The 57,671-nt window shown below is 40.4% G+C and carries 37 protein-coding genes and 4 pseudogenes; 25 read left to right on the top strand and 16 right to left on the bottom strand.

Annotation, left to right across the window (positions count from 1 at the left end):
• Window positions 1-379: 379 nt before the first annotated feature.
• From MCT08_RS07800 to MCT08_RS07790, 3 genes are all read left to right on the top strand, one after another.
• Entirely contained in the window at window positions 380-592 is a 213-nt protein-coding gene (locus tag MCT08_RS07800; protein ID WP_168521979.1) for a DUF1656 domain-containing protein, read from the top strand.
• An 11-nt stretch (window positions 593-603) separates the two neighbouring features.
• A complete protein-coding gene (locus MCT08_RS07795) occupies window positions 604-1,467 on the top strand; it encodes an HlyD family secretion protein (RefSeq protein ID WP_168521977.1) in 864 nt (287 codons plus the stop codon).
• Window positions 1,468-1,618: 151 nt separating this feature from the next.
• A complete protein-coding gene (locus MCT08_RS07790; protein WP_425609327.1) occupies window positions 1,619-2,938 on the top strand; it encodes an FUSC family protein in 1,320 nt (439 codons plus the stop codon).
• Window positions 2,939-3,057: 119 nt separating this feature from the next.
• Here the strand turns inward: MCT08_RS07790 and MCT08_RS07785 are convergent, their stop codons facing one another.
• Genes MCT08_RS07785 through MCT08_RS07775 form a run of 3 tightly spaced genes read right to left on the bottom strand, consistent with a single transcriptional unit; the run spans window position 3,058 to window position 10,128 of the window.
• Window positions 3,058-4,692 (bottom strand): response regulator, encoded by a 1,635-nt coding sequence (locus MCT08_RS07785; protein ID WP_425609326.1) that lies wholly within the window; start codon window positions 4,690-4,692, stop codon window positions 3,058-3,060.
• Between the two features lie 17 nt (window positions 4,693-4,709).
• Window positions 4,710-6,467 carry an EAL domain-containing protein gene (locus tag MCT08_RS07780; protein ID WP_274678186.1) on the bottom strand — a complete coding sequence of 586 codons (1,758 nt, stop codon included), beginning with the start codon at window positions 6,465-6,467 and terminating at the stop codon, window positions 4,710-4,712.
• A gap of 4 nt (window positions 6,468-6,471) precedes the next feature.
• The gene (locus MCT08_RS07775) at window positions 6,472-10,128 is read right to left on the bottom strand and encodes an ATP-binding protein (RefSeq protein WP_274678185.1); all 3,657 of its coding nucleotides are present in this window, start codon (window positions 10,126-10,128) and stop codon (window positions 6,472-6,474) included.
• 740 nt (window positions 10,129-10,868) lie between these two features.
• Between MCT08_RS07775 and MCT08_RS07770 the strand changes: the two genes are divergently transcribed.
• On the top strand, window positions 10,869-11,750 hold the full coding sequence (locus MCT08_RS07770) for an NAD(P)-dependent oxidoreductase (protein ID WP_274678184.1): 882 nt from the start codon (window positions 10,869-10,871) through the stop codon (window positions 11,748-11,750).
• Window positions 11,751-12,032: 282 nt separating this feature from the next.
• On the opposite strand, the gene MCT08_RS07765 is transcribed toward MCT08_RS07770, so the two are convergent.
• Both MCT08_RS07765 and MCT08_RS07760 read right to left on the bottom strand, forming a co-directional pair.
• The gene (locus MCT08_RS07765) at window positions 12,033-13,643 is read right to left on the bottom strand and encodes a polysaccharide lyase 6 family protein (protein ID WP_274675567.1); all 1,611 of its coding nucleotides are present in this window, start codon (window positions 13,641-13,643) and stop codon (window positions 12,033-12,035) included.
• An 86-nt stretch (window positions 13,644-13,729) separates the two neighbouring features.
• Entirely contained in the window at window positions 13,730-15,508 is a 1,779-nt protein-coding gene (locus tag MCT08_RS07760) for a sodium:solute symporter family transporter (protein ID WP_274678183.1), read from the bottom strand.
• An 813-nt stretch (window positions 15,509-16,321) separates the two neighbouring features.
• Between MCT08_RS07760 and MCT08_RS07755 the strand changes: the two genes are divergently transcribed.
• The 3 genes from MCT08_RS07755 to MCT08_RS07745 all read left to right on the top strand — a co-directional run bounded on the left by MCT08_RS07755 (window position 16,322) and on the right by MCT08_RS07745 (window position 19,228).
• Window positions 16,322-17,581 carry an alginate lyase family protein gene (locus tag MCT08_RS07755; protein ID WP_274678182.1) on the top strand — a complete coding sequence of 420 codons (1,260 nt, stop codon included), beginning with the start codon at window positions 16,322-16,324 and terminating at the stop codon, window positions 17,579-17,581.
• An 84-nt stretch (window positions 17,582-17,665) separates the two neighbouring features.
• Complete coding sequence (locus MCT08_RS07750; RefSeq protein ID WP_053312366.1) at window positions 17,666-18,127, top strand: NanQ anomerase/TabA/YiaL family protein; 462 nt, start codon at window positions 17,666-17,668, stop codon at window positions 18,125-18,127.
• Window positions 18,128-18,520: 393 nt separating this feature from the next.
• Window positions 18,521-19,228 (top strand): oligogalacturonate-specific porin KdgM family protein, encoded by a 708-nt coding sequence (locus tag MCT08_RS07745; RefSeq protein WP_274678181.1) that lies wholly within the window; start codon window positions 18,521-18,523, stop codon window positions 19,226-19,228.
• Between the two features lie 63 nt (window positions 19,229-19,291).
• On the opposite strand, the gene MCT08_RS07740 is transcribed toward MCT08_RS07745, so the two are convergent.
• The 6 genes and pseudogenes from MCT08_RS07740 to MCT08_RS07715 all read right to left on the bottom strand — a co-directional run bounded on the left by MCT08_RS07740 (window position 19,292) and on the right by MCT08_RS07715 (window position 28,120).
• The gene (locus MCT08_RS07740) at window positions 19,292-20,176 is read right to left on the bottom strand and encodes a DMT family transporter (protein WP_171981127.1); all 885 of its coding nucleotides are present in this window, start codon (window positions 20,174-20,176) and stop codon (window positions 19,292-19,294) included.
• A gap of 54 nt (window positions 20,177-20,230) precedes the next feature.
• Window positions 20,231-20,938 (bottom strand): 3'-5' exonuclease, encoded by a 708-nt coding sequence (locus MCT08_RS07735; RefSeq protein WP_274678180.1) that lies wholly within the window; start codon window positions 20,936-20,938, stop codon window positions 20,231-20,233.
• The gene (locus MCT08_RS07730) at window positions 20,938-22,803 is read right to left on the bottom strand and encodes a putative nucleotidyltransferase substrate binding domain-containing protein (RefSeq protein ID WP_274678179.1); all 1,866 of its coding nucleotides are present in this window, start codon (window positions 22,801-22,803) and stop codon (window positions 20,938-20,940) included. Before MCT08_RS07730 ends, MCT08_RS07735 begins: the two co-directional genes overlap by 1 nt.
• Before the next feature lie 604 nt (window positions 22,804-23,407).
• Entirely contained in the window at window positions 23,408-26,338 is a 2,931-nt protein-coding gene (locus MCT08_RS07725) for an SET domain-containing protein-lysine N-methyltransferase (protein WP_274678178.1), read from the bottom strand.
• A 770-nt stretch (window positions 26,339-27,108) separates the two neighbouring features.
• Window positions 27,109-27,288: pseudogene (locus MCT08_RS07720) on the bottom strand (hypothetical protein); the annotation flags it as partial.
• 112 nt (window positions 27,289-27,400) lie between these two features.
• Window positions 27,401-28,120 carry a FadR/GntR family transcriptional regulator gene (locus tag MCT08_RS07715; protein WP_053309418.1) on the bottom strand — a complete coding sequence of 240 codons (720 nt, stop codon included), beginning with the start codon at window positions 28,118-28,120 and terminating at the stop codon, window positions 27,401-27,403.
• 364 nt (window positions 28,121-28,484) lie between these two features.
• Between MCT08_RS07715 and MCT08_RS07710 the strand changes: the two genes are divergently transcribed.
• Window positions 28,485-29,198 carry a FadR/GntR family transcriptional regulator gene (locus tag MCT08_RS07710; RefSeq protein ID WP_274675425.1) on the top strand — a complete coding sequence of 238 codons (714 nt, stop codon included), beginning with the start codon at window positions 28,485-28,487 and terminating at the stop codon, window positions 29,196-29,198.
• Window positions 29,199-29,364: 166 nt separating this feature from the next.
• A complete protein-coding gene (locus MCT08_RS07705) occupies window positions 29,365-30,732 on the top strand; it encodes an MATE family efflux transporter (RefSeq protein ID WP_171981124.1) in 1,368 nt (455 codons plus the stop codon).
• A gap of 188 nt (window positions 30,733-30,920) precedes the next feature.
• On the opposite strand, the gene MCT08_RS07700 is transcribed toward MCT08_RS07705, so the two are convergent.
• Together MCT08_RS07700 and MCT08_RS07695 are read right to left on the bottom strand one after the other, a co-directional pair.
• Complete coding sequence (locus tag MCT08_RS07700) at window positions 30,921-33,071, bottom strand: heparinase II/III domain-containing protein (protein ID WP_274673241.1); 2,151 nt, start codon at window positions 33,069-33,071, stop codon at window positions 30,921-30,923.
• Entirely contained in the window at window positions 33,071-35,272 is a 2,202-nt protein-coding gene (locus MCT08_RS07695) for a heparinase II/III domain-containing protein (RefSeq protein WP_274678176.1), read from the bottom strand. Before MCT08_RS07695 ends, MCT08_RS07700 begins: the two co-directional genes overlap by 1 nt.
• 306 nt (window positions 35,273-35,578) lie before the next feature.
• On the opposite strand from MCT08_RS07695, the gene MCT08_RS07690 reads away from it, so the two are divergent.
• The 4 genes from MCT08_RS07690 (at window position 35,579) to MCT08_RS07675 (ending at window position 39,664) form a co-directional block, all read left to right on the top strand.
• A complete protein-coding gene (locus tag MCT08_RS07690) occupies window positions 35,579-35,914 on the top strand; it encodes a cupin domain-containing protein (RefSeq protein WP_171981121.1) in 336 nt (111 codons plus the stop codon).
• A gap of 31 nt (window positions 35,915-35,945) precedes the next feature.
• Window positions 35,946-36,878, top strand: a complete 933-nt coding sequence (gene kdgK, locus MCT08_RS07685) for a 2-dehydro-3-deoxygluconokinase (RefSeq protein WP_171981120.1) — start codon at window positions 35,946-35,948, stop codon at window positions 36,876-36,878.
• A gap of 55 nt (window positions 36,879-36,933) precedes the next feature.
• Window positions 36,934-37,560 carry a bifunctional 4-hydroxy-2-oxoglutarate aldolase/2-dehydro-3-deoxy-phosphogluconate aldolase gene (locus tag MCT08_RS07680; RefSeq protein WP_053309412.1) on the top strand — a complete coding sequence of 209 codons (627 nt, stop codon included), beginning with the start codon at window positions 36,934-36,936 and terminating at the stop codon, window positions 37,558-37,560.
• 340 nt (window positions 37,561-37,900) lie between these two features.
• Entirely contained in the window at window positions 37,901-39,664 is a 1,764-nt protein-coding gene (locus MCT08_RS07675) for a sodium:solute symporter family protein (protein ID WP_274673239.1), read from the top strand.
• A gap of 88 nt (window positions 39,665-39,752) precedes the next feature.
• Here MCT08_RS07675 and MCT08_RS07670 read toward each other — a convergent pair whose 3' ends face one another.
• Together MCT08_RS07670 and MCT08_RS07665 are read right to left on the bottom strand one after the other, a co-directional pair.
• Window positions 39,753-40,835, bottom strand: a complete 1,083-nt coding sequence (locus MCT08_RS07670) for a DUF4056 domain-containing protein (RefSeq protein ID WP_274675428.1) — start codon at window positions 40,833-40,835, stop codon at window positions 39,753-39,755.
• Between the two features lie 1,051 nt (window positions 40,836-41,886).
• Entirely contained in the window at window positions 41,887-42,129 is a 243-nt protein-coding gene (locus MCT08_RS07665; protein WP_053309408.1) for a hypothetical protein, read from the bottom strand.
• 497 nt (window positions 42,130-42,626) lie between these two features.
• Between MCT08_RS07665 and MCT08_RS07660 the strand changes: the two genes are divergently transcribed.
• Window positions 42,627-42,746, top strand: coding sequence for a DDE-type integrase/transposase/recombinase (locus MCT08_RS07660; protein ID WP_168521963.1), 120 nt, complete (start codon window positions 42,627-42,629; stop codon window positions 42,744-42,746).
• Here MCT08_RS07660 and MCT08_RS07655 read toward each other — a convergent pair.
• Window positions 42,723-42,893, bottom strand: a pseudogene (locus tag MCT08_RS07655) (IS1 family transposase); the annotation flags it as partial. The gene MCT08_RS07660 and the pseudogene MCT08_RS07655 overlap by 24 nt on opposite strands.
• A gap of 286 nt (window positions 42,894-43,179) precedes the next feature.
• On the opposite strand from MCT08_RS07655, the gene MCT08_RS07650 reads away from it, so the two are divergent.
• The 11 genes and pseudogenes from MCT08_RS07650 (at window position 43,180) to MCT08_RS07605 (ending at window position 57,603) form a co-directional block, all read left to right on the top strand.
• Window positions 43,180-43,875, top strand: coding sequence for a VC0807 family protein (locus tag MCT08_RS07650; protein ID WP_053309407.1), 696 nt, complete (start codon window positions 43,180-43,182; stop codon window positions 43,873-43,875).
• Between the two features lie 150 nt (window positions 43,876-44,025).
• Window positions 44,026-46,458, top strand: coding sequence for an MMPL family transporter (locus tag MCT08_RS07645; protein WP_274678175.1), 2,433 nt, complete (start codon window positions 44,026-44,028; stop codon window positions 46,456-46,458).
• A 349-nt stretch (window positions 46,459-46,807) separates the two neighbouring features.
• Window positions 46,808-47,748: pseudogene (locus tag MCT08_RS07640) on the top strand (IS110 family RNA-guided transposase).
• A 234-nt stretch (window positions 47,749-47,982) separates the two neighbouring features.
• Complete coding sequence (locus MCT08_RS07635; protein WP_274678685.1) at window positions 47,983-48,201, top strand: hypothetical protein; 219 nt, start codon at window positions 47,983-47,985, stop codon at window positions 48,199-48,201.
• Window positions 48,096-48,737 (top strand): Na+/H+ antiporter NhaC family protein, encoded by a 642-nt coding sequence (locus tag MCT08_RS07630; RefSeq protein ID WP_274678663.1) that lies wholly within the window; start codon window positions 48,096-48,098, stop codon window positions 48,735-48,737. The genes MCT08_RS07635 and MCT08_RS07630 overlap by 106 nt, the downstream gene beginning before the upstream one ends.
• Before the next feature lie 11 nt (window positions 48,738-48,748).
• Window positions 48,749-48,985 carry a Na+/H+ antiporter NhaC family protein gene (locus tag MCT08_RS18675; RefSeq protein ID WP_356648974.1) on the top strand — a complete coding sequence of 79 codons (237 nt, stop codon included), beginning with the start codon at window positions 48,749-48,751 and terminating at the stop codon, window positions 48,983-48,985.
• Between the two features lie 31 nt (window positions 48,986-49,016).
• Window positions 49,017-50,411, top strand: a complete 1,395-nt coding sequence (locus tag MCT08_RS07625; protein WP_274678174.1) for an FUSC family protein — start codon at window positions 49,017-49,019, stop codon at window positions 50,409-50,411.
• A gap of 325 nt (window positions 50,412-50,736) precedes the next feature.
• Window positions 50,737-50,892, top strand: a pseudogene (locus MCT08_RS07620) (transposase); the annotation flags it as partial.
• Window positions 50,893-51,329: 437 nt separating this feature from the next.
• Window positions 51,330-51,905, top strand: a complete 576-nt coding sequence (locus MCT08_RS07615) for a hypothetical protein (RefSeq protein ID WP_274678173.1) — start codon at window positions 51,330-51,332, stop codon at window positions 51,903-51,905.
• Window positions 51,906-51,925: 20 nt separating this feature from the next.
• On the top strand, window positions 51,926-54,442 hold the full coding sequence (locus MCT08_RS07610) for a hypothetical protein (RefSeq protein WP_274678172.1): 2,517 nt from the start codon (window positions 51,926-51,928) through the stop codon (window positions 54,440-54,442).
• Between the two features lie 2 nt (window positions 54,443-54,444).
• Window positions 54,445-57,603 carry a tyrosine-type recombinase/integrase gene (locus tag MCT08_RS07605; RefSeq protein ID WP_274678171.1) on the top strand — a complete coding sequence of 1,053 codons (3,159 nt, stop codon included), beginning with the start codon at window positions 54,445-54,447 and terminating at the stop codon, window positions 57,601-57,603.
• The last annotated feature ends 68 nt before the right edge of the window (window positions 57,604-57,671 follow it).

Raw genomic sequence — 57,671 nt, 5'->3', positions numbered from 1 at the left:
CGCATGCCAATAAAATCGCCAAATCACCACAGAAAAGAATGCTAACTACATGATAAGTAATGACTTTAACTGCTATATTTAAGCCACATAGCAAAATCAAGATCTATGCAGATTTCTTTTAAATTATCAATAATGAGAACTTAAACAATTATATCGCATATATAAAAAACAAGACGCATAAGAAATAATTGACTCGCCATATTTCCAAACTCGGCAAATGAGAAAAAGCACAATTTTTAAACTTTCACCTCGCATCAATGTTGACAGGCAACCCCAAGCCGGTGATTTGATGGGTAGAATCCATCAAATACGATTTAAAAAAAATTCCTCTTACGATAATATGCGTTCTTAGATTAATAACAACGGAAGCGGGTGATTTATGAATGCAGTACCACACGAACTTGCTTGGGGAGAAATTTATATTCCCCCATTACTATTGGTGGTTGTAATTGCATACTTCTTGGCAAGTACAACCAGCCTGATTATGGCTAAATTGGGTTGGCATAAATATGTTGCTCATCCCGCTCTAGCAGAATTCAGCTTGGTAATTATTTTTACCGGCATCATTAGTCAATTTATCACCACATTTTGAGAGAAAACACCGTGATTAAACGTTATTTTGTTACTTTTATTCTGATGCTAAGTGCTGGCTATGTATTGTTTTCTCAATACCAAACTTACGCACAAAACCCATGGACACGAGATGGCCAAGTTCGTGCGCATATCGTATCAATTACACCACGAGTGACTGGTCAAGTTACCCACCTACTAGTGGACGATAACTCACATGTAAAGCAAGGTGATTTGTTGTTTGAAATTGATCCAAGTATTTATCAAACTAATTACCACAAGGCGCTAGCGTCAAAAAAACAAGCTGAAGCACTTGTTAAAAAAGCCCAAAATGAAGAGCTGCGCCAACGTCACCTCGAACAGCTTACACCCGGAGCCGTATCTACGTTGACATTGAACAACTTAAGCAATGCGGTTGAAACAGCACTTGCTAACTTAGAGTTAATGAAAGCAAACGTTGAAGAAGCAAAACTCAACCTTGAATTTACTAAAATTTATGCCCCTACTGATGGGTATATTACCAATTTCAACCTAAGAGTTGGGTCACAAGTTGTTGCCAACACGCCTGTTGTTGCTCTTATTGACGAAAATAGCTTCTGGATTGAAGGCTTCTTTAAAGAAACAGACTTACAAGGCGTTGCTCCGAAAAATAAGGCTTTTGTGACATTACTTATGAGTGATGACTATGCGCTTGAAGGTGAAATAGAGAGTATTGGCTACGGCATAGCTAAGCAGGACGGTACTACAGGTGCTAATTTGTTACCTAATGTAAATCCAAACTTTCAATGGATCCGCCTAGCTCAACGCATACCAGTAAAAGTAAAGCTAAACAATATCCCTAAAGACTTACAACTACGAGTAGGCATGACTGCCTCAGTGCAGATCATAAAAAATTAAGGTGATGGTGATTAAGACTTCATGTCGTTGAAAATTAATATCATTAAAAGCTGATGCCATTAAAAATAATATTATTACAGATTAATTTACTTAAAAGGTGACTATCGTGCTTAGCTCTTCAACTAAAGAAGCAATAAAAGTCGCACTATCCATGGTATTGGCGATCGGCCTTGCCATATGGTTTCAATGGGAAAAACCTTATTGGGCAGCTCTAGCCGTATTTTCAATGGCAATGACCGAATCTTTATCACACTCGGTTTTGAAAGGACACAACCGTATTTTGGGAACAATAATAGGGATCGGTTACGCCTTATTTCTTGTAATGCTATTTTCTCAAGATCGCTTCCTTTTCCTTTTTTTCTACGGTCTATTTATGACGTTGTGTTTATTTATGGCCACCGATAGTAGACGTGGCTATATTTTCACAATGGCATTTTCAGTCTGCTCAATTATTGCGTGGACTGGTGGTTTTGACAGTCAAAACACCTTCAACACTGCGTTACTTCGCATACAAGAAACCGTTCTAGGAGTCGTCACTTTTATCGTCGTCTTCCGTTTACTTTGGCCGGTAAGTTCAGAGCAAACTTTCTCAGAACTTTTTGGGAGAATGCATCAGCGTATGATCAACGATACTAAATCATTGATCAATGCTGCAGAGCATAATTCCAACACAGAGGAAATAGACTCAAGACAACTAATAGCATCACTGAATAACTTTTTGAGTATTCCAACAAAAAGTAGCAATAACTTAATTTTCCATAAAACACTATGGCAAAAAAGGCTACTCGATTTTGCCATCATTCACCACTATTTACGACAGGTTCAACTTGATAGTGAGAAAGAGATTGATACTGAGTTACTTAATAAAATATTAACTGCACTAGAGGAGTTCAATCCTCAAACGCCAGAATATTTTGCTTTACCAGATTTTTTACAGGCATATCACGGTGAAGTCACGCTACCAACCATTAAAACTCGTTCTTTCTCTCAGCATTGGCAAGAAGACAAAAGGAAGATCGCTCACGGCGTCAGTATGTACATTGTTGGTATTTTTATGTGGATCTATATGTCAATACCGGGCAGCGTTATGTTCCCACTGATGCTGGGAATATTCTCAAGTCTATTACCAACGATGCCTACCATCCTAATAAAAGATATGTTCTTGAGTATTGTTGGATTTGGTATTGCTTATAGCTTTCAATATATCACTATCATGCCAATGATGACTGAACTTTGGCAATTAATCGCCTTTTACTTCATTAATATCTTGGTTGTTTGGAAAGTATTTTCAACACCTAAGCTTATGATATATCGAATAATTGGAGTAAATCTTCTATTAATCATGACCATGGGAGCACTCCGTCTAACCCCTCAATATGACATCACCACGACAATAGATATGTTAACTATTGTGGTTTTGGTGTTGGCTATGGGACGCTTTTTTGGCGACTTATTTAAAAAGCAATTTTAAATATACGCAAGCAACTTAACATCACGTTACCCATCGTGAGGGTATGAATAATAACACATACCCTCTTTTTATTGCCGCCTACCTACAACTTCAAGTTGTTTAGGCATAAAAGAACACGTTCAAGAATCTAGTTGAATATTCTTATGTTGCAATACGCTATCATATAGCTGCTGATAAGCTATTTTTTTGAGTTCCTCTTCACTCATTAACTGACGAATGGTGTTATCGCAACGCTCTACTATCTTCTCGACTTGCTGAAAACCCATTCCTTGTGGCCAATAACGCGATAATATCGTCACCACCTTTAAACAAACTGTACGTAGCGTAGGACAGCGGTTAAGTATTTCCATATATAAATTCAGTAACGTTTCAATATCCAATTGCTCGTCTTGGAGAGCCAGATATTTTTCCTCTAGCCACTTAAGCTTATCTGCATTGGCTTGCTTCAATGAAGCTGCCAATGCAATATTACTTTCAAAAAGAATTTCAGATTCATTTTTTACCAAGCTGTCATGACACCAGTTTATGGCTTTCGAAAATTCCGAATCATACGACATAATATTTAACAACCAAGTAAAATGATAATAATCATAGAAATGGTGGAATGGTTTTGTTTTGTATAATTTATTTAAAATAGACACCGCATAGGCAAACTGATTCTCTTCCATGGCAATATGAGCAGCAACAAGCTCTAGCTGATTTAATAATGCACCACTCTGTTCACCGTTGTATAACTCCCTAAGCAGCGATTTCACTTCAAGTAAACGTTTTTCTTTTTTATCTGGCTCTTCCGAACGCAAAGCGTATAAATGCATGCGAATAAAATTCAAGCGTGAAAACGTATTATTACGGTAGGTTTCCTTGTTGATTTCTACATAATACTTATAACGCTCCAATGCTGCAGCAGAATCCCCAACTGACAAACATAGATTGGCGATCACTAATTCTCGTTCCGAATTTCCTGGCACAATACTGCTAGCAAGGCTCAAATGTCGAATAGCATCTGGAATATCTTTATTAAATAAACTGATGCTAGCGGCTTCTAGACGAACACTAGGATTGTGTGGTGTTTCAGCGAGCATACTATTGATAATTTCTGCCGCCTCATATTCTTTTCCTGTATTCTTCAATGCATTAGCCAAACCAATTTTAGCCCAATCTAATGATTTCCGTTCCAATGTATCTTCGTAAACAACTTTAGCTTTATCATAACGTTCTAATTTACTCAAAAACTCACCACGAAATTTCTGAATAATAAAGTAATATTCTGGATTAAACGGTTCTAAATCATCACAAGCTTGTAGCCCTAGTTCAGCATCTCCTTGTAGGTCAGCGCTATAGATTCTTTGTAGTGCTCTTTTACGACAAATAGCAGCAGATATACGCTCTTTTAATCGGCTAATATTGAATGGCTTAAGAATATATTCATCGGGTTTCAACTCTACAATTGAACGAACAACGGCGGCTGAACTTTCAGCGGTAACCAAAATAAAGACAGCATCGTCCTTTAATAATTTATAGTGTTTCAGTTCTTCAAATGTCTGCTTGCCATTGAGTCCTTTACCAAAATTATAATCACAGATAAAGATATCAAATAATTCTCTTGAAGCAGCATAGATGCAAGCTTTAGGGCTTTTCGTATGAAAAACGTTATCATCACTAAACCCGAGTTTAAGCAACATGCTCCTTAAGCTCGCAATAACAATGGGAGCATCATCGGCGATAAGCACTTTTAATTTAGAAAACATGGACATAAGCTTATTATTTCTATCTAATTAATTTTGATAAAGCGAACCAATTCTATCGCGGAATTAATTCCCAATTTTTGCAGTATACGTGTCTTGTACGTACTAACCGTTTTTTGACTAATATCGAGTTGGTTGGCAATTAGCTTGTTCGTCAAACCTTGAATAAGCAACTGTGCGACGGTTAATTCACGCTCAGACAGCATTTCACGATAATAGCTATCATCGGGATCATTATCATCGCTGACCTCGGTTTGATAAATAATATTTTTAACCGTTTCAGCTAATGTTGCTGCCTTTAAAATACAATAGGCATTCGAGTCATCAACTTCGACATTTATCTCAGTGTCAGAGTATTCATATAGAAAAACGATTTTTCCATTATAGCCATGCATGCGAATGTTTTTAGTTAAACTATTTCGTTGTTGCGCATCGGTTCTGTAGCCAACCACAACCAAGTTTATTGGCAAATCTCTTAGCGTTTTCAACGCTTGTTTAAATTCAAAAGTCAACGTTACTCGGCTAACACCTTGTTCTTTTTGTATCAATTTCTGTATGGCGTAAGCGCTAATAGGTTGTTCATCAATCAGTAAGCAATGAACGCCATCATTTAAACTTTGCCTATTCAAACATTGGCTATGGTTTTTACTGTACATCTCTGCCAATTCACCGATTGGCATTGGTATTGCAGAGTAATAACCCTGACAGGTATCCACTTTCAAATGGCGCAAGTATTGCCACACTTCTTCATTCTCGACCCCTTCAACAACACAATGTAAACCCAATGATTGGGCCAATAATAAACACATATTGGTTAACTGTTGATTCTTATAATTGGTCGATAGATCTTGCACGAAACTTTTATCAATTTTTAGCTCCGTAAAAGGCAGTTTTGAGAGCTGGCTTAACGATGCATAACCAGTTCCAAAATCATCAATAGACAAACCTACACCATGCATCCGTAGCCGCGCCAGGTTAGCTAATGATGTCGTGGTACTATTATAGACCTCGCCCTCAGTTAACTCTAAAACAAGTTGACTCGGCTCAAATTGATACTCATTACAAAGCGCCAATACCGTCTCACTGATTGATTGCTCCAAGTTACTTTGGGTAATATTTACCGATAAACGTAAATTCGATTTTAAGCTGGCTATCGCTGATATCGATTTTTCCAGTACAACAATAAATAGTTTATCCATTAAACCATATTGTTCTATCACTGGTAAAAAATGCACAGGACCAAGCAGCCCATAATGGGGATGCTCATACCTAACTAGCGCTTCGACACCAACCATTGCTCCGGTCTGGAAATCAAACTGTGGTTGATAATAATTAAATAAAAGGTCTGCATTGAACGCATGTTCAATATCTTCTCTTGATAGCTGTATTGGCGTGAACTGTGACTGTTTCTCTGTGCGCTTTCGTTGGTACGCTTCAAGTACCGAGTGAAGCTGCTCTTCAGAATAGGGCTTTCTTAGCACGTCAACAAAATGGAAGGAAGCTAAACTGCACATGTTGTAGCATAGTTCAAGTACATCATCCTCTAGTGCACTGAGAATGATGACACTCATATTAGCGTACTCGCCTAACTTAGAGAGTAGGGTTATGCCATCCATCTCTGGCATACGGATGTCACAAAATACCAAAGCTATGGCATGTTCAGTACAAATTTCAAGCGCTTCAAAGCCATTACTAGCAACAAGCACCTCATCATAACCTAGCTGCTTAAGCTTGAATTTCAATTTAGTACTTTGAATACGATCATCTTCAGCGATTAATATCATAAAACTATTCTGTTCCCCTAGCTAACAGCCATGTTTGAGCTTGTTCTGCAACAATCTTCATTGCCAAAATCAGACGTACTTTTTCTTCTTCTACCTGTTTTGGATCTGATACTTGTTCTAATTTCCGAGCCATGAGTGCAAGATCAGTCAGATTTAAGGCTCCTGCAGACCCTTTTACACGGTGTGCAATAGACTTGTAATCGCAATCTGCTTGCTCTAACTGTTCGATATCATAACAAAGCGAATCAACAACGACTTCAGCCATCTCTTGACGCTCTTCTTCATTATACTCATCCAACCAGTTTATCGGATCTTGATTTTCACTTTCTTGGCCAGCTAAATAACCGCTTAATACTTGATATAACTGTGATAACGAATAGGGCTTATAAATTATCTTATCAATACCTGCGGCTTTTGCCTTTTCCGTCGCAATTCGAGAATCTTCAGCAGTACAACCTATGATCGGCTTACCAGCAAATGCAATCATCTCTTTCTTGACGGTGCGAGTTAAGTCAAAGCCATCCATATTTGGCATATGGCAGTCAGTAATGATCAAATCAAAGTCGCAAGCACGATGGTGCAGTACATTCATCGCCTCGACACCATCTACCGCAAGTGTAACCTCAACGCCCAACTCTGTAAGTTGCTTTTTCATCAATAGACGATTGATGGGCTCATCATCAACAACCAGAATGTGCCCTTTCAATTTCTGTCTTTGGGCACTATTTATCGCAGGCTTCGAACTATTCTGGTCTTTTACCAACTGCTGCATTAACAAATCTGGATAATAATTCTCGACATTGCCAACCACATAAACCGAATTATACTCCTCAAGTGGTTCCGTGATCAGTACCCCCCAACGTTGCAGCCATTGCTGTTCAATGTTAGATATAACAGGTTCATTATATACAAGATGAGAACCATCAAATATTTCGCCTTCAATAGGAATATCAACAGCAATACGGCTACCTTTGTCTAATTCGCTATCCACCAGAATTTTGCCCCCCATCAGAGAGACTAAATTACTCACAATAGACATACCTAAACCAGTTCCACCATAGCGCCGGGTAATACTTTTATCGGCTTGAACGAAGGGTTGGAATATTGAATCAATATGCTCTTGACTCATACCACACCCCGTATCATTGATGACAACAGTGAAATTAATTGTCGTGATTTGAATGTCAACGGTAATACGGCCTTGTTCGGTAAACTTTAAGGCGTTAGATAAAATATTATTAATGATTTGATTGAATCGTAGCGCATCAAATTTCACATAAAGAATATTAGTTGGCTCACAATTTAGAACAAACTCTAACCCTTTGAGTTTTGCGCTTACCTCAAAGCTTCGAAGTATTGGGCAAAGTTCGTCTAATAGATCATGCTGATTAATATCTAGTTGTAACTGTTTGGCTTCAATCTTCGAGAAGTCCAAAATATCATTAACGTGATGCTTCAAACGTTCAGCAGAACTCACCGCATTAGTGAGCAACATACGGCTTTCTTCATTTTTAAGCCGTGAAGATAGAATCTCCATTAAACCCAACATCGCTGCAATTGGTGTACGTAATTCATGACTGATAACAGCAAGGAAATTATTACGCGCCTCTACCGCTTCTAAAGCTTGTTCATTGGAATAGCGAAGTGCAATTTCGGTCTCTTTTAATTCTGTAATATCGTTAAACACGGTTAAGTAATAATTCATTCCCCCTTTCGGGTGTAATACAGGCTTTTTGGTGACAAGGTAGTGCTTCCCTCCCATTTCGCACTGTGCTTCGGGTACATGTATAACATCAGAGAAATGATCTTCATCAGGAAACTGTTTCGGATTTGCAAAAGAACACGTGTTTCTTTGTGAACAATTGGGATCTATACTGCATGCCTTGAAGTTTTCGCGGTAAGCTTTGTTGGAGAGGATCAACTCACCTTTCGTATCCGAAATAAAAATCATACTAGGAATACTGTCCATCAACCCAGTTAACCAACTCAATTGTTCCGTTGATAATTTGGTTTTTCTTAATGATATACTTAGCCGACTAAATGTAAGGAAAATGACCGCTAACAAAAGGCTCGCCGTAAGCACACCATACGTCACAACCGTTTGCTTATCATACCCATAATGGACATTAATTCTAGCATGCTTATATTTTAATAACTCAATGTCAGTTTCATCTATAGTTGATAACGCTCTATCAAGCATATCTTTTAGTATGTAGGACTCTTTTCTGACCATCATTCCAATTTCGACATCTAAATCAACATTTGATGGGCCATTTAAGACTATATAGTCATTATACCAACCATCATTGATTAATTTTTCATTGATCAAGTCTTTATTTATTAATGCGTTTTTTATCTTACCCAGTTCAACATCATTTAATATATCATCAAGGCTATTATATATTTTTATTTTTTTAAAATCGTTACTCAAACTCAATCCTTGATAAAAATCTCCTGTCCTATCTAAAATCGCTGTTATTCCATTGTTAATTTTACTTTTGCTTTCAATAAATCCAAATGAAATTGAAGTATAAGGATGAGTTGTAATAAAATCTCGAACATCAAAAGATTCAATATTACGCACTGGCAACAAATCCACATCGTGATCTAGTAACATTTGCGTTACATTCCTGCCATTGGCAGGAACATATTCAAATTCAAAAAGGGTTTTTGATGAAAGCAACGCTAACAACTCATGAATATAACCATCAACTTTCCCATCATTATTGATATAGGATATTGGATACACATCCTCTTCTATTGTATATTTTATTATTCTGCTATGATTTTCTTTAGTCAGTAGATTAAAACTTTCTTGATTATTCAACAAATAGGAGTTTTCAGAGTTAATCTTACTAACTGTTTGTCCACGTTTATCAGCGGCAATAACACTATTAATTATGTTTTTTAATTTTTCATTTTTTTTAGAAAGTAAAATTCTATTTTTTTGAACTCCTAGTAAATCATCGTAAACAATTTCCCCTTCATGTATGTCACTTTGACTCAGGTAATAATTAAGAGAAATAAAATCCGACATTGTCGCATCAGCATCTCCCTTACGAATAATTTCGATAGAGTCTTCATATGAATGGACAACTCTAATGTTCGTGTACCCATACTCTTCTAATAATCCACAATATGATGTATTTTTAACACAGGACCAAGTCAAACTCTGCAACGGTTTATCAAGCAGAGACTCATCTTTTAGCCAAATAACTCTAACATTTTCATACAACGGTTCAGTGAATATAAAGTCATTTTCTCGCTCTAAAGTCTTACTAAAACCGATAACAATATCCACTTCTCCCTTACGCGCTCCTTCCAACAAAGCCAAGACATTCGGATAGCTACGGTAAAGAATAGGAATATTTAATTCTCGGGCAATCCCCACTGCATAATCGTGATGAATTCCACTCAACTCCCCCTCAGAACCGCCCCAATACGGCAGCCATGAGTCAGTCAAAGCTCCGATGGTAATGGATGACTTGTTTTTTAAGTACGCCTTATCGTCATCTGATAAGTAATTAGCTGCATAGGTGAAGTTAAATACCATACCAACTGTGATGGCGAAAAGCGCTAGAATTCGTTGCAAAGTTATTCCTAGTAATTGTGTTAATTTATAAATCAGATATGCTCTACCGCGTATCAATAATAATAGCATTTATAATTCGTTAACCCCGTGGTGAACAAAGGGGGCCGACTCAATGACAATTATCATATCTTAACTGAGCCTCAATTGCGCTACTGCTTACTTCTTGTAATCGTCATCAACATCTAACTATATGATCATAGTAAACAATTGTTGTCTCATCGTTTACCTATGTATTATAAAATCCACTATATAGATCTGTTTGATGCTGTTGTGTTTTCAATATGATTCTATTATAAGCCCCCTGTCACATCATGCAGGAAAATTCCTACAAAAAAACAAAAATTGTCACTCTTGCGATACATTGGAATGTATAACAAACCCAACTCTATAAGTACTTACATCTTATTAAATCCAGTAATACACTCAACATCGTACAAGATACAAACAGCGATCGAACTCACACTCTACCAAATCATAAGGTAATAGCATTTGGTGTTGTCACTGGTAACGTTACATAACCAATTGATGAGATAGCCACTTTTATCGCTCTAAGTTTGTAGGATGAAATCAATCAAAGATGAACGGCAAGAAACCATCTCTCAAAACAATAGCTAATATTGCCAACACCTCTGCGACCTCAACAATCCTCAATAATTCAAATAGTTGCCGACACAAGCGTTACGCATGTCTCAATTTATCAAGAATTTTATCGCTACCGGGTAGTTAAGGTGATTTTTTTGATTGCAAATTTCAAATGAGCGAATACAATAAAGACATATAATCATACAATAAGATATTTGGAGTTGAACATGACCAAACCAGTAATTGGTTTCATTGGCCTTGGCCTTATGGGCGGTAACATGGTTGAAAATCTACAAAACCGTGGTTACGAAGTTAACGTAATGGATCTAAACAAAGATGCTATTGCAGCGGTTCTAGCGCGTGGCAACGCATCTGAAGCAACTTCTGGTAAAGAGCTTGCTGAAAAATCTGATATCGTAATGCTATGCCTAACAACGTCTGAAGTTGTTGAAAAAGTCGTTTACGGCGAAACAGGTATCCTAGCTGGAATGTCTGAAGGCAAAACTCTAATCGATTTCGGTACTTCTATTCCAGCTTCAACTAAGAAGATTGGTGCAGACCTTGCCGCTAAAGGTGCAGGCATGATCGACGCCCCTCTTGGACGTACTCCTGCTCACGCTAAAGATGGTCTATTAAACATTATGGCAGCTGGCGATATTGAAACTTTCAACAAAGTTAAGCCAGTTCTTGACGACCAAGGCGAAAATGTATTTTACCTAGGTGCTCTAGGTTCAGGTCACGTAACCAAGCTAGTTAACAACTTCATGGGCATGACTACTGTTGCGACTATGTCTCAAGCATTCGCTGTTGCTAAACTAGCAGGTGTTGACGGTCAGCAACTATTTGACATTATGTCAGCGGGTCCATCTAACTCTCCGTTCATGCAGTTTTGTAAGTTCTACGCTGTAGACGGTGAAGAGAAACTCGGTTTCTCTGTAGCTAACGCCAACAAAGATCTTGGTTACTTCCTTGCACTTTGTGAAGAGCTAGGCACTGAATCTTTAATTGCACAAGGTACTTCTGCAAACCTACAAGCTGCTGTTGATGCAGGTCTAGGTAAAAACGACGTACCTGTTATCTTCGACTATTTCACAGCTCTTAAGAAGTAACTCGGACTGGCCTTGCTAGCGCAATTCTTGGTAGCAAGGCCATTTAATCTTTTAACCCGAGTTGAAATTACCTATCACTAGAAAAGATATATCCCCCACCCTATTCATCTCCCCTCATAGCCTAATTTTTCATCCAATGCATGTCCTTCCTACTTGAAGTTGCTGCGGTGTTGGCTACGTTCGCTCACCTGCAATTTCAAGTGGTTTGGGTATCAACCCAATAACTCTTATGATCTCAAGCATAAAAAAGTGGCTCTTTTTTCTGGGAGCCACCTTATGCAATTACTTCACGGTATGAGTCAGGATATAATCAGGACCAGCGGTTTGTGCAGTAACCACCTTCAATTGATTTACATCAGCTCCAGCCCCACGATAGTAGTTAAAGCCATTCTCAATGGTTTTTGCTGGCAGTGTCACTGAATATTGGCCAATTTGCTCTGCGGAAGTCACGGTTCCCGCATAAAATTCCTCTGTATATCTCGCATCGACTAATGGATATTCTTTGGTCGCACGTACACTGACAAATTCCGGAGAGGTCGAATTATCAACAACATTATGACTGAATGATACATTCACACCTGAATATATAGCCTCGACTTCGGTGTTATCAAATAGGCTGACTCGGTGAGTTTGATTGCCATAGATGATGCCCCATTCAGTATCAACCAATGTATTATTTTCAATCGTAATATTTTTTGGTGTCCACTGTTTATTCAGCTCTTTCCCTTTCACCGATTGATCTAAACGTTCACCATTTTTTACGTCAATGATGCCAGTATTGATAACAATACCACCACGTAGATCAGCATTCCCTTCTATTAATCCATCACGACCACGTGTATTTGCAATGTAGTTATTGCGGATGACATGATCTTCATCATAAATGCGCACACCACCAGTCAGCAGCTTGCCGTTGCCTAAGATAACATTATCTTCAACCGTGTTGCCTTTACCATGTCTTAAAGAAATCAAGGCCGTACTTTCAAAAATAGTGTTGCCTGCAATAGTGTTATCGCCAGATTTAATCGAAATCAGCTCTCGTTCACCATCCATATCAATCAGTAAGTTATCGATAAATTGAGAGCTAGAATCAAACTGAGACGCTGTAGAATCGCCAATTCGAATCGCTTCCCAGCTATTGCCGTTATAACGGATCGCTTGTTCAATATCGAATTCATTAAACTGATTCGGCTTTTGGTCAAGGAAGATGTTATTCGCGATTAAGTGGTGATCGGGCTGTTCATCTTTTTGAACCCCAATTAAAGTACCGCGCTTTTGCTTGCCTTCAAATCGGTTGTTGATGACTTTCCCTTCTTTGCCCCACAGCGACACCCATAGATATTTTGGATATTCAGAACGACGAGCATCGGGCTCATAGGTGTAATCATGGTTGAAGTAATAAAAGGTTGAATTTTTCAACGTATTGCGATCACCCATCATACGTACAGCACCAAATCTCTCATTTGGGCCACCTTCGGTGAACACAAGTCCATCGATAGTAATGTCATTACCTTTAAGCTCTAATTGTACAAGACCGGTTAACCATACTGTGCCTGGCTGTTGTGCGGTAACTGTGATGTTTTGCGCTTTGATAATGATTTGACCCAAGTTTGCATACTTACCACTGGGGATAACAATCGTCGCACCATCAGGAGCATTTTCAATTTGCTTTTTAAGAGCTGCAATTTGGTCCTGTGAGGCTTGATGCAGTTGATCACCATTGACAACATGATGGCGATCGCTTGCAAGCAGATAATCGCGAGTAATATCAGCAACAGCAATCGAAGCGGTGGTTGAAAACTCATTATTCTTAGTCGGCTCACTGCTACAGCCAGCAAGAGATGCGACAGCTAAAGCACTCACAATCGCAGCAGAAATCATTGTTTTGTTCATATTTATCTTCACTTTAGAAATAGTTAAAGCGACGTAAGTCATTTATCGTCGCTTTAATTTTTAGAGAGATTAAGTCAGTCCATTACTTAATTTTCAGTCGCTACTTCGTTCGCATTCTCGATTTTATCGTCCACCGCTTTAACCAACAGTAGACCTACACCAAGTACGATCGCACCGCACAATACAAAAATCATGCGTCCCCAGAACGGGTTTGGTAGTAAAAACATCGTCATCACACCGACACCTGCACAGGCAATTAGTGAACCAAGCATTTTGCGTTGTTTGTTATCAAGTTTCTGCTGTGCAGAAGACTCTGATACAAGTGGCGTGGCTAAGTTTTCGAAGAATTTATCAACATCAGCTTGACGCTCCGCTGATAGCGGTTTGTAGAACAAGGTAGTTGCCATGAAGAAGCCTCCAGTGATCACCATGTGACTGATTAAGCCAATAGCAACTTTCAAGTCGGCCCATTCACGACCCGTTAATGGTTGTAAGTCGAACCAACTCTGAACGGTTTCTGCGTTAATAACGAAACCGACATAGTAAGAAACCAGAGCACCAACAACTAACGTGCCCCAACCAGCCCAGTCGGGTGTTTTCTTAATAAAGAAACCAAAGAAGGCTGGAATTGTCATTGGGAAGCTAATTAACGCCCCCACATACATCATGGTATCGAACAGGCTTAGCCCTTTTAATGAGTTGATAAACAACGCCACCAAAATGATCACAATGCCGAACACGGTGGAGGTAATTTTAGAAACGAAAACCAATTCTTTCTCTGTTGCATCAGGGCGCAGAACTGGTTCATAGAAATTCTTAACAAAGATACCCGAGTTGCGGTTTAACCCTGAGTCCATAGAGGACATGGTCGCAGCAAACATGGCTGCAATAAGAAGCCCAACCATACCTGCTGGCATGTATTCTTCTACAAAATATAGGTAAGCGAAATCAGCCGCTTTCTTGCCTGCTTCTGGGTATGTTGCTGCCAAATCAACACCTTGACCAGCGATAAACCATGACGGCATAAACCAAATAATTGGACCTATCGTCATTAATACACACGCTAACAATGCCGCTTTTTTCGCATTTTTAGAATCTTTTGCCGCCAAGTAACGGTAAGAGTTCAACATGTTATTCGTAATGCTAAATTGTTTAACAAAGATGCAGAATGCCCAAATTCCAAAGATACTTAGATAATTTAGATCATTACCTGAAACAAATGAGGCACCTTCTTGAACTGGGAAATTATTAATAATTTCACCGACGCCACCACCTTGGATAACTGCAACGACAGCACAGGTTACCGTTACTGCCATGATGATCACCATCTGCATAAAATCAGAAGCAATAACCGCCCATGACCCCCCCGTCACTGACATCACTAACACCACAAGGCCAGTCAAAATGATTGTGGTAGTCATATCAAAACCGAAGATACCCGATGCGATGATCGCCAAACCGTTTAACCAAATACCGGCTGAGATAACACTATTAGGCATACCAGACCAAGTGAATACTTGTTCATTGTGCTTACCAAAACGCATGCGGATCGCTTGTATGACCGTAACTACACGCAATTGACGGAATTTAGGCGCAAAATACAAGTAATTCATTAGATAACCGAAAGCGTTAGCAATGAAAATAATCGCTACCGCAAACCCATCATTAAACGCTTTACCCGCAGCACCTGTAAATGTCCACGCACTAAATTGCGTCATAAACGCTGTGGCACCGACCATCCACCACAGCATGTTACCGCCCCCACGGAAGTAGTCGCTGGTATTACTGGTAAATGTTCTAAACATCCACCCTATAGCAATTAGGAATAAAAAATAGATTCCTACGATTAAAGTATTGAGTTCCATCTTAAGACCTTTTTAGTGATGAGGTTTAATGCTCACACTATAAATCCCACCCAGATTTATTTGTAGTACAATATTCAAAATGCGTGACTAAAATCTAAGTTGTAACATGACCTCATTGTGGTTCGGTGATCTAAGTCAAGTATATGAAAGTGGTTAAAAGTATCGGCCACCTCAATGAAATCGCATCAAAAACGACAATTTCATGCCTTTTTATACTAAATTTTGATTTGATATCCCTATTTTAAAATAGTGATTACTTACACTTACAATAGAAGCAGAAGTATTTTTGTATGATTAGAAATGATTGTGGTTTAGATATGGATGCAATGACATTAAAAAAAACGCTCGTACTGCCTGTGTCAGTATGAGCGTAAATCGAGGGAGATCCGTTGCTAGGTTTCGATCGTCGTTAGAACGCCTAACAAACATTATAGTTATAAGTTGGGAGCAACAATTGAAGTGCTAATTCAAACGCTTCAATAAATCATTCTTTAGCCACCGGCTATAAACCTGAAATGAACGGGGTCTTTGAATGGCAAAAGGTTAGCCTGTTCATTCTTTTCACTAAAGTATAATTGTACTACAAATAAAATCAATAATAAAAATCATGAACTCTTGATGTAGAACACATTTTCTACGTACCTTCAAACACACAGCACCAAGATAAATACATAACACATTGTATTTAAAGTGTAAAACCAAGACTCGTCAAACATTGAATCATAATTGCAAGCAATTAGATAAGATTCACAGATCCCTACCTCTTTTTGCCTTATCATATTTGTATTACGTTACTACTTAAGGTTCTATTTTATGAAAAAGAATAAAATGCTACGTCTTGCGGCCTGCATTGGTTCATTTATGTTCGCGACAAACGGCTTTGCTGCTAATTTTGTGTTTTTAGATGAAGCAACGCTCAACACAAACCGAACAATTCTAAATTCAGACAAAGTAACGCCATCAATGAACCACAGTTACCAGTTACTGCTAGAAGAGGCCGAACTCGCTATGGTCGAAGGGCCTTTTACTGTAACAGACAAAGGGATGATTCCACCCAGTGGTGACAAACATGACTATTTGAGTATCAGTCCTTATTGGTGGCCAGACGAAGGTAAAAGTGATGGCCTGCCGTGGATTCGCCACGACGGTAAAACGAACCCGGCTTCGAAAACAAATGAAACCGATTCCACGCGTATTGGCCACTTCACCCGCTCGGTACGAGCATTAGCGCTAGCGTATTATTTCAGTCAAGATGAAAAATACGCCACACAAGGTATTGAATACATCAGAACGTGGTTCATCAACGAAGACACTAAAATGAACCCTAATGTGAATTTTGGCCAAGGTGTTCCCGGGGTTGCAGATGGCAGACGTAGTGGCATCATTGACACACGGACATTGGTTGAGCGTACATTAGATGCTATCGCAATTTTATCTCAGTCTGCACAGTGGACAAAGAGCGATGAACAACAAATTACTCAGTGGTATAGCGATTACTTAGATTGGTTAATTGTCGATGATTTGAGCGGTGGCCCTCAAGGTGAAGCCTACTCACCCAATAACCATGGTACATGGTATGACTACCAAGTCGCTGGTATCGCCTATTTTCTAGGAAATGAACTCCTGACCAAACAGATGATACAAAAAGGAAAGATGCGCGTTGATACTCAGTTTGAAAAAGATGGCTCCCAACCACATGAAGTTCAACGCACTCGTGCTTACCACTATCATTACTTTAGTTTGGATCCGTTAGTCGGTATTGCACAACTAGGCGATAAAGTCGGCATTGATCTCTGGCATTATACGAATAAGAATGGCGGTTCATTAGCACAAGGGATTCAACTGATGGCAAACTACAATGACCCACAAACTAAATGGCCATATGCCCAAAAAGACAAACGTCGCCGTGTAGAGCGAATGACTCCTATCTACGTCAAAGCAGGAAATGCGATGCAAAATCAACAGTGGATAAACCTTGCGACCAGCACTGACTTTAGCCCATTTACTGTTAGGAAAAACCTAGCAGAAGTCTGGGCACAGAGGGATATTGAACTTCTCTATTCGATTCGCTAAGACCATAATATCTATATTAAAAACTCTAGGCTAAATATACCCATTGACGCCTAACAGAAACATCAATGTATTTAAGGACATACTATGTTATTTGGTACGATTAGTAAGTTAAACCAGGTAAGCTATATTCAACCGCAAATTCAACATTGGATTGAAGAATCACTCGCCATTGCAAAAGAAAACCATACGGGAAAATATACGCTTTCTCATCCAGAGGTGTTCGTTATCTTAATGGAAATGAAAACTGAACAAACTTCGGTACGTAAAGCTGAAATCCACAAAAAGTATATCGATGTGCAACTGATGCTGGATGGCGTTGAGTCACTCGGTTACACATATGATTTAGCACCGGAACTCGAAGCACTGGATGAGCTTGAAAATGATGTGACTCTATTTGAGCAGGCTAGCAATGAGCAATTTGTCACGATCAATAACGGTGATTTTGTCATTTTTTATCCCAACGAAGTTCATCGACCATTATGTTCTGTTGGAGAAGACAAACTTGTAAGAAAAGCTGTGATTAAAATCCCCCACTACCTGATCTAATTGCCATTTCCTAAACTATTGTTTTTCTACTCTTCATTATCGCCTCTTTCTGGCGATAATGAAGGTCAGTAACAAGTTAACGATATCACTCTATTTCCTCTTCGTAGACCATTTCACAAGTCAAACCTAAGCAGCTTTGTATTACAAAATAACTTATGGAGATAGATTTCAGACCTTGAAAACTTGCTTCGAATCACAATTCCAAAAATCCCCCTCTAATAACCACCGGCACAAAGCCAACACAACCCATTGATATAAAAAGATAAATATCATTTGAAATATTATTTTACATCCTTATTTCTTCGTAAAGGCACAAGAGCGATCGCTATCACAGTCATTATTAACCCATACAAATATAATAAGCATATCTTAATACAAATAGAGTATCATAAAATGAAACCAATCAATAAACTGACTATTGCAGTGTGCACCACCCTACTTTCAACTTCTGCACTTTCTGCATCTATTGATATTCGCCATGAATACAAACACAGCTCAGAGCAACACGCTACGCGTGTAAAAATAAACGAAAGTATCAACAATCTTTACTTTAGCGGTGAACTAAAGTTCAAAGGCAAAGATGGCGAATTTTTAGAAGACCTACAGAATAATGGTTGGGAATTCGATTGGGGCTACCGTGTTAAACTTAACGACAATTGGACATTAATCCCAGGTATGCCTGTTGAAGGCCGTTCTTCGGGCATGACCTATAAGCCTCAACTGCGCGTTACTTATGCTTTTGATAATGTCGAAGGACTCACTCTGAGCGGTCGTTATCGCTATGACATGTATCAAAATAATAATACAGATGATAAACGTCGCCATCGCCTAACTGGTAATCTCGGCTACAAGTACGAAAAATGGAGCTTTGGTTTAGAAGCAAATTACTACAAAGCTGATGATTACGAGTTATTCAAAGATAAAGAAACTGATGTAGAATACAATTCAACCATTCGACGTACAATTGGCCAATGGTCTCCATACGTTGAATTTGGCTACATCAGCTACAAAGATAATGGCGGGTTCGATATCGGTGACGGCTCGACAACTAACAATGATTATGAACTACGCAGCCGTATCGGTGTGAGTTACAGTTTCTAACATTCAAGTCTATTGCATTCATTTAAAAGCGCTCGGCATTTGCCGAGCGCTTTTTTCATTTTGTTATTCAATAACGCGTTGCTTTCTTTTCCTAGTAAGACTTCTCAGCATTGGTTTCCAACGAATTGGCATCATTGGTATAACAATAAGTGCTATTCCGAAGGCGGTGAAAATATCGGGAATTTCATCAAACCAAATTACACCAAAAAACGTGACAAATGCTAAGCCAGAATACTCAGCCAGTGCTATTTGGCTAGCAGGAGCTTTTTTAAATGCGATAACCACCAAGGCATGATACGCAAGTACAAAAAGATTTATCGCCATAATCCACATCACGTGCTGCCAACTAATAACTTGCCATTCATAAACCGCCAAAACTAAAGCCAGTGGCAAAGTCATCAATGTTGTCCAAAACAGTGTGCACACTAATGGCTGGTCAGTCGGTAATCGACGGATAAGTATATTACCTAATCCAATAGCTAGCGCACTACCTAAAGCAACAATGGCGGCCCAATGAAAGTGCTCCGGACGCAATACAATCAACACTCCTAAAAAACCAATGGTTGTAGCAATTATTTTTCCAAGTGGTGGGTTTTCTTTAAGTAGCACCACTGATAAAGGTAAAACCAACAACGGTCCAACATAAAACATCGCATTCGCTGTAGCCAATGTTAAGTGTGTGATCGCCACCATAGCACACGCACTGCCTAATAAGATGAGCTGGGCTCGCCAAAAAGTCACTTGGCTAAAACCATTCATACGTTTCACTTTTGGCAAACGTAACCATAAGGGAAATATAATAAGTAAGCTTAGTACTTGACGAATAAAGACATATTGAAACGTTGGCACTTCTCCATTTAGCATTTTCAAAGAAACATCGGATAAAGAAGCTAATAAATTAGCCAACACAAGCAACAAGATGGCATGAGTAATTGTTTTTTGGTTCATGGAAACCTAATAAAGTAAGAATAAAAAATAGTTAAAAGACAACTGTGATTAAAGTTATTGGCTTATTCGGTAAAGTGAGCCAAAAGCAGGGGGATGATGGGGAGAAAGACGCTTTTGCTGAGCCAATAGCAACTCAGCTGTTGCTACTGCATCTGCTAGTGCATTATGTCCATTGTATTCAGGTAAACGATATCTAACACGTGTACCTGATAAGGTAACATCCGGCTCTTCATGATGGCTGATAGCTTTTTCCATCTGCTTTTCCATACTCATTGTATCTAGCCAAATTAAAGGCAGGCCTGATACATCGAAATACGTTTTAAGATAATGATCAATAAAGTTGGCCTCAACAATACAGGCGTGAGCCACCAGCACCTTATCTTGAGCTGCTTCAAAAAAAGCCAGCATAGCATCGTGTAATGGCACTCCACCTATCAACATTTGGGGCGTAATATGATTAATGACTGCCGTTTCTGGTTTGACTTGAGATTGGTTATTTACATACATATGCTGACAAGTCGCAAGATCAACTCTATTACACGATACCTCAACCCAGCCGAGCGACAAGATATGATCCGATTCGAAGTCCAGACCTGTCGTTTCGATATCCAACACAATGAAGTCAATATCACTGCTAAGCTGTTTAACATCGAGATCTGGCAATGTGACTAGTTTGCTTAGTACTTTCGGTAACACTCTAGTTTTTAAGTAATGATTACGACGCCTTTTTAACCTCTCAAAGGGATGAAAATAAGATAACATTAGCGGCTCCCAAAACGGATTTTCACCGCTTCTTGGAGATCTGCGATAATGCGAAATGCGTCTTTAAGGTGTTTGCGTTCGAAACTGCCAAAATGATCCGGATTGATATGATTATTGGGTTCTTCACCCTTCTTTAAAGCAGCCAACTGGTGGCTAAAACGGAACGACAAAATAAATTGGTACGCCCCTAAGATGTTTTTGAAAGAGTCATCACTAAGAATACCTTTGCCATTCGCGGCTTTAAATCGTTCATCCGTTGCGGATAAGTCACACTCAACCGCCAGGCCGTAAATACGAGCCAAATCAATAATAAGGTTAATAGCGTATTTCTTGATATTCAGTGTTTTCCGATTTTCCCCTGATTTTTCAAGAACCAGACTATTGAATATCCCTAGTGGCGGATTAGTGTTAATCGCATCTTTTACTAGCGTACTAAGAAACTCGCGGTTAGCACGAATGTTTTTATGCAGCTCATCTCGTAATATTTGCTCATAATCACTGTTGCCATATATGGTACGGATTTCGAGAAAAACGCTGATATTAAGCAAACACTCGTATTCTGGATTCGCTACCCATTTTTTATAGTAATGCTTCCATACATTCAAAGGTTGGCACCACTTTGGCGTTGCAGCCATATACTTACCAGGACATAGTGGATAATCACAACTGGCGAGTCCATTACTAACAATCATGGCCAAATGATTAAAATATAAACGGTCACTATCAGTCGCTTCGTCAGCCAGTACTATCGCACTATCTTGATCAGATAGCATGTGGACTTCATTTCGGGCATGAGAACCAGCAACGATCCATGAAAAATCACACGGTGGCGGTCCTAAGTGATCAATAGCAATTTTAATCAACCGTCGAGTATAGGAATCCATAATCATTGTCATGACTTTACCGATTGTCTCAGGTGAAACTCTTCCTTCAACGAGCGCTTCAAAGATAGCTTGGCGTTCCGCAGTAAAAGTACTTAATGTTTTTACACTGTCTGCGTATTTTATTTTTTCAATTAGGAAGATCGCCTGTACACGATGGTTTTGAACAAGATGAGATGTAGTCAGCAATCCAACCACTTTATTATTGTCGACTACAGGTAAATTACGAATATTAAATTGCATCATAATGGAAGCCGCATGTAATACGAGATCATCCGGTTTAATGGTAAGTGGTGAATGCGTCATAACACTTGAAATCGGTGCATCAATTGGAGTGGCATGGGCAATAACACGCTTTGTCATATCTCTATCAGTAATCAAACCAACAATGGCACCATCTTCCAAGATGACGGCACAAGACGAACGCATCACTACACGCATTTCATGAGCAACAGACTGAATGGATTGGTCAGCTTGCACAACAGCAACGCGTCCACTCGCTACTTCTTCCACACGGCGAATAAACAGGCCTTTTTCTTTATTAGACCAAACCACATCCAGTGCTGACTTTAATCGTACTTGAGCTTGAGATGCAAAATGCTCGACACTACTCGGAAATTGTTTAAAAAGATTTTGTAGGGCCGAATTAGGTATGACATAGAGTAGAGTATTCTCTATGGCAATAGCGCTATAACCATTATTATCATCGACATTACCTTCAAGAAAAGTAAAACCAAACAGGTCTTCAGTACCAAGTCTCGCGCGCAGAACGCCATCCGCCTTTCGTTGCTCCATTGAGCCAGTACGGATGATATACAACGATTTTTCTTGTCCTTCTAGACATAAATCAATGACTTCACCTTTGGCGAGATACACAATTTGAATATGGCTAGAAAGCTCTCTTAATGCCTCTTTAGGAACTTTATCAAAGGGATCAATTTGACCAACAAACTGAACAATATTTGGCAATAGAGATTGTGTCATGACGAATACCTTTGGTTGATTAGTATTATTATATAACCTACAACACAAAAAAGCATACTATGAAAATTTGTATCCACTTCCAACCATCGTTATTGGTCAAACTCTTGAGCTTCAGCCACCTCACTCATGGCTTGAAAAGTTGCAGAAGAAGATAGGAGCCACTCTCTACCAGTTGCTCTATTCACAGCTAAATATCAATGCTTTTAGCTGCAACTTAAACTTCCGTTGAACACAAGCAAAAAACATGTTCAAAAACTGCAACAAGCAGGGTATCAAGCGTGGTGTTATATGGTCAACAACCCTAAGAAACTGCGCCGTTTAAAGACTATTAATGCTGTATTTAGCAGCTATACTCAAACTACTTGAAGTTGCAGGTAGACGGCAAATAAGTGAATACCCATGAGCATAGATAAACTCTGTGATTGGGGTGAGCAAACGTAGCCAGCCCCGCTACAACTTCAAGTAGGAAGGATATCCAGAATTAATTTGGTGATACCATTAATCTTCATTTTGATTTTATAGAAACAGCGCAGTCTTATTGTTTTATTTGATGATAGACAGGTATTGAAAATAAAATATGGTGCTTATAACTCTGTGCCTATATTCAACTTATCGAGTCATCTATAGCCTCTTCTTTTATGTGAAATGGGTCATAGCTAGGCCCATAATCAATAAGCAACTCCTCGCCCTGCTTTATATCTTTCAGTGCTACATAAAACACATAGTTAGGACCAAATCTGACATAGTCAAGATTATTATGTTTAGCAAGTGTTTCTTGTGGCTTACTACTATTCGGTAAATGGGCAGTATTTATTGTGGCTAATGAATTCGCATACTGAGAGGCGTCGATGCTTCTCTTCTTTGATGGAGTAGTCCATAAATACGTCAATACTGGTACTGATCCCTCTTTTCTTATAGCATAATCGAGTGAGCGTTCATCTTCATGCAAGATCCCAGAGTAAGCCCCCAGTACTTCAAATTCTTTCATATTACGTTTGGCAAATACGGACTGCCCACGCAGCGGTCCATCATCTACAGGCACGTCTGTATCTGCCCATGAATTAATCCAAGCAGCATGTTGACCTTCCATTGATTTCTTTAAAAAATCTTTACATTTAACTGCAATAGCACTTTTAGTCTCACTCCTTTTCCCGGCATTTGATAGCGAATTTAAAGCTTTCTTTAACTCAGCTCCATATTGAATAACTCTCCAGCTATTGATGCTATCCTCTGTTAAAGCAACTGCCGATTGCGATGGATTTGTAGATTTTCTTAAAATGGGCGCTCCGTTATCTATGAGTGGCCTTTTACGCAGTTGGTGAGAGTCAATACACACTTCGTCATGACTTTCACAACTTGGCTCTTGTTTTACCTCCATGTGTGTAGTTGATGGTTCAGATTGCACATGTAGTCGAGTCATATTGTTAACAATAACAGAGTCTCGAGCAACAATTACTGACCCTCGCTGGTCAACTGTTCTAACTTGTAAAATGGGTGGGGTTTGAGGCACAGCCCACCTAATTACCGACGCTCGCTGACCATCGCCCCCATCTTGTAAACGGTCTTGCTTAATCATCTCTTGGTATTGATTGGAAAAAGAGGCATGAGCGTCATTTTGATTTAAAAGTCTCACAGCCTGATGGGCATATCGTTTATCCAAATTAGGAAGATGTCCAAGTAGAGCCTTCAGATTTTTATCACCACCATGTTCGACTACACTAACTAATTCACCACTAGTGATCTCCAACTTATCCAGCTCTTCCTTCTGCTCCGGTGTGATATCTAGCAGGGTCCGCAGATTTTTTGCACGATTAGTTGTTCTTACAACGTTGACTAGCAGATCCTTTGTGATCTCAAAATCATTCAACTTTTTCTCCTGCTCAGGCGTGAGAGCTAGGACTATCGGCAAAGTGCTGGAACCACCACCACGTTGCACTATACGAACTAAGTTGTCTGCAGTGAGCCCCAGATTAATCAGTTTTTTCTCCTGTTCAGGTTGGAGATCCAGCAAGGACTGTAGACTTCTGGAACCACCAGATTGTCCCAAGATACAACCTAAGTTTTTGCCAGTAATCTCCATATCAATCAGTCTTTTCTTCTGTTCAGGTAGGAGACCCAGCACGACCTGTAGACTGTTGGCACCACCAGAATGTCCCACAATATAAACTAACTGGCCAACAGTAGTGATCCCAAGATCATGCAGTTTTTTCTCCTGTTCAGGTAGGAGGCCCAGCACGGCCTGTAGACTGTTGGCACCACCACGTCCCACGAGACGAACTAAGTTGTCTGCAGTGATCCCCATATTAATCAGTTTATTCTCCTGTTCAGGTTGGAGATCCAGCAAGGACTTTAGACTTTTGGAACCACCAGATTGTCCCACGATACAAACTAATTTTTTGTCAGTAATCTTCATATCAATCAGTTTTTTCCTCTGTTCAGGTTGGAGATCCAGCAAGGACTTTAGATTTTTGGAACCACCAGATTGCCCCACGATACAAACTAAGTCCTCAACAGTAGTGATCCCAAGACTAATCAGTTTTTCCTTCTCTTCAAATTGGAGATCCAGCAAGGACTGCAGATTTTTGGCACCACCAGCATGTCCCATGATACAAACTAATTTTTTGGCAGTAATCTCCATACCAATCAGTTTTTCCTTCTCTTCAGGTTGGAGAGCCAGTAAGAACCTCAGATTTTTGGAACCACCAAATTGTCCCACTATACAAAGTAACTCGTCAGCAGTGATCCCCAGTTTTTTTAGCTCTTCATTCTTCTCTGACGTGATTTCCAGCAAGGCCTGTAGACTGTTGGAACCACCAGAACGTCCCGCTATACGAACTAAGGCGTCAGTCTTAAGCCCCAGATCATTCAGCTTTGTCTCCTCCTTTGGCGAAAGAGCCAGCACGGTCTGTAGAGTATTAAAACCGCCTTTATGTCCTAATAAGCGAACCAATCTGTCCCCTTTGATATCCAGATTATTCAACTTTACCTTTTGGTCTGACGTAAGATTCGACAAGGCCCGAAGAGTTTTAGCACCACCAGTATGTCCGACTACACGAATTAACTTGTCATCAGTGATTCTCAGCTCCTTTAGCGTTTCCTCCTGCTCTTGCGTAAGTGTAAGCAATGTCTGCATGTTATTTGAAGCACCATCGCATTTCATAATAAAGACAAATTTATCACCTAGCACTCCCAAATTATTCAATGTTTTTTCCTGTTCTGACGTGAGATTAAGCAATTTCTCCAGAGCTGTGGAACCGCCATAACAATCGAGTACTTTAACTAATTTGTCGGGGGTGATCCCAAAAGTTCTTAGCTTTTCCTTTTGCTCTGGCGTGATACCCAATACTGCATTTAGATTTTTTAAACCACTCCCGGCACCGCTTACTAAATTGCTTAATGTATCACCGACAATTCCCCAACCTTTCAGTTGCTGTTGCTGCTCTAAAGTAAGATTCTCCAGTTTTTTCAAGGTTTTTGAGCTGAACTTGCCCTCTCTGATTTTTGAGATATGGCGCTCTTCAATGCCTATATTCACTAAACTTTGTTGATCTACTCGACGAGGAGTTACACTCGTCGTACCCGCCGAATTGGACTGTATCCATGTAGATTGATGAGCTATTCCTTTGCGATCTTGATCCGCAAGTGTCGTCGAAGAGGGTTGTATACATGCAGGTAGACGAGCTACTCCTTCAGGCTCTGTGTTGCGATCTTTATCCGCAAGTGTCGTCGAAAGGGATTGTAGACATGCAGGTAGACGAGCTACTCCTTCAGGCTCTGTGTTGCGATCTTTATCCGCAAGTGTCGTCGAAAGGGATTGTAGACATGCAGGTAGACGAGCTACTCCTTCAGGCTCTGTGTTGCGATCTTTATCCGCAAGTGTCGTCGAAGGGGATTGTAGAAATGTAGGTATACATCTAAAAGGCGAGTGACTAACCTTCTGTACGAGGAAAGATGGAAAGGTTCTTTCACCTTCTACATCTTTGTGTGTGTTTTTTTTTCAGCAGAAATGGAACTTGCAAACATTTATGACTCCATTAAATAAATATCATGATTATATATGGCGTATTTTGTTAAGTTTTATTTCTTGAATAGATTTTATTTCGAGAAATATCGTTGATTGCTTATTATCACCATCTTTGCAATCACGGAAGTAAGTATACTCATAATCTGCATATGCTTTATTGAAGCGCTAATATATTTATCATCTCACTTACTGATAACCTCACTATTTAATGCATTACATTAAAAAATAAGTAATGAAACATGGAATTATAATTAGTTCATTATACTTTCTTTGGTTATTCTTCGAATTCCATTAAAGGATTTATCTTGACCTTCGAGACATAAATCAATGACCTCACCTTTGGCGAGATACACAATTTGAATATGGCTAGAAAGCTCTCTTAATGCCTCTTTAGGAACTTTATCAAAGGGATCAATTTGACCAACAAACTGAACAATATTTGGCAATAGAGATTGTGTCATGACGAATACCTTTGGTTGATTAGTATTATTATATAATCAACCAAATAAAAAAAGCATACCAATGTATGCTTTTTTTAAAATTAATCACAAAAGCGTAATACGTCGTTTTGAACTAATTAACGACTGGCAACCGGTGATTCGTCGCCTGCAAATGGTCTGCCGAAGCTTGGCGAGCTTTTTCACTATTACCAGCCATAATCGCATCGTAGATGTGGCGATGTTCATTAATACAGGTACTCCCTTCCTCAGAAGAGTGCGATATAAAGTTGACAAACATAGTGGTCAAAATGTTACCAAACGGCAGGTAGAAGTCATTGCCTGTTGAGTTAAAAATCAGACTATGAAATTTTGTATCCACTTCCAACCATCGCTGTTGGTCAAACTCTTCAGCTTCAGCCACTTCACACATCGCTTGAAAAGCCGCAGAAAGTTCAATGCGTTGCTCTGCCGTTGCGTTGCGAGCGGCTAAAGCGCAAGCAGCAGGTTCAATGGCATACCGGAGGCCGAGAAATTGAAGACAAAATTCATCGTTGTCAGCCAACCCATCCATCCATTCGATAAGCTGAGAGTCTAAAAAGTTCCAGTAAGCTCGGTTCATAACGCGTGTGCCAATTTTTGGCCTAGACTCCAAAAGCCCTTTGGATGTCAATAACTTAACAGCCTCACGCAACGCAGTTCGACTAACACCAAACTGTTCACAAAGATCCATCTCCCCCGGAATAATCGAACCTTGGGGTAAATCACCAGAAAGAATGCCACGTGCAATTTCACGAGCAACTTGTACATGCAAACTACGTTTTGAATCAGAGATAGAATTAAAAGCACTCGCCATAGGTTACTACTTATTTTTAATATGTATTATTTAACGAAAATTATAGCACTTTATACTCAATGGCAACAAACCTACTTTCTATAAACGTGATGTATTTAAGTGCTTTTAAACTGCTATTTTGACTTTCTTGTATCAATGACATGCTCCAATCCTTGCTTGCCCCCTCTTCCACATCATCACTGTAACCAATAAGCGTGCACCAAATCACATATCTTGATCTCAAATCACAATATTTGACCAATGGTTCAGCTTGTCATTTGAATTAACAAGGTAATATTGTATTATTTATATCATATAGAGGAGCATTTTTGCTTGGTTTTCTAATCATTACGCTTCAAACACAGCACTGCATAAGGTGGCCACTATGTCGCTATTCTCCTTGGTTGAAGATTCTAGCCGAAGAATTCATGTACAAGTTGCTAGGCAACTAGCACGAAAAATATTATCAGGTGAGCTTAAAGAACATTATAAACTGCCTAATGAAATGACACTGTGTCAGCAACTCGGGATCAGTCGAACTACGTTAAGAGAATCAACAAAATTGGTTTCAGCTAAGGGACTTATTGAGTCTAAGCCAAAGGTAGGCACTTTAGTTTCTCCCCGTGCACAATGGCAATTTTTAGACCCTCAATTGCTCGACTGGATTCAAGATTTAGACGATATTCAGCCATTCCTTTCACAGTTTTTAGGATTACGAAAAGCCTTAGAACCAGAAGCTTGTGCACTTGCTGCGACCAATGCCACTGTGGAGCAACGTAAACAGCTGTCGATTTTTTTCCAAGAAATGACGCGGGCTGCCAACAGCTTTGATTACGACAGCTGGGCACTCAATGATCATCAGTTTCACCAGACTATTTTTCTGTCAACAGACAATCAATTTTACATCCCGTTTAGCAATATTTTGTCTGCTATTTTTAAACAGTTTATCGACCATTCCGCCGAAGGCGGTCGATTCTGTTTATCAGAGCACAAGGCTATTTACGATGCCATCATGACGGGTAATGCTTCTCAAGCTAGAATTGCTTCGCAACGACTGCTAGATGATGAAAACCAAAAACTCGCCCATATCGCTAGCTAGCCGATAAGCGAGATATTAAATATCTATTAAACAGAAAGTTGAGCCGCAAACAACGTGAATTAACTTGCAATAAGCTAGTTGTCTTTTGCGGTTAAATATCATTGAAGTTCATTAGCGCAATACCATTGTGGCGCACAAAGCCACCTTGTTGTTGCTTTTATTTTAGGTGGTCTTTGTGTCTTCCCAATCTTACCTTCGAAAGAATCTATCACTCGCCTGGCCATTGGCGCTTAATGCCATTTTAATGCAGTCAATGTTAATGATTGATACTCTACTTGTATCTCCACTAGGTGAACTTTCTTTAGCAGCTATGGGTATCGCGACGACGATAATTGCGTTTGTATTAGGTATTCAGATGGCTTTGGCTAACGGCACTCAATTAGTACTAAGTCGCGCAGTTGGTTCTGGGTTAAATACTTCACTATCGAAGGCTTTTTTGTCTGGGTTAATCATCAATTCGTTAGCTGCCATCTTTTTCTGGCTACTGTTAACGCTGTTTGACCAATCGTTGATCCAACTACTGACCGATGATTCATCGCTTTACGTACAAATCAACAGTTACCTCAGTATTTCCAAATACCTTGTGTTATTTACCGCACTGACACAGGTGATGATCGCCCTGTTTAATGGCCTAGGAAGGACAAAAATCCCTTTCAAAGGCTACTTAATTGAAATGCCGCTCAATGCCTTACTGTCTTTTGTTTTCATACATGGATTTTCTCAATTTGAAGGCATTGGTGTTCAAGGGGCTGCACTTGGAAGTCTTATCGCGATTGGTGTCCGGTTGCTGTATCTCTCGGTCTGTTTACATTTCGGTTCACACGTTAATCTTGATATCCGCCCTCACTTACCTTCATTAGCTCGTAATATTCGCCAGCATTTCCTTGAAATTTTTCCAGTTGCGGCAAACATCACCATTCTATCGATAGGGGCCACTATCTATCAGTTAATCTATTCACAACTGAATATTAACGCTTATGTAGCGATTACACTCGTTATGCCTTGGGTTCGCGCAGGATCTCAATTTATCACGGCCTGGGCTCATTCTTCAGCGATCACCATCAGCCAAGCGATAGGCTCACGTAAAATGGATAGCCTTGTAAAAGATGTCGATACTAGTATTGATGTTGCGGTTTACATTTCCATTCTCTGTGCAGGGCTTTTTGCAGCAATAAGTGTTGTCATTGGTGATATTTACCCAGAGTTAGCGCCATCAACTTACCATGCACTGGCTGCTATTGCTCCGTTATATATCTTTTTACCTATCGTTCGAGGTTATAACACGGTGCATGGCAATGTCTTACGAGCCCTAGGAAAAACCACCGATGTCTTTAAGATTAATTTCACTGGTCAGTGGATTATTTCAATCCCGTTATGTGCGTTGATTGTGCTTGTTTTCGATGGGTCAATTTTTTGGGCCTTCGCGATTCAGCCCTTTGAAGAAATCGTTAAGATGCTGCCGTTCCGGCATTTAGCCAGAAAGTCACTGAAAGAATTCGATATGCAGAAAGCTGAAAAGCTGATGTATGACTAAATTTATAGCGCTTAACAACTCGATAGGAAAGTGGGTGTTCCTCTCTCCTACAGCCTCCACACCGATATCAAATCCAATATCTAGTTCGTCATATCAAAAAAAGCCAGATAACATCAGCTATCTGGCTTGGACTTATTTCCGATGTAATCTCTATCTTCGTTCCCGCAAAGATATGAGTGTCGAAAATATTATAGTTGGGCGAACGCACCTTCCCACGAGAACGTTTCACCACCAAACTCTACCGAATGAAGCGTATTTTGTTCATTCTCAGCTTGGTTTGAAATGCCGTAGTGGTAAGTGTTACCCGAAGTGGTCTGTATGCGGATAACAGTCCCGACACTGTTATGGCCCGCAACAGACACAGATTCAACAAGACCGCGAGCACCTACCGATGCCTCTATAGATTCGTTAAAGTAACCGTGAGTTTCTAGTACTGATGCAAACACATGGTTTTGACCAGACTGACGCAAAATAAATGCAGGTTCGCTCTTTAAGTTAAAGTCTGGATCATTTGCCCCTGTGCGAACAAAAATTACTTCACTCCCTTCAACCGCACTAGTGACCATGCTGTAGTAACTGTTATCGTGTAACCAACTAACCAGTGAGCTACCTTCGACTTTACCTGACGCAACGTTCCATAGATGTTGGTAACCGTTATCTTCACCAAGTGGCTTCAACGTGCTTTCGATTTGGTAATCAAAATCAGTACGAATAATTTGACCTGAATGATGGACTGGTAAGTCATACTGATGCTCTGCATCCGCTTCAATACGGTAGATATCAATCACTAGCGGTTTTTCAAATTCAGGAATTTCAGCAAGAAGTACACTGCGTTGCATATCGACGCCAGTGTAGTAGTCAGAAATAGAGCCGCTCATTCCTTGTAAAGATTTATTGTCGGCAACAAAGAAATGCTTCTGACCAAACTTAGACTCAGCCAATGCGGTATCGAAGTTGTTTTGTGTTTTTTGATCAACCGTTACTGTGTTGTGAGCGACGGTTTGCTTGCAGTAAGATTTATTTTCTGGAATGTAACGACCGCCAAATTTTGGTTCAACGTTTACCCAACGACCAAAACCATAATCGTGCAACACTTCATGACCACGGTTGAATACACTGAGGTGTAGACCGTCGTAGTGGCCGTGATCAAGTGCTGAGTGGTACTGGTGATCGCTGCCGTGTTGACCAAACCAGATCAACGCCATGGTGTCGTCGTCTTGATCGTCACGGTGACGAAGAATGCTTACGCCACCTTTCTCACCTTTAGGGCCATCGGTAACAAACAGGCTTCCCCAATTAAATGCTTTTATATTTTCTGCCTTTGCAACCGCATTAGAAAGTGTTTGACCAGATGAATGAACCCATACGTCTTGTTGGTGATTTGCCATACCAAGTAAAGTATCCGTTTGCTCGTAACGGTGGTAACACACAGACGTTGCCATGATTACGCCCTCATCATTGATAGAAATCGTTTTCGATGAATCGTTCAGTGCTGGCAATGTGCCGTCTGGGAATGCTGTTTTAAATACCGCGTAAGAGGTTGTCTTAATTACTGAATCGTTGAATTCGTAAATACCAAGCTCTGGTTGGCGACGTTCAATCGCTTCTGCAAACAGGTAGATTGGACGTAACGAGAAACGGTGGTAGTAAGGACCTTCCATGTAGTAGCCATCTGGCGAGAACAGTTGGTCAAGTTGCGCGAGGAAACCGCCGCTGACTTTGTCTAGTTTCAGGCCGTAAAGCGCTTTGTCCACTGACTCTTGATCATTTATCGCGTAACCACAGATACCTACCGCAGCCACTGCCCATAGGCCATGGTTGTGTACGATGTCGAAGTCGTGTGCATAAGTGACTACGAACATTTCAATCATCTGCTTAAGAAGATCATCTTCAATAAGACGTTTCTGCTCTTCTGAAATCGTGTGATAAATGCAGCTGTAAGCACAAGATGCGTACAGCATCCACATGTTTTCGTTCAGCGTTTGGTGGAACAGCTTACCTGGAGGATTAGAGTCACGGCTTACGTTGCTTTCAAGCGTTGGATAGACCGTTGCGTACGCGGTAAGCATATCCACGATATAATCACGATATTTCGCTTGTTCGGTAATGAGAAACAGACGACCTGCAAGATCCATATGGATATAGTTTTGCTTATGGCGATTATGCTCATAGCCGCCACCTTCACCATGACCTGGCACTTCAATGCCAACTTCCGCCATATAAGCGTCAGTTTGTTTAATATCACGCGCAAGCGCTTTTCCTAACAGGCTATCCTTGCCAAGATCTTTACGAAGCTCTGCGGCTTCTTCAAAGTTAAGTAATAGTGGTTGATAGCTCATTATTTTTTCTCCTGCCCAGCGGGGTCTTGCTCTAATTGATTGATTTCTAAAGAATAGAAACCTGTCCAACTGTATGCTTTACCATGGAATTCTAAGGTATGTTTGGTGTTTTCTGTTGCACCAAGTTGATTACTGATCATCACGATTACGTCAGAAACCGCAGTCTTAATTTCGACAACGGAACCAACGTCATTATGACCAATAATAGTGATGTTTTGTACAACACCTCGCGCACTTACTGACTGTTCGAACTCTTCATTGAAGTAGCCGTGTGTCTCAAGTACTGAAGCAAACAAGGTTGATTCACCTTTACTGCGAAGGATGAATGCTGGTTCACTGCGTAAATTGAATGATGGATCATTTGCCCCAGAGCGAGTGAAGATAACTTCAGCATTGTCGTTTGAACTTGTGCCCAACCATGTGTAGTAGGTGTTGTTTTGTAGCCAACTTACCAATGCCGTTTGGCTTACTTCACCACTGGCTACGTTCCAAAGGTGTTGATAACCAAAATCGCTGCCTAAGGTATTTAATTCTTTATGAGTTTGGTATTCAAAGTTAGTACGAACAATCTGACCTGCATATTGATGGGAGTAATCGTACTGGTGCTCACCTTCACCGCCTTTTGTAGAATCTAAGCGATATAGGTCTAACAATAACGGAGATTCTAGCTCTTCAATGTTTAGCATGAATACGCTGCGTTGCATGTCAAAACCATCGTAGTGATCGTTGGCAAATGCACTCATGCCATTGACTTTCTCATCTTCTACTTTGAAGAAATGAGGCAAACCGTGTACTGAGTCTGCACGTTCAACGTCGAAGTTATTCTGACATTTTTCATCAATCGTTACTGCGTTATGAGCAATGGTCTGACGAGCGTACGATTTGTTTTCGTCTAGGTAACGGCCGCCGAATTTAGGCTCAACATTAACCCAACGACAGAAGCCGTATTCACGCAGTACTTCATGACCGCGGTTAAAAAACGAAATACCGAGCGTGTCAAAGTTGCCATGACCCATACCATGCTGACCGTAGTTCATCACCAGTTGAGACACATCGCCTTTTTTATCCTGCATACGGATAAAGCCTTGTGCGCCCTTATCACCATTAGGACCTTCATTAAGCTCAACACTTGGCCAAAAAGGCATGCCAATTTCACGCTGAGCCGTTGCTTTCTCATACGCTTGTGACAACTCCAATCCACACGAATGCATCCATACTGAATTTTGAATTTTCGCCATGCCTAAAATATTATTATCAACACCACCAGGGTCTTGAGATCCGTAGTGTTTTGCATAAACACTTAACGCAACCTGCACACCCATATCAGTGATGCCCATGGTACGTGAAGCATCATTCAATGCAGGGAACTCTCCGTTCGGATACGCGGTGGCAAGTAATGCCTGTACCGTATTGCCAATCACTTTGTCTTTATAATTATAAATATCAATTTCAGGCATATGGCGGTGAATCACTTCCGCAAACACACAGGTCGGGCGAATCGCATAGCGGTGATAGTAAGGCCCTTCCATGTAGTAGCCAGAAGGCGCGAATAATTGTGAAATCTGCGCTAGGAAACCACCCGTTTCATTACGCTCTAAGCCATAGACCGACATGTCTAAGTACTTACGTTTACCAATCGCCAAACCACAAATACCAACCGCCGCCACAGCCCAAATGCCGTGGTTATGAATTCGGTCAAAGTCATGAGCGTATTTAACGGTAAACATGTCCAGCATAGGTTCAAAAATACGCGTCACAACAGCGTGGCGTTCCTGCTCTGTCATGCTAGAAGCAACGCATGAGTAGGCTAAACTCGTAAACATCAACCAACAATGCTCATTCAAAATTTGGTGGAATAAGCGTCCCGTTGGATTGGTGTTTTTCTGAACATGAAAATCAAACGTGAGGTATTTTTCGGCATAAATCGCTAATAAATCACGGACAAATTTCGCGTATTTATCCTCTTTAGTGATCAAGAAAAGACGACCGGCTAAGTTCATGTACGTATAGTTTTGTTTATGGCGGTTATGTTCATAACCACCCGCTTCACCATGTCCAGGAACATCAAGTGGCAAACGCATAAATGCCTCCACCTCTTTCTTATACGCTTCAATAGTTTTCCCCATTAAGCTAGGGCGTCCTATTTCTTGGTGAAGCTGCTCTATTTCTGCATTCGTCAGCAAAATTGGTTGTGTCGTCATAATTTTTGTCACCCTCTTACTAAAGAGATTCGTTTCTTAAACTCCGCATAAAGTAATACAATATGAGATTAAATCATACTAAATACTCGTTAAATAATGAAGGAAATCACAAATTTCCCTTTTAAACGAGGCTGTTCATACAGCTACCAAAAGATCAATGAAAATACAACCAACTGATTATAAACAAAAAAATGAGATGAGATTGATTAGTATCACACAATAAAAACATATTGTATTATTTATTGTGGATTTGGTTATAATACCCAGCATGAAAATTTGATTCGATATTTGCTTAGGAGAACCTACATGAACCATTTCTTTAATTTGCAAGAAAATCCTTGGGAAGAGTTGGGCGGTGGCATCAAGCGTAAAATTGTTGGTTACACTGACGAGCTAATGGCTGTCCATCTATGTTTTGATAAAGGTGCTATTGGGGCTCCGCACGCACACGAAATTCATGACCAAATTGGTTATGTAGTAAGCGGTAGCTTTGAAGCTGAAGTCGATGGTGTAAAAAAAGTACTTAAAGCTGGTGATGCTTATATCGCACCTAAGCACTTTGTGCACGGTGCAGTTGCTCTTGAGCAAGACAGTATATTACTTGATATGTTTTCTCCTGCTCGTGCAGACTTCCTGAGTTAACACAACCAACACCGCTGATTAAGGTAAGAATATGAACTCTGTAAAGATCGCCGTCATTGGTGAGTGCATGGTTGAACTGCAAAAAAAAGCGGGTGCATTTACCCAGTCTTTTGGTGGTGACACGCTAAATACGGCTTTGTATCTGTCTCGACTAACAAAAGCACAACAAGTACAAACCAATTACGTTACGGCACTCGGCCAAGACCCATTTAGCGAAACCATGATTCAGAAATGGCAAGCTGAGGGACTAAACACCGAGCTTGTTTTGCGTATTGAAAATAAACAACCTGGGCTTTATTACATCGAAACCGATAGTACTGGTGAGCGTAGCTTTATGTATTGGCGTAATGATGCTGCGGCAAAATACCTATTTGATCAAACAAGCTCCCCTACGCTCGTGGATAAATTATTCGAGTTCGATGCTATCTACCTAAGCGGTATTACATTAGCAATTCTCACAGAAAACGGCCGCAATACTCTGTTTAGCTTCTTAGAGGCATACAAAGCAAAAGGGGGGCAAGTTATTTTTGATAACAACTACCGTCCTAAACTGTGGAATAGCCAGCGAGAAGCTATCGAAAACTATACAAAAATGCTTACGTTTACGCACACGGCCCTACTAACCTTTGATGATGAGCAGCTGCTTTATGGTGATCTCTATCTTGAACAGTGTATTGACCGTACGACTCAAGCTGGCGTAAAAGAAATTGTTATCAAACGTGGCAGTAAAGACTGCTTGGTGATTGATGCCGAATGTGCACAGTATGTACCAGCAACACGTGTCGATAACGTGGTCGATACCACAGCCGCTGGTGACTCATTTAGTGCTGGATACTTGGCAAAACGCCTGTGTGGTGGAACACCAAAAGAATCTGCATTTGCTGGGCATACCGTCGCTGGTAGTGTTATTCAGCATCACGGCGCTATCATCCCAGAGCAAGCTATGCCAAAGCTATCCTTATAATATTTTTAATAAACCTCTTAACTGAGGTTTATTTTGCTTACAAAGAGATAAAACCATGTCGACATTAAACGAACAACTTTCTGCACTCAAAGTTATCCCTGTTATCGCTATTAACAAAGTGGAAGATGCAATCCCACTGGGCCGAGCACTGATGGAAAATGGTATGCCTTGTGCAGAAATCACCTTCCGTACTCCTTGTGCTGCTGAAGCAATTCGTACAATGCGTGATGAATTTCCAGAAATGTTAATCGGTGCAGGCACGATTTTAACTAACGATCAAGTAGACCAAGCCATCGAAGCTGGTGTCGACTTTATTGTTAGCCCTGGTTTTAACCCACGGACGGTTCAATATTGTTTGGATAAGAATATTCCAATCGTACCTGGCGTTAATAACCCAAGTTTAGTTGAGCAAGCAATGGAGATGGGACTACGCACCTTGAAGTTTTTCCCAGCCGAGCCTTCTGGCGGTGTGAATATGTTAAAAGCGTTATCAGCAGTATACCCCGTAAAATTCATGCCAACCGGTGGAGTAAGTCTAAACAATATCGATGACTACTTATCTGTATCATCAGTACTTGCATGTGGTGGCACTTGGATGGTTCCAACTCAACTGATTGATCAAGGTCAATGGGAAGAGCTAGGCACATTAGTTCGTGATGCCGTCGCTCACGTTAACGCGTAAGTTTATTTTTATTCTGTCCGGCCTCTTGCACCTCTTTACGCAAGGGGCTTTTTTCTCTCCTCGCTATCTATCTTGTCTATTTCCCTATTCGCGTAATATCCATACATCGCCTTATCAAATCACGAAGTTTAGTAATACAATTGAAGAGTGGTAATGTTTCCCATTTCGTATTAACTCATCAAAAACCCCATAAAACATGCAAAAAAGGCCGTGTAAACAAACTTTAACGGTAAAAATGGTGAGATTAAGATCACGATAAAGAGTTATTGTACTACAAATAAACCAGGCAATAAGATAGTATACGTCTTAGATAATTGACTTAAACCTTTAAGGCTGAAAAATGACTATTGATACTATCGTGGTACTCGCCTACTTCATGTTCTTAATTGCTATTGGGTGGATGTTTAGAAAATTCACCACCTCAACTAGCGATTATTTTCGTGGGGGCGGCAAAATGTTGTGGTGGATGGTGGGTGCAACTGCCTTCATGACACAATTTTCAGCATGGACGTTTACAGGAGCTGCAGGACGCGCATTCAGTGACGGTTTCGTCGTTGTAATCCTATTCTTAGCCAACGCATTTGGCTATTTCATGAACTACATCTACTTTGCTCCAAAATTCCGTCAACTGCGGGTCGTAACGGCTATTGAAGCCATTCGTCAACGTTTCGGTAAAACATCTGAGCAATTCTTTACATGGGCCGGTATGCCTGACAGCCTTATTTCTGCGGGTATCTGGTTAAATGGTTTGGCCATTTTTGTTGCTGCCGTATTCGATATTCCAATGGAAGCAACCATCATCTTTACAGGTGTCGTGCTGGTTATTATGGCGGTGACTGGTGGTTCTTGGGCTGTTGTTGCTTCTGACTTTATGCAAATGCTCGTCATTATGGCGGTGACGATCACTTGTGCTATCGCGGCTTACTTCCATGGTGGTGGCATCGGAAACATCGTTGAAAACTTCAACGGTGATTTCATGTTCGGTAATAACCTCAATTATGTCAGCATTTTCATTCTTTGGGTGGTGTTCATTTTCGTAAAACAATTCGGTGTAATGAACAACAGTATCAACGCATATCGTTACCTTTGTGCTAAGGACAGTGAAAATGCACGTAAAGCTGCAGGGCTTGCTTGCATCTTAATGATTGTTGGACCGCTTATCTGGTTCCTGCCACCTTGGTATGTCAGTGCATTTATGCCAGATTTCGCAGCTCAATACGCTTCGATGGGTAACAAAGCTGGTGATGCTGCTTACCTTGCTTTTGTTCAAAATATCATGCCTGCAGGTATGGTTGGCTTATTGATGTCTGCAATGTTTGCAGCAACCATGTCTTCAATGGACTCAGGCTTGAACCGTAACGCTGGTATCTTTGTATGTAATTTCTACCAACCTATTTTACGTAAAAACGCCACACAGAAAGAATTGGTTATGGTTAGTAAGCTAACGACCGTTATGATGGGCATCATCATCATTGCGATCGGTCTGTTTATTAACTCACTGCGCCATTTAAGCCTATTTGATATTGTATTAAACGTAGGTGCTTTGATTGGCTTCCCGATGCTGATCCCTGTTCTACTAGGTATGTGGGTACGTAAAACACCAGACTGGGCGGGTTGGACAACGCTCATCGTTGGTGGTGTCGTCTCTTATGTATTTGGTATTTCACTACAAGCAAGCGACATTGAGCACCTATTTGGCCTTGACCAAGCACTAACAGGTCGTGAATGGGCTGATCTGAAAGTTGGTCTTAGCTTAGCGGCTCACGTAGTTCTAACTGGTGGTTTCTTCTTGCTTACCACACGCTTCTACAAAGGCCTGTCACCTGAACGCGAGAAAGAAGTTGATCAACTGTTTGAAAACTGGAATACACCGCTTATTGCGCAAGGTGAAGAGCAACAGAATTTGGATACAAAACAGCGCTCAATGCTAGGTAATCTTATCTGTACAGCAGGTTTTGGTATCCTTGCGATGGCGCTCATTCCTAACGAACCAACTGGTCGTTTATTATTCTTGCTGTGTGGCTCTATCGTGTTGACTGTGGGTATATTGCTGGTCAATGCTGCTCGTAAAAATTCGGTTACAAGTAAAGAGTCTGCCATTTAAATAAGTCTCTTCATTATCTAGTCAAATCCCGCCATATTCGGCGGGATTTTTAGTATCATGCTAGAAACTCATTCAATTCAAAGAACTTTTAGTAAGGCGGAAGTAGTTCGTTTCGGTTTAGTTCATGTTTATCATCGATAGATTTCGCAAATTTAGCTATCGTCGTAAAATCATCAGTCACCCATACTTTTTTACTTGTGAGATCCGAAGGTAACTCAGAGAAATTTTTCTCTTTTTTGCTTGCAACTAAGGTTAGGTATCCCCACGACTCCAAATTAGCAAGCGGCTCCAATGAAAGTGTCACTCGCTCTTCAGTATCGCCCCAATTAGGCTTAATCGTAAGACGAGGTGTGTAGTCTCGAGTTTTTACTACCCATTTATCAGGTAGACGTTTGCCGCTATCCCACCACGCGCCATCCATATCATTCATTATTTTTTCAGTACGATCGTAATCTTGGGCACCTAGCTCTTGAAGCTTACGTTGAAACACTTCCGTGAATGCCACTTGGTATGTTTCTTTCGTCAGCTCTGGCAAGTTTTGCAATACCTCTATGGCAATGATAGAACCTAGCATGTTTGAATAGAGATCTTCAGGAGAGAATGCCGAAGGGTACTCTTTAAACCCCTTCACAGATGTGAACCCAAACCATTGTGCAATTTCATGCCACTGAGCAAGACGAAAAGCGAGAAGTGCACTTAACTGTATTTCAGCCAATTTTTGTTCATCAGCCGTCATTCCAACGGTTTGTTGGGTCAAGTTGATAACACGGCTACGCAATTCATCGTCTAAGACAATTTGCATATCCGTTCCTAGGTTATCTTTAATTTGTGTGTACAAAAATGCAGTATAGTCCGCGGTATCTCGAACATGAGCAGTATCGATAATTCCGCCTTTGCTAGTATAAATCAGGCCATTTTTTTCATCGCCAGTTCCCAATAAGCTACTTGTAACACCCTGGCTGCCATCGTTGTACCTGTGTTGTTCTAGGTCAGACAGTTCAACAATGTTATCCACTTTAAAAAAGGGAACTGGAATCACACCTAACTCAGACTTCATATGAATACCAAAGGCGCAGCAAGGTCTAAGTCCTGTGGGAGCGACGCTTTCAGCAGCAAAGCTTGGTGCATTTACTAGTAATAAGTTGAGGGCTATAACCAATTTTAATTTCATCTTTTACCTTTTGATTACGACTTAAGTCAGAATGCTTCATGAATATTGAAATAGAGGGTTCATCGGGTTTGATTAAAAACGTGTATCGAGCGTGATAAATAAGCCTTATTCCCTACTTATCGGGCAAGCATCACAAGTTAAAGGCAAATAACTTGCGAACTTCGGTGCATTATGCACACCTAACAACAATTTTCAATGAGTATACCTTTAGATCGGCCTGTGCGGCAGTGAACTATACAATTGTAAGTTCCGTCAGGACGTTCAGCAGCGGTAAGTTAAGTATTTAAACAACGGCATTGAGTCACTGAGGATATTGAACAAGGGGTAGTTAGATTTTTGGCTGAGGACGGAAGAGCCTGCCACACTAGTACAGACATGCTAGCGTAGAGTAGTAGCTTTATTACGCCTTCATCCATGTTTGCGACAGAACCCCGACATATGGCACGTATTATTTTTAATGCTTTGATTTAATTTGATTTTCCCAGAATTGATTCTTTGGCTTTTGGAATGGACTTGCGCCAGTGTTGAGATCAATAATATCATCTATGTTTTTTTTGAGTCGTAGTGAACAAGTGTCAGAGATATTCCGACCTTTACTTAATTGAACGTATTTCACATTCCCTCTTACTTGTATTTTAAATCCTCTATAGTAATAGTACATGTTATTACCTAGCTTGTTGGGGTATGGCTGATTATAGCGCAAGTACATATGCTCATTGATTCATATTTATGTGCTTTTTGAGGTTGATATTGGAATTTTGGGTCATGTCACAAAGTTTCATACCTTAGCTTAGAATCTACGCAATACTCATATCTCACTCTGAATTTTAATATTTAAAGGCTGCCATTTTCCTTCAGAAGTCATGATTGAAACCATCCGCTATGACCTCGCATACAAACTCAGTGACGGGGAATTGAAGAAATTCAACGAGAACGAGGGATGAATGTTGACCATGCCATCATTCATCGTTGGTCTATCAAATTATGGTCTCCTATCAATCAACTGGCTAACGTCTGCCATTGTATTGCGAGAAAAACTTTGGGTTGGGCACTACTCGCTTTTTATACGAGATATTTTACACGATACATTCTTGGTTAAAACAACGGCTATTTTAATTGCCAAATTTAACTCTAATAACTCAATAATTTGGCCGCTACAATCAGTAAAAATATGAACATCGTTATTGTTTAATACAAAACGGATAGTCCACTGTGGAGCCGCCCCATATTCTACGATGATGATTTCATCCAATAAATCCTGAGCTATTGTTTCTTTTATTTCATCAATATTCACGCTTTCTATCCTTAGAAAAATAAATGTCACTTTATAAATATTATTCGACATATAAATCAGTCTGGTCGAATTATTTTACTCATAAATCTTAAAATAACCACAAAGTATGAGTTTTGTAGCATAAATTCACTTGCCATAGTGACTGCTTTTTTAGACAGTAAACCTGCATTTTGCCCTTATCTGACGATCCCTATCAGAATAGTGCTCATGCTTACATGCTTACATGCTTTTGACGCATCCTCGGTGAGGCATCTTTTTTTTGGGCGTCCCCTAAAAAGGAAAGTGATACGAAAAAAAACCGCCCAAAAGCTAATTCAGAGCAATATAGGCTTTACCTAAAAGGAAGCGCAATTAAACGTCATCCCGACGATAACAAGGTAATGGCCACCCGAAAGCGAATTGAAGAGCTCAAAGAAAAACGAGCTTTTGAGAAGGAATGGGAGTGGTAAAGCCAGCGTTTTAATAAAAGTCCGAATTTTAGGGCTTAATGTACGAAATTGAGGTGTAATGAAAACGCCTCATGGCAACTCAATGAAACTTACACCAGGGTGAAAGGAAAATGGTTCTATCTTCATCGTGCCATCAATCTTTTCCTAGTTGAGACTCAAATCAGTTGATCTGCCAATAGAATTCTTATTCATAAAGGTTCTGATAACCTTATCATGCATTTCTTCTGACTTTGAAAAACCGATGTTCTTACGAGCTAAACGCTTAAGTCTGGAATGTAACATCAGATTAGTTCGCTCTATGCGTTGCGTAAACCTCTAACTTCGCTCTGAAAATTGTGAGCTAAACTTGGGTGGGATTTGATAACGAAAGTACCATGCACAGAAGAAAATGTGATGTCTTAAATTGAATGATCGAGCGACACGCACGCGAATTGTACCTAATACGTACACTTCCAAATATAAGCCTTGCTATTAAATCAAGCACACCACTTTCATAAGTCGTTACATAACTCAAGGCTTTAACCCTTTACATCTGGCGTGACTGGATGAACACTCCGTATCAGAGTAAAATGGCAGATAACATTGTAGAGTCAGTAGAATTATGAGTAACACAACCGCGAAAAAATCCAATCCCCTACTCGAGATCCTGTTTAACGTATTCATCCCTTCCTTCATATTAATGAAATTTAGTGGCAATGAGCACTTAGGAACAGCGATGGCACTGGCTGTCGCACTGGCATTTCCGATCATTTACGGTGGCATGGATCTGATTCGGAATAAGAAATTTAACTTCATTTCCGCACTCGGTTTTATCAGTGTGCTATTAACCGGTGGTATCGGTCTGCTGGAGCTGGATACACGTTGGTTAGCACTAAAAGAGGCCTTAATTCCAGGTTTGATCGGGCTTGCTGTATTGGCTTCCACCTTTACTCGCTATCCGCTGATGCAAAAAATACTGCTCAATGACACCGTGTTGAACCTACCGCAGATCAACGAGCGCTTGCAAGAGAATGGCAAAACTGAAGCATTTGAACGCTGCTTAATGTCTTCAAATTACTTGTTTGCCAGCACCTTTGCGTTTTCATCGGCAATGAACTATTTCCTCGCCACTTGGATTGTAACGAGCCCAGCAGGTACTGCGGCCTTTAATGAAGAATTAGGTAAGATGACACTGTACAGCTACCCGATGATTGCAATCCCAAGTATGTTGATGATGTTTGGCATTTTCTATTACATCTGGCGCCAAGTCCGAGCCATGACATCGCTAGAAACAGAACAGATTTTCCACATCAAATAACGCCCCCACTTAATGCTTGTGCTACGTTAAGTGGTGAAGACGATGGAATCAATCTGCCAATTTAGATCACCAGACAATATTTCCATCCAAATTGGTCGGGTTTAACGCTAGAATAGACACATATTTAATGTGACTAATCTAGCGAACATTGTGAATAAACTCTTTTCTCTCCTGAACGCTCGCCCTGTTTGGCTGGCCAGTTTCATCATCATCGTGACCACCTTTAGTGCTTGGTATGGTCAGCAACATTTCAAGGTTAATGCCGACTTGTCTTCCTTAGTTCAACAAGAGGGAGAATGGCTAGATAATCTGAATGAAGTCAATCGGCTGTTCCCAGATAACGGCAACATCACCGTTTTGGTCAGCGGGCAAAATGGTCAGCAGGCCAAAACCTACACCAATCAACTAGCCGAGGCGTTTTCCCAACAAGATATGATTCTGGATGTATTTGCGCCCAGCTCCTTAACTTGGTTCGATCAATACGCGCTCGGTTTTTTGCCAGAAGACGATTTGAAACAATTCATGACGCAATTCGAACAGTCTGTGGCTCCTGCGTTTTTGGCGTCACAGCTACCAGCAAATAGAATTGAACACTATCTCGCCTTAATCAGTCAGCACGACTCTGCGTACAGTGCATCGCTTGAGCCTCTGCTGACCGCGAGTCAGTCCAATCTTGTTGACTGGCAACAAACGATGCAAAGTGGGCTCAATACTCCCAAGCACTTTGTGATTACGTTAGCGGGTGCGGCCAATAACCAGCAAAAAAATCCTAATCGCGCCATCATAGATAACCTCAACACCACCATTGCATCTATTCCCAAACCAAACGGCGTAGAAGTGAGCTATACCGGACAAACTGCGCTTGATTTTGATGAAATTAACGATGCGGAAAACAGCATTGCCTTTGCGGGAAGCGCATCTTTGGTTGGGTTACTACTGATTTTAGCCATTGGTATACGCTCATTACGGGTCATTTTAGCTTGTTATGTCACCGTATTAATTGGACTAACCTGGACCTTCGCCGCAGGTTTAGCCTTAATCGGCCACTACAGCACCATCTCGATAGTCTTTATGGTGATGTTTATTGGTCTAGCCGTCGATTTTGCCATTCACTTATGCCTGCACATTCAAGAACAACGTCGGGGTAATACTGACAATCTCGTCAGCACCAAACTCGCCATTCAGCATTCAATCAGGCCATTGAGCTTGTGTGCGCTCTCCTCTGCTATTGGTTTTATGAGTTTCTATCCAACGGCGTATACCGGACTGGGTGAGCTTGGCGTGATTTCAGCACTCGGCATGCTGTTGGGCCTGGTGGCCACGTTTGTCATCGTGCCAGTGTTTTTTCAACTGTTCGGTTTTCCGACCAATCGCAGTAAAGAAAGCCACAGCCTCAGCAAGCGTTATGGTGTCTGCCTTCATCGTTATTCACGTGGGATTATTGTCGCGGTAGGCGTCTGGTTTGTGCTGATGTTGGTTGGCGCGAGCCAGTTTAAGTTCGACTTTTCTACCTTGGTACTAAAAAACCCGGATTCAGCTTCGGTTGTCGCACTGAACCAATTGCAACAACTGGGCTTGGGTTCAAGCTACCAATTACACGCAATTGCCGAGGATGAGCAGCAAGCGCAACAGTGGAAACAGCAGCTCATCACACAGTCATCCGTTAGTCACGTGACTATCGCAACTGACTTTTTGCCCCAAGACTGGTCGGCTCGCCAGAATAGATTAATGCAAACTCTGCAATTTGCAGATCTTCCCGCCCCGCTTAGCTATACCGAGTTTAAGCAAAGTGCGATTGAAAAACAGTGGAAGGGAGCAAAGCAACTACCTAATACTTTGCCAGACGATACAGAGCAACAACTGTTTGCTGGACTAACAGGCATGATGGATTCGATGCAGACGAGTGATAACCCAGGTATGGACGATCTACCAGCAGAGCTATTGAATCGCTTTGTCAGTGATAATGGTAAATTTCTCGTTACCATTACCCCCAAAGATGACATGACCAATGTCGACAACGTAGCGCGTTTTATTAGTCAAGTTCAAGCGATCGCCCCCAATGCCGTAGGCCGTGCCGTAGCAGAGCAACAAGTGGGTAAGATTATCGTTTCAGCTTTTCAGCAAGCGATCTTACTCGCTATTGTGCTTATCAGCTTGATCCTGATGATGGCGATCCGCAACAAACGCGATATTTTGCTTATCTTTATTCCGTTGATCCTATCGTCCATAACCACGTTGGGTCTGATGCACTGGCTGGGGCTGTCGCTCAATATGGCCAATATCATCGTCATTCCACTCATATTCGGACTGGGTGTGGACAACGGTATTCACATCGTCAACCGTTTTCGTAAAGAGGGTGACATTCACGCCTTTTTTGCCACATCCACTCCCAATGCCACATTAGTGAGTTGTTTATCGACCTTGATGACGTTTGGTGCGCTCATTGTCGCTCAGCATCAGGGAATGCATTCAATAGGCGTGGTGCTGTCGATAGCGTTAAGTAGCATTCTGCTATTCAGTTTGGTGCTGCTGCCGCTTACGCTCGAGATGACCAAGCCAAAACAACGAGATTCGATTAAATAACGACAAGGTAGCCTAAGCGCAATAAAAACCAAACACCAACCCTCATCAAAAATACGAGAGTAGAGTGTAAGAAAGTTATACCAATCACAGTAATGAAATGTCCAGTCAGACTGGACATTTCATTAAGCGACATTTTGCGTTTCAAAGTTAACTGGGCTTAGATACCCAAGAGCACTATGGTGATGGCATCTTGTTTGACTATAGGAAAGCAAGATCCGAAATTCAGATATTGGGTGTACGTTTTTTACAATGGCGGAATGTTCAATTACTTTTGCCCAACTTGCGCTTTTTTCGAAAAATCACCACCTTTGGTGATCTCGACATCCCAATTTGTGAGCGGGCTGCCATTATGGATATAAAAGTTGTTGGAATTGATTTAGCCAAAAATGTATTTCAGGTCTGTGTTTGTCTTGTAGATCATTCAATTAAGAGTAATCAAAAAGTTAGACGCAATAAGCTACTCGATAAAGTAAGGCAATTTCCTCAAGGAACTTTAATTGCAATGGAAGCATGTGGGACCTCTCACTATTGGGGAAGGAAATTCAAAGAGTTAGGCTTCGATGCTCAGCTAATTTCAGCCCAACATGTTAAGCCATTAGTCTCAAGACAAAAGAACGATGCGAATGATGCTCTTGCTATATATGAAGCAGCTTTTCGACCTAATATCCATAAAGTGCCTATAAAAACGGTAGATCAACAAGATATTAAATCATTACGCTGTGTTCGGGCCCGCTTAGTCCAAAACAGAACGGCGTCAGTAAACCAAATTCGCAGTTTAGCAGGTGAATCTGGCGTTATTTTTAGTGTCGGAAGAATAAAACTGCAAGCGTCCCTGATAGATGCTTTAGAAGATGGAAGCAACGATCCTTCGTATACTCTTCGTAGCCTTCTTAAATCTCTATATGATGATTTATGCGTTTTAAATTATCGAATAGAGCAAATCGAGCGTGATATTAAAGCTCTTTGTCAAAATCAACCTCGCTACGAAGCACTGCTTTCAATTCCTGGATTTGGGCCATTAGTAACAGCGAGTTTTATTAGTGGATAGGTTCCGGTCTACAATTCAAAAATGGCAGCGCCGATCTGCGTGTGTTACTTATTCATGGCGCGAGGGCTGTAGGGCGTTTTGCCAACAAACGGCAAGATAAACTTGGGAAATGGTTCAACGCGTTAGCTGTCAGACAAGGTAAACATAAAGCTGTGGTAGCACTTGCGAATAAACTAGCTCGTATAGCATGGAAAATATTAACAGGAAGCAATGACTTTGACGTAAACAAAGCCTTTGCATAATAACCTCAAGAAAGTTTACATACACTGATGAATAAACGGTTAACCGTACCTATTGTAACCTGAGTTGACCAAGGCATTAAATGCCGATGTAGTGATTTGGCAATAGGTTTCGGATTTACATCAAGGCGCAGGCGAAAGAGCCTGTAACGACGCCGAATATATGGTAGTGAACCAATCATTCAAAAGTGTTGTAAAAGCTGAGGTGTCCATATATGGTCAACTAAAATTGGCTCAATGGTGATGGTTGGTGTGGTCGGTAGGCCGTTGTTTGCCAAACATCATTTACCTAATACAAAGCTCGCTTATATTGCCAATGGTACAGGCGCTCCTCTCGCATGGCTTATGCCATTCAGTGGTGCGGGTGTATTTTTGTCCAGCTTGTTACTGGTTCAGCTCGATCAAATTGGAAATACGACGAAACCTCTTACTTATGTGATCAAAGCGATGCCTTAGCAATTCTTTGTTCCGTACCACTTGTAATCCTTTTCCATGGCAAATTTGTTAGTCCGATTCAATCCGCGTCAGAAGAAGGAGTCTCAAATAATCGCCGTTTCGAAACCACACAACCTCTCAATGCTAAGTTACACATACTGCTGTTACCTATCATTCTGCTACTATTTTCTATCCTTACTATCGCGACAATAACAGGTCACGGAAACCCAGTTGCCGGGAATATGACCAATGCAATATATTGGAGCGGTTTCATCGCTCTTATTGGTTCAGAAGCGGCCTTGTGCTTATCTAGTGTAAAAATAGATGTCTATACCGATTGGTCAATCGAAGGGATAAAGCAAGTACTGCCCGCGTTAATTATATTAATATTAGCATTCACCTTGGGGAGCCTGCTCGCTCAATTGAAAACGGGCGTATACATTGCGAATTTTCTGCAGTTAAACCACTGGCTATGGGTCATGCCCACAGCAATATTTGTTACCGCCTGTGTCGTCTCCTTCTCGACCGGTAGCTCAGGGCTACAGTCAGTATTCTGACTCCGATCATATTGTCGATTGCGCTCGCCCTAAACCTAGAATGGCCGCTTATTATCGGGGCGATGATCTCAGGAGCTGTCGTTGGCGATCAAAGCTCTCCTATTTCTGATTCGGTCATTGTGGCCTCGACCGCTGCAGGTTGCTCACCTAGCGAGCATTTTTCTAGCCAGTTGCCTTATACTTTAACCATAGCGACTCTATCTTTGTTTGGCTATTTCTTGATAAGCTATTCAATTGTGACTATCTAGTTCAATACATTAAAAAAAATAAGGCATTTTAATGCACACTCTACAGTGGCGTTTCAACAGCAATACCAAACTCGCTTTAAAAGTAGCAATCGCTTTATGCTGCGCGATTTTCCTCGCTTTATTGTTTGAGCTACAAAAGCCCTACTGGTCAGCGATGGCGGTACATGTTCTAGCGATTAGCGAGACACTCCATTCTGGTAAGCGCAAAGGTTTGATGCGCTTAATTGGGACACTCAGCGGAAGCCTGATAGGGATAATCACCATCGCGGTTTTTCCTCAACAACCTTTGTATTTCTTAATGTTCACGGTAACGCTATTTGCTCTCTGTAACTACGCGGGTAGCGATAACGTATGGGGCTACGCCTTTATAATTACGTTCATGGTTTATCTAATCGTGGTAGTTATCGGTGGGTTAGATAGCAGTGCAACTATCAATATCGCTATCTTACGAATGCAAGAAACCCTGTTGGGTGTAGTGGTTTACTCTGTGATTTTTAGCATCCTTTGGCCAGATAATGACGAACAACAATTTAGTCATGATATCGATATCATTTATAAGAGTGCCGACTCTTTAAGGCAGTTAATAAGGCAACACCCAGAAAAAACTTCTTATCACTTAGACTCTTTTGTTCGTGAACCATATCATGACCAAGACCTAGCTGATTTTTTGGCAACGCCCAAATTAAATATCATTACCCCCAGCAGAAAAAACCGCAGCCACGAGAACAAGCTAAAAGCCGCCTGGGTAACTAAATACCTTACCACGCGCGCTCATCAGCAAGGCATTGATAAAAACCACTTAGAAATTCTCGATTTAGCACTCTCTTTTTTGCATCAAACCAAAGTAAGTGACCAGTCTGTGCTCTCTCTACCTAGGCTGGTAAAAGACTTCTACCACTTAAACAAAACGCCCAACCCATCGTTTCTTGATCGACTAATAGACAACTGGCGTACCCGATTCTGTAAAACTCTGGTTGGTACAGTAAGCTTAGTTACCGCAATATTGATGTGGCTGTATATACCTGTTCCTTCAGGGACAATGTTCGTTCTCAACATGTCCATATGCGCGATATTACTCAGCAATATGCCACAACAAATGATAAAGCACTGGTTTGTCGGTTACACGTTTTTCGGTGTCATTTTCCTTGCGCAATATGTGTTTATTTTGCCGGAGTTAACTGAGGTATATCAGTTGCTCCTTTTCTACGCTATCAACATATTTATTATTTACAAATCCTTCTCCACTATACAGTGGTTCATTTATAAAGTGCTGGGGGGAAACTTATTACTTATGATGACGATGACAGCGACCCAACAATCCCCATCGTACGACATCGTCACGCCGTTATATATGCTAGTGTATACATTTCTTGCTCTTGCAATATTAAGAATATATTTGAACCTATTTACAACAGCGAATACATAAAGGGTTACAAGCTGAATGAGTAAGTTAAATTAGTTGGAACTGCTACTCGACATAGTTGATCTCGGCAGTTTGGCGAAAGCAGCGGAATATCGGAATTTAGATCGCTCGTCGGTCTCTAAGTAGTTGAAACTATAGGAAACGGAGCTTAGCGTCGTGTTGATCAACAGTTCAACAAGATCGCTCTCATTAACTCAAGCGGGTCAGGCTGTAGTGGGCAAAGCACGACAAATTAGGATGTTACTCAATGAGGTACACGCAGAGACTCAATTGCACCAACAGGAGCCTCAAGGCACACTACGGATTACTAGTTTCACCTCTTTTGGCATCAATACCATTGAGGGTGCTGAAAGGTTTTCTAGACTAAGTATTTAAGCTGGTTAACATACCGCTTGTTTGTCCGCGTTACACCAGTATAGGTTGTCGAGCCAAGCAGGTTGAGGTTTCATTTAAAACTAAAACCAGGATAGCCCTGACTACACTCTAAAATTGAGAACAAATTACTTCAGCTAATACCACTTAAGTAAAACCAGATGGAATTGAATCCATCCTAAATTCACATATTGGGTTGGCACAGATGGTCAAAATCAGGTATAGCTCAATGAAATTTGAACGCATAAATATGAAAAATTAGAATGGGGAAACTTGGGAGAAGCGAGATATACCCTAGAAACAACAAAGCCCGCAGATATGCGGGCTTTGTTGTTTAATTTGGTGGGTCTAGGCGAACTCGAATCGCCGACCCCTACCATGTCAAGACAGGTAACACATATTATCACAACCTGAAATCTCGGGAAAACCTAGTAATAACGTTGTATATGACCTATGTTTTCGAGACGCATCACAACTTTTAAGGCTAAAATGGACACAATAAAGCCACAATTTTAAAGTATCTAAAACTGATCATTTTTTAGACGGAAGGTGATTTTGGAAGATGGGATTCAACGTTTTAATGCAACACTATTGGACAACATCGATCTTACAAAAGTAAAGGTCAATGAACTAAAACCAGATGACACGGTCGAGGAACTATTCAGCCAAGCAAATCCATTTTCAGGTCTAAGAACATCGAATGAAGCAATAGATAAATCGGCCTATCTTTTCAATCTACTCTCACTGCAATCACCTATAATTTGCTACCGATATCGAAAGCAATATAAAACTTTAACTGGCTCATTTACACTTACAAAATTAAGATGTGCGATCGCCCAGCTTCAACTTCCTAGTGATCATTCTATTCTTGTTTTTGTTCTAAAAAAGAAGCCTTCTTCAGACATAAAAAGAGCAATCGTGTTATTCGATTTAACAAATGATCTTCTATCAAAATGCTTTATCAGTGATACAAAGAAAATCAGTTTTTATTTACGAACATGGTTTAAAAAAGATGATGGTAAACGAAGTATTTATCAGTCAAAAGAATGGCAAACTTTCTTTCCAAAATTAAACTCTGCAGAAAAAGTCGCAAATTTTTTATCCATTTCAAAAGCTGATCTATAGCGTTTCAAGGAAGTATTTCTATGTCTACACCAACAATTGAAGAAATCAAACTACTACTTCCTCACGCACAAGATAGCTTATTAGAAGATCTAGAGAAGCTACTAGAACTCATCGATTGCCCAAACGACTTTAGAGGCTTACAAAAGGTACATGCGGTTCTTGAATATTTCTTCACTACCCATCCTCAACATTTCTGTTCTTTAGTTGAATTAAGCACAACAAGAATAAATGAGTTACTCGAACTGTTCACAAACATTGGGGCATCATATTATTCGCAGTATAGTAACGGAGTACATGCCAAAGGTTGGATGAGTAGACGTCCCCTCTTTTCACTTCTTTTCGTTTTTTATGAACATCTGTCGCCGGAGTCAGCGTCCGCATTACTTTTCTTCCTAAAGCATTACTATGACAATGAACCGGTTATCTTCGAACATAACCACACTGAACAATCAATCAGAGCCTTCAGGCTTTTGTATACAGACCCACTGACAGATCGCGCCTGTTTCGATTCAAACTCAGTAGTACAAACAGCCGACAATATTAGAGCCTATCGCCAATCACTAACCTCTGAAAATGATACAGATGACTTTACAGATGACTTTGTCGATGAACCAATTGCATCAAGCCATATTAACTATCTAAGAGAGTTAGAACATTTTTACCGCTTGGACTGGAAGAAAAGAACGTACATAGAGCGTTCTTCAAAGAAAATCATTCGGGCATCATTCAGTCGCCGAAAAATTGAAAGAATTGTAGGGTCTGACAACTTGTTTACTGCATCGTTAAATAAGAGGCCATTAAAACAATCACTAGTTGATTCAGGGATAACAGCGAACGAAGATTATCCCGGGCTGGCTATTATCAAAACTGAACAGCCAATACTACCGAAGCCTACTCACGAATTACCGGATGTCTCGGTTATCAAAGATACTGCAAAAATTGCAAGTAAGAGCCGAGGCATATCTAGAGATGTTCGCCGTAGTCACAACATTACTCCTGTCAGTCGAAATATTCTTCAACCACACGAACTTTTCTATCTATGGCAGGCGTTAAACTCGCATAGCAATACACTAATTGGAAAGGTCGCAAAAAGCCACGTTCAATGCCTGCTAACCTTTATTCTTATCACTGGTCGAAGCCTAGATAACGCATGCTGTGTACCAACCAGCAATAAGAACGACAATAGCCACATAGGTCTAACGATAAAAAGAGATAAGTTAATATTAAAAGTTGCCCCTAGACCTACCGCGGATCGAGGAAAACATTCCAATAATGCAAATTTATTGAAAACCAAAACTGTTGCTTCCATACATCTACCTATTTTTCTTTTCGAATCGTTGTCTCGTTGTGGAATCACATTGGGGAGCAAACTGTCAGGTAAACATTCCGTAAACACTTTTAGAAAAGCCATTAAGCTTTTTTTGAAGGCGATCAATAAACGCTATCATTGCCAGATTAGTCTTCAGCGCATAGAGAATTACTTAATCAACAGAACAATAGCTCTAGAGAAAAACGACCCAGTCATAATAGAAATTCTACGAGGAGAAATAAGCTACTACAGCCGCTCCCCTCGACACTATGCTTGGTATTCAGAAACGGAACTTAACAATAAAGCTCAAGAACTTTGGTCAGATATATTCAATCAAATCAGGTTCTATAGCCCTGAATTCCAATCACCTCTGTTCGGCACTCTTGAACTTGACCTTGATGAACGTGGAATAGGATCTCAGTTCACTCCAACCAAAGAAGCCATAATCCATTGGGTATCAGAGCACACTCGCAAACTACATACTTATACTGCATTTGAAGTAGTTAAAAATATCAAAGAGTTAGTGAACTACCACAATCAATACACTATTTACACGCTAATCATGCTGATAAACGCTTCGGGTTATCGTGCTGTATATAATCCTATGCCTAGTTTTGATCTGCTTTTGCTACGCTACGGAGCACTGTGCATTTCAGATAAAGATTCAGCGAAAACCTTCTCACATACTCGAGTCATTGCCTGTCCTTCGCTGCTTGAATCACAATTAAGGCACTATAAACAGCATTCTCAAACACTCGCAAATCTCATCAGCAATTTATACCCAATGCAATCTCAACAGCTTTATGCTCATACATGTGAGCATCAACTACTTGACCTATCAAATAAAGTAGAGCGTACTGAATGGTTCTTATCAGTCAAAAACTCGCAATCTAATGACGGAGTGTTTTTCTTCTTCACAGCTGTCGAAGATGATGACAGCATCTATCAGACGAAAAACTCTGGCCCTTCGAGCTTAAGTAAACACATTAACTTACCACTTAACTTTGGACGCCATTACGTCCGCCGCTATTTGCAAAAAGAAAATATCCACCAAGAACTCATTAAATTTCAATTGGGTCATTGGGTAACTGGAGAAACGCCTCTGGAACGCTATTCATCATTAACTCACTGTGAAGCAATTGGAACTTTAAGCCCAATTCTCAATCAGATGCTGACGGACATCGGTTGGCAGGCTATCCCTTCATTAATAACAAGAAAAAGAGTCTAACGATGAGCGGCCTAAACCGATTACTAACCGAAGAAATAGAAACTAATTATCTAGTTGCCGCTCAAGAAGAAGTTAAAGACTACTTAAAGCTGACAGAGAACGAAAAGCTAAGTACAGCGGATAAACTAAACCTTACTAATAAAGTCTATTTACTCACGCAAAGATATGCTCATGTAAAAGATAACGCCATACAGCCTAGCTCTCTTCGAAAAATACAAGGTAGTTTTAGCAAAACCTTTGAGCATCACAATCTTCAACTAAAGCTATTGGAGCTACTGTTATGCGTGATTGAGAAGAATTTAAAAATAACAGCGCCAGCTATTAGTCAAACTTGCGAGATAAAACAAGATATACCTCTTCTCAAGCCTGATGATTTTTTAATGTCACGTTTACAAGCTAATATTTATGAACTTATTGAAAATGAATCTCAGTTAGCGAGTTTCTTAGATAGCCCACAAAAAAATCAAGCTATCCTCATTATATGGTTAGTATTAAAAGAAGGGATCGACCGTTCTAAAGATGTTAAGGCGATACTAGCTAAAGAATGCAATTTTTATCGAGTCAAAAATCATTGGTTTGTCGAACTAGACAATCAGCGGTATTGGTTGTCATCTATGGCTGAGCTACTACTTACCGCCCATTGGAATGCTAGTCCTACAACCAAAGTCAACGTTATGGGAGAAGTGAATAAACAACTCTATAAAAACCGATTGCTTCCCTTCAATTATGCTCTGAGTTTTATAGACCTACGCGCATTTCTGAAAAATGAGTTCATCCTAACCTCAAGCCCCGTAGAATATTCTGTTTGCCAAGGTGCGTTTAGAACGACCTCCATTTCGCAAATCTCACTGTTTAGATTAGTTTCAGGTCAAAGAGTTCGGCAAGATATCACGAAGGAAGACGACAAAAAAAGTGGAATGACCGTTAGGCAGAAAGTAGCTTGGCTATCTGCTTGCGCTAACTCAGCCCAGCAGTTGAGAAAAAAAACAACGGTTGATCAAGAAGAGGTTACAACAGCTGAACAACTTGAACTCATTAATTACTTTATTAAGCCACTGGTAAAAGCACCTCTTAAAGAAAGTATTAAGATAAACAAGATGTTACAAGATGAACTCAGGGTGTGGCTAGAAACCAATGATATCGCCAAAGCAACGCCATGGAGCTGGTTGGTCTTGTCTTGGTTATATCAGCTACTTAAGTCCGGTGGCAAATATAAAAAACGCCTTCGGTTAACAACCGTTAGAGCCTATGTCACTTATATCGCTGGACCGTTTATCCAAGAATTTTCCGGCTGCGACCCAAAACTAATGGAACATTTAGATTGGGCAGAAAAACTTAACATTATTGCCGAACACATTACTTCCACTAAAAAGGTATACGTCCTCTATTTGGCTGAGTATCTTATTGAAAGCGGGCTTGTGACTAACTTATGTCTATCGGATATCGATATTTCATCTACACCACACGCAATAAGTGCGAACCTAATCACCCAACAAGAAGCAGATAAAATCATTAAAGCATGTGATGAGCTCGACACGCCGACATCTAGGGTGGCTAAGCTATGTTTCTGCTTTGGATTTTATAGTGGGTTACGCCGCGGCGAAATCGCGGGATTACAGTTCGCAGATATCGCTATCGCAGGTAGTCATTATGCAAACCTGCACATTCGACCGAATAAATACCGAGAGTTGAAATCGAGCGAAAGTTCAAGAAACATTCCTCTTGATAGTCTTTGGCCAGAAGCACCCCTGGAGTTTTTGAGCGAATTTATAACCGTCGAGAAAACAAAGTTCACTCGGGGGAAGTCATTAATATTTAGTGACAGCAGTCAGTTGAATGAATCTCTAATTCTGCTTACTAACATTATGAAAATTGTTACCGGCGAGCCAAATATACGCTTTCATCACTGCAGGCACTCTTTTTGTAATTGGACGTGGATTTTACTAAATCCTACCGTGTTAAAAAAACTGTCCGAGGTTCATTTTTGTCAGCACCCATATTTTTCTCTTAATTCGTCTCAAAGGCTGTGCAAGCGTTTAGCAATATCGTCTTTTTCTCGTAAAAAATTATGGGCGCTATCTGGATTACTAGGACACTCTTCACCTGATGTAACTACATCATCTTATTTTCATATCAGTGAGCTTGTTCGACGTACAATATTTGCTAAACACCGCCCGTCACCATCTCTACTTCGCCGATTCTGGGGACAGAGAATACGCATAGATGAACAAGGTAGGTTACTCTCAATACCAGATTCCAAAAAAGAACTTACAAGCGTATATCCGCTCGAATATAAACCTGAAATTGATAAGTCATGTATAAACACTGCTATTCGCGAATTAGTAATTATTCCAAACATGGAATTCAAGCAAAGCGTCTCCTTACGCTCCGTTTGGGATATAATTTGTCTATCGGCTGAAGGACATAAAACAAAGGATGTTTCATACACTTTAGAAATTAATGAGGAGTCAGTCCTGTCAGTTTTACGGACAGACGGACAAATCACTCAATCAACATTACGTCGTTCCAAATATGAACTAGCGCCTTTAGTTAACTATACCAAACTTAACCGAGGCAACATAAAAACAATTAACACTCTCGTAGAACTGTTCGAAACTGCAGAAAAAAAAGAATTAATACCCGCTAATTTTAATTTTGAAGAATTAGCTAAAATACTAGCAGATCTCGTCGCTTCTAAAGACAACCTAATTCGCACCCACAACAAAAACGCCGCCCTTCTACTATTAAAACTGATGCAACTGATAGGTTTAACTGAGCGCCATGTTAAAATTAAGTGGTACTTCCCTAGCGAGAAATTCTGCAATATTAACCAGTTAGATGAATATAAAAAACACCTGAAATTCTGGTATAAAACCATTAGCGGAAAGATTTTTCCTAACATTCACATAGAAGTTATCGTTCCTAAAATATTTTCTGCTCACATAAAAAGCTCAAGAAAATTTAAAACAACCATAAGTGATGACGGTAACTATTTAAAATACCACCCACCAGGCACAATCAGTATCCATATATTACAAGCTAAATTTGATAATGAGCGACATGACGAAAATAGTAATAAGATTCTCATCCCACAAAGGACAAGAGCTTTTGTGAGTTTCCTACGGTTATTGGCTATTTATATAAAATGTAGGAGGGAATGATTTATCGGTAAAGTTTTCATCATACAAACCAAGCATTGAAATCGCTGGTCGTGTAATGGTACGGTTAA

The sequence above is a fragment of the Vibrio aestuarianus genome (assembly GCF_028858425.1).
GTDB lineage: Bacteria > Pseudomonadota > Gammaproteobacteria > Enterobacterales > Vibrionaceae > Vibrio > Vibrio aestuarianus.
This window is presented reverse-complemented; position numbering and strand designations above follow the sequence as displayed.

What these genes read in the sequence shown, in the direction of transcription:
- MCT08_RS07625 (WP_274678174.1), top strand. Translation starts at nt 49,017, where the DNA reads ATGCACACTCTACAGTGGCGTTTCAACAGCAATACCAAACTCGCTTTA.
- MCT08_RS07765 (WP_274675567.1), bottom strand. Translation starts at nt 13,643, where the DNA reads ATGAACAAAACAATGATTTCTGCTGCGATTGTGAGTGCTTTAGCTGTC.
- MCT08_RS07695 (WP_274678176.1), bottom strand. Translation starts at nt 35,272, where the DNA reads ATGACGACACAACCAATTTTGCTGACGAATGCAGAAATAGAGCAGCTT.
- MCT08_RS07730 (WP_274678179.1), bottom strand. Translation starts at nt 22,803, where the DNA reads ATGACACAATCTCTATTGCCAAATATTGTTCAGTTTGTTGGTCAAATT.
- MCT08_RS07690 (WP_171981121.1), top strand. Translation starts at nt 35,579, where the DNA reads ATGAACCATTTCTTTAATTTGCAAGAAAATCCTTGGGAAGAGTTGGGC.
- MCT08_RS07610 (WP_274678172.1), top strand. Translation starts at nt 51,926, where the DNA reads ATGTCTACACCAACAATTGAAGAAATCAAACTACTACTTCCTCACGCA.
- MCT08_RS07755 (WP_274678182.1), top strand. Translation starts at nt 16,322, where the DNA reads ATGAAAAAGAATAAAATGCTACGTCTTGCGGCCTGCATTGGTTCATTT.
- MCT08_RS07670 (WP_274675428.1), bottom strand. Translation starts at nt 40,835, where the DNA reads ATGAAATTAAAATTGGTTATAGCCCTCAACTTATTACTAGTAAATGCA.
- kdgK (WP_171981120.1), top strand. Translation starts at nt 35,946, where the DNA reads ATGAACTCTGTAAAGATCGCCGTCATTGGTGAGTGCATGGTTGAACTG.
- MCT08_RS07715 (WP_053309418.1), bottom strand. Translation starts at nt 28,120, where the DNA reads ATGGCGAGTGCTTTTAATTCTATCTCTGATTCAAAACGTAGTTTGCAT.
- MCT08_RS07675 (WP_274673239.1), top strand. Translation starts at nt 37,901, where the DNA reads ATGACTATTGATACTATCGTGGTACTCGCCTACTTCATGTTCTTAATT.
- MCT08_RS07800 (WP_168521979.1), top strand. Translation starts at nt 380, where the DNA reads ATGAATGCAGTACCACACGAACTTGCTTGGGGAGAAATTTATATTCCC.
- MCT08_RS07740 (WP_171981127.1), bottom strand. Translation starts at nt 20,176, where the DNA reads ATGAACCAAAAAACAATTACTCATGCCATCTTGTTGCTTGTGTTGGCT.
- MCT08_RS07700 (WP_274673241.1), bottom strand. Translation starts at nt 33,071, where the DNA reads ATGAGCTATCAACCACTATTACTTAACTTTGAAGAAGCCGCAGAGCTT.
- MCT08_RS07770 (WP_274678184.1), top strand. Translation starts at nt 10,869, where the DNA reads ATGACCAAACCAGTAATTGGTTTCATTGGCCTTGGCCTTATGGGCGGT.
- MCT08_RS07735 (WP_274678180.1), bottom strand. Translation starts at nt 20,938, where the DNA reads ATGTTATCTTATTTTCATCCCTTTGAGAGGTTAAAAAGGCGTCGTAAT.
- MCT08_RS07790 (WP_425609327.1), top strand. Translation starts at nt 1,619, where the DNA reads ATGGTATTGGCGATCGGCCTTGCCATATGGTTTCAATGGGAAAAACCT.
- MCT08_RS07745 (WP_274678181.1), top strand. Translation starts at nt 18,521, where the DNA reads ATGAAACCAATCAATAAACTGACTATTGCAGTGTGCACCACCCTACTT.
- MCT08_RS07650 (WP_053309407.1), top strand. Translation starts at nt 43,180, where the DNA reads ATGAGTAACACAACCGCGAAAAAATCCAATCCCCTACTCGAGATCCTG.
- MCT08_RS07760 (WP_274678183.1), bottom strand. Translation starts at nt 15,508, where the DNA reads ATGGAACTCAATACTTTAATCGTAGGAATCTATTTTTTATTCCTAATT.
- MCT08_RS07680 (WP_053309412.1), top strand. Translation starts at nt 36,934, where the DNA reads ATGTCGACATTAAACGAACAACTTTCTGCACTCAAAGTTATCCCTGTT.
- MCT08_RS07780 (WP_274678186.1), bottom strand. Translation starts at nt 6,467, where the DNA reads ATGATATTAATCGCTGAAGATGATCGTATTCAAAGTACTAAATTGAAA.
- MCT08_RS07605 (WP_274678171.1), top strand. Translation starts at nt 54,445, where the DNA reads ATGAGCGGCCTAAACCGATTACTAACCGAAGAAATAGAAACTAATTAT.
- MCT08_RS07710 (WP_274675425.1), top strand. Translation starts at nt 28,485, where the DNA reads ATGTCGCTATTCTCCTTGGTTGAAGATTCTAGCCGAAGAATTCATGTA.
- MCT08_RS07785 (WP_425609326.1), bottom strand. Translation starts at nt 4,692, where the DNA reads ATGTCCATGTTTTCTAAATTAAAAGTGCTTATCGCCGATGATGCTCCC.
- MCT08_RS07750 (WP_053312366.1), top strand. Translation starts at nt 17,666, where the DNA reads ATGTTATTTGGTACGATTAGTAAGTTAAACCAGGTAAGCTATATTCAA.
- MCT08_RS07635 (WP_274678685.1), top strand. Translation starts at nt 47,983, where the DNA reads ATGGTGATGGTTGGTGTGGTCGGTAGGCCGTTGTTTGCCAAACATCAT.
- MCT08_RS07775 (WP_274678185.1), bottom strand. Translation starts at nt 10,128, where the DNA reads ATGCTATTATTATTGATACGCGGTAGAGCATATCTGATTTATAAATTA.